The following is a 54086-nucleotide window of genomic DNA, read 5'->3' as shown; positions in this document are numbered from 1 at the left end:
GCGGCCGAGGAGAACCGCGAGCTGTCGATCGCCAAGACGATCCGGGCCGTGCGGACGAATTTCTGACCCGGGAACGGCTGAAGTAATCGATTGTTCACCATGATCGGCTAGTGACATGTCCTGGCTTTCATAAGGATTTGCCATGGTCAGCGCGATCTCGGGTTCTTCCTCGGCAACCCAGTATTCCTCGTCCAGTTCCTCGAGCAATGCAGCCCAGGAGGCAGCGCTCGAAAAGCAGATCCAGGACCTGGAGGATCAGGCCAAGGCGATCACGGATGAAGTCAAGGCCGCCCAGGTGCGGCAGGATATAGCCGTGGCCCAAGCCAAGCTTGACGCGCTCAGGGCCGCCGACGCCGACAAGGCTGCCAAGGCCGCTCAGAGCCAGTCAACGCCCTCCGCCGCCGCCTTGCGCCAAGCGGAATTCGACGGCGAGAAAACCACGCAATCCAACGAATTCTGGATGTGACGATCTGATCGGCTCGGGATCAATTCCTGAGCGCGATCTCTTGCGGCAAGGGGTAAGCTCCCTTGGTGCCGCGCCAATGCGCGGCGGCAAAGCCCAGCACGATCAGTGCGAAACCCTGATGGGTGAGCGCCATATGCAGCGGCACCTGCATCAGCAGCGTGCCGATGCCGATCGACGCCTGCACCAGCACCAGCACGAACAATAACGTCGCGCGGCGCGCATGGGTTGAGCCCGGCAAGCGGATCCGTGTCGCGATCATGTGCCAGAGCGCGACGGCGAAGACTGTATAGGCGCCGAGCCGATGAACGAACTGCACCGTCTTCGGGCTTTCGAAGAAATTGCGCCATGCCGGCTCGAGGATCAGCAGGTCACCCGGGATGATCTTGCCATCCATCAGCGGCCAGGTGTTGTAGCTCAAACCGGCATTGAGCCCGGCGACAAGGCCGCCGAGATAGATCTGGATCAGCGCCAGAAGCACGATGAAGCCGGCTAGGCGCTGCGTCGAGCGATCGGCGGCGGGCTCGGAGTGCGGCGCCAAGCCACGCGCGACGACCATGGTGGCGGTGAAGATCAGCGCCGCCAGCGTCAAATGCGTCGCCAGCCGGTACTGGCTCACCGAGACCCGGTCGACCAGGCCGGAGGCCACCATCCACCAGCCGATGGCGCCTTGCAGGCCACCGAGAAGCAGGATGCCGACCAGCTTTGGCCCAAGGCCGCGCTCGATGCGGCGCGTTACCCAGAAGACCAGCAGCGGCAAGGCGAAAACCAGGCCGACGCTGCGCGCCAGCAGACGATGCGCCCACTCCCACCAGAAGATCGACTTGAACGCCTCGATGCTCATGCCCTTGTTGAGCTCGGTGTATTGCGGGATCTGCTGGTAACGCTGGAATTCCTCTTGCCACTCGGCGTCGTTGAGCGGCGGGATGACGCCATGGATCGGCTGCCATTCGGTGATCGACAGGCCCAACTCGGTAAGCCGCGTGGCGCCGCCGACCAGCACCAGTGCAAACAGCACCAGAAGCACGACATAAAGCCAGCCCCGAACCAGCGCCCGGTTGTGCAGGTCACGGTCGCGGGCAGCGTATGGCGCAGCGGCGGCTGATATGGCAGCCATGATCTTGTCCCGGCAGGTTGAAGTCGCGGATAGGTGAACCATCGCACCCCTGCTGGCAAGGCCATCCGGCGCGGCACGCCGTCGCGCCGCCCGCAGCGGGTTGCGCGCTTCCTGCGTTCGGCTTAAGCGATAGCGATCAACGAGGCCAAGCCATGCCTATTCGCCTGAAGAAGCTGATCGGAATGTTCCTGCTTGTGGCGCTGGTGATCATCTATGCGCTCGTCGCATCGATCTTCGCGGTCGCCCGTTTGTCGGAATCGGGTGCGTTGGTGCAATTCCTGTTCTTCCTGCTCAGCGGGCTGCTGTGGGTACTGCCGGCGATGGGCATCATCAAGTGGCTGATGCTGGAGCCGCGCTCGAAAGGCTGAAACAGGCCCGCTTCGGTTTACAGGGGTCACGCGTCAAGAACGCGAATGTGATCCATCGCCCCCGAACAAGGGGCTATCCTGACGGTGCCCACCTGGGAGGCCGGCATGCTGAAAGGGATGTTCGCAGGGCTGAGCTTGTTGTTCACCCCGCTGGCCGCGTCGGCCGCGGCGGCCGAAACCATCAACGTCTCGGACAACCATGGCGGCAGCGTCGCCGCCTACAGCCAGCGCTGGAAAGCGTTGGCGGCGCGCGGCGTCAATGTGCGCATTGTCGGCAAATGCCGGTCCGCCTGCACGGTGCTGCTCGGCTATGTCCCCCGCAGCCGCATATGCGTCATGCCGACGGCGAGTTTCGGCTTCCATCTCGCCCACCGCACCGACATGACCGGCGTGTTGTGGAAGGCTTATGCCTCCGACATCCGCGGCTGGATCAACGCGCATGGCGGATTGACGGCCGACTTCAAATGGATGAGCGCGCCGGACACCTACCGCTATTTCCACAAATGCTGACACGTCGCGGATGTTCGCCGGCTCGGTCGCCTTGACAAGGCAGCCCGTCAGATGGTGACGACCATCTTGCCGGCATTGGCGAGCGGCGTGGTCACGCCCGACAGCATGGTGCGGATGTGGGCGAGGCTCTGGTAGCGGCCATTGATTGAAATCCGCGGCAAGGCATGCAGGAAGCCGGCATGTTCGGCGCGCAGCACGCCATGGCGGGTCGTCACGGCGGAGACATAGCCGGCGTCACGGGCAAAGCCCACCTCGCGGCAGCCGACGGCGCTCGCATAGCCATAGGGATAGGCGAAATGGCGGGGCTCCCTGCCGAGCTCGGCGCGCAACTTCTCCTTTACAGCGCCGATCTCATACCGCGCATCGGTCTCGGACAACCGCTTCAGATTGCTGTGGTTGATCGTATGGGCGCCAATCGTCACCAATGAATGTGCCGCGACAGTGCGAATCTCATCCCAGTTCATCAGTGTCCGCAGGCGCGGGGCGTCCGCGTCGACCCCGTTTGAATTGGCCAGATCGCGCAGCACGGTCCGCAAATCCTCCTCGCGAACCTCGGTAGCGAGATAGGCATGCAGCCGGGCTATCGCCTGGGTTTTCCTGGCGGGGGTCTTGCAATCGATCACCGCCGGACCTTTAGGGGTCGCGAGCGTCAGGCGATCGCACACATTGACGATGTCCTCGGCGACGTCCCACCAGAGATCGGCGGTGCCGTCGATCAGGCCGGGCGCGACATAGATGGTGATCGGCGCGCCGTGCTTTTCCAGCACCGGCAGGGCCTCGGTCATGTTGTCGCGATAGGCATCGTCGGCGGTGATGGTGGCGAACCGGCCGCCCCTGCCGCCTGCCTTGATGCGCTCCACGGCTTCGTCCATCGAGACGAAGGCATAGCCGTCCGCCTTCATGTCGCCGATCACCGCGTCGAGGAAGCTGGGCGCGATGTTGAGATGCCGGTTGACGCTGTCGGGTTTTTCCGGTGTCGCCGTCACGCGGTGCAGCATCAGGATGGCGCCGATGCCGCCGACAAATGGCCTGGCCAGCGGTGCAAGGCCGGTATAACGGGCGACGTTGAGCGCCAGTTTCCGGATTGCCTCCCCACCGTCGATCATTCATTCACCTTTTGCGCCTAGGCTGATCCAAGCACGGAATACGCCTGAGCGCCCCCCAAATCGGGATCAGTACGCCTTAAGGATTGAGGTATGGTTGACGCAATGGCGTCATTTGACGGCAATCGGCTCGCGGCGACCGAGGCTTCGCCACGCGCCCGGCCGAAGGATGCCGAGGGGCTGTCGGTTTCCGTCGTGGGTGCGGACGGGCTAGCGGCCTATGCGGAGTTCTGCCGGTCGGCGCTTAGCGCGCCGGCACAGGGCGCGACATGGATCCTGAACTGGGCCGCTCAGGTCAAGCCGGATCTGCTCGTGGCAACGCTCACTCTCGAAGGCAAGCCGGTCTTCGCGCTGGCGCTGGAGATTGTCAGCCGCGGCCCGTTCCGAGTCGCCCGTTTCATGGGCGACCGCCACGCCAATGGAAATTTCGCGGCAGCCGACACCCAATGGCTGAACAGGGCGGATCGCGCAAACGTCGGCGCGATGTTCGCAGCCATCGCCAAGGCTCGTCCCGACATCGATCTCATCGCGCTGGAAAGGTTGCTGCCCGATCTCGAGGGCATCGCCAATCCGCTTGCGTCGCTCGACCATTTTGCCAGCCCCAATCTTTCGCTGGCCGTCGATCTTGCCGGTGGCTTCGATGCGCTGCTGCTGCGCGCCAGCGGTAAGCGCAAACGCAAGAAGCATCGTTCGCAGACGCGCAAATTCGAGGCCGTCGGCAGCCACCGGCGCATCGAGGCGCGAACTTCGGACGAAGTGGACAGGCTGCTCGACGCCTTCTTCGAGATGAAGGAACATCGCTTTCGCAAGATGGGCATTGCCAACGTCTTCGGCGACGCTCGGATACGTGCCTTCTTCCGGGAGCTGTTCACACAAGCCCTGGCCGAGGACAAGCCATCTTTCCTGCTGCATGGCCTGGAGGTCGCCGGCAAGCTGCGCGCCGTCACCGGGTCGAGCCGTTCGGGCAAGCGCCTGATCTGCGAGTTCGGCGCGATCGCGGAGGACGATCTCGCGCACAGTAGTCCCGGCGATTTCCTGTTCTTCGACAACATACAGGAAGCCTGCGACACCGGCTTTGCCGTCTATGATTTCTCCGTCGGCGACGAGGCCTACAAACGGCAGTGGTGCGATATCGAAACCCGGCATTTCGAGGTGCTGGTCCCGCTGACACTGAAGGGCCGCGCCCTGGCGCAGTCGCTTCGCCAGGGCGCGCGGCTGAAGGCCTTCGTCAAGAACAGCCCGACGATCTGGAAACTGACCAAGATGCTGCGCCGCAAGGCAGCCGGACAGCCAGCGCCCGCGGCTGTCGAGGACGACAGTTAAGCTCGCTTCGAAATGAGCGCCATGAAGCCGACCATCCGCACGCTATCCCTCCGGGAACTGACTGACCTCATCGACTGGGCAGCCGCCGAGGGCTGGAACCCGGGCCTTGAAGACGCGGCGATGTTCCAAGCCGCGGATCCGGAGGGCTTCATCGGGGCTTTCGTCGGCGACGAGATGGTCGCCGCGATCTCGGCGGTGGCCTATGGGCACGATTTTGGTTTCATCGGCCTCTACATCAGCCGTCCGGACATGCGCGGCAAAGGCTATGGCAAGGCGGTGTGGACCGCTGGCATGGCCAGGTTGGCCGGGCGCGCCATCGGACTGGATGGCGTCGAAGAGCAGCGGGCCAACTACCAGAGAAAAGGGTTCAGGCCGGTCTACGAGACCATCCGCTACAGCGGGCGCCCTGCGGGCTCGCCCGTCGGCGCCGGGCGGCCTCGCATCGTGACAGCGCAACCGGGGCCCGACATCATCGGATATGACGCGCTTTGCTTTCCCGCGCCCCGGCCCTCTTTCCTGCAGCAATGGCTGCAGCCGCCTCACCGTGCCCTGGCCGCGATCCAATCGTGGGGAGCGGCCGGCTATGCGGTAGCCGTTCCTGCCGCAGCGGCTTCAAGGTCGGCCCGCTCTTCGCCGACGACACGCAGACCGCGCTCGAATTGCTCGCGGAGCTGGCAAGTGCGTGCAAAGGCGACGAGCTGAACATCGACGTCCCAGCCACCCAAGTCGATTTCATCGCGGCGCTCGAGGCGGCGGGCTTCTCACCGACCTTCACCACCACCCGCATGTATCAAGGCCCACCCCCGAAGCTTGATGCCAACAGGATATTCGGCGTGACGACGCTGGAACTGGGATAGGTCAGGCGGTCTGCGAACAGCGGCTGTTCAGGCCGCGGAGCGCCGGCCCGGAGTGCCCGGCGGCTCGTGGCCAAGCGGCGTCACCAGCGTCAGGTCGGGGTAACCGCTCTCGATCAGCTTGACCGCGGCTCGCGTCACCTCGTCGTCCGGCTCGAGCATGGACAGGAACACTTCGGTGGCGTCGCCGCCCAGGCGGCTGATGCCTTGCGCGTCGGCCGGCCCGCACTCGACCACCACCAGATCATAGGCCGTGGTCAGCGACTGCATGATGATCGGCAACCTGTCGGCGGCGCGCATGGCGCGGACCGGATCGGCGGTGCCGACCGGAATGACGTGGCAATCGGAATAGAGATCGGCATGGATGACGTCACTGAACTGCGCCTGCGAGGCGAGCAGATCGGTGATGCCCGGGAAAAGTCCGCTGTCCAGCATTGGCCGCGAAGCAGCACCCGAGGCGGTAAGATCGAGCAGCAAGACGCGCAGGCCGGCGTCGGACACCTCGCGCGCCACCAGGATCGCCGATGCGGCTGCCTCGTCGCCTTCGGGCGAAACGAATATCGCGCGTGCGGCCCCGCTGGCGATCAGCTTTTCCGCGGCCTTCTCGATGTCGATCTCACCGAGCACCGAGCGCGGCCGCTGGACCTCCACGACGGATTCCGGCTCGGTAGCTACGGCCTTGGCGACAGGCTCTGGCTGGGCGGCAGGCCCAGGCTCGGTGGCAGGCTCAGGCTCGGTAGCAGGCTCAGGCTCGGCAATGGGCTGGGGTCGCACCGTCATCTCGGAATCCGCGACCGTTTCGGACCATGGCGCCTCAGCACCTGGATTGGCGAACTCGCTGGCGACAGCCGGCTCAAGGCGGCCAGCTGGTTCCAGGGGAGCGGCCGGCTCCTGGCGGGCAGTTGTCGGCATCGCCACTTCGTCGATCGGTGCAAAACGGGCTCCCGTGGCCGGGCGCATGGCACGGCCCGAGAAGAGCTCCCGCAGCAGCGTGAAGACCGCCGCCAGCAGAAGCGAAGCCGCGGCGGCGGCGCCAACGATCGGCCCGACCTTGGGGAAGTATGGCTCGGAGGGCACCGAAGCCGGCGAGGAGACACGAGCGTCGACCGGCGCATAGTTGCGGTCCTGACGCGAGGCTGCCTCGCGGTAGTTGGTGAGATAGAGTTCGAGCTGTTGGCGCTTGGCCGCCGCATCGCGCTGCAGCGCGTCGAGACCGACCTGCTGTTCGCCAGCCTGTGCCGAGGCCGCCTTCAGCGTGTTGACATCGGCGACGAGCTGGTTCTCACGTGCCTTGGCGGCATCGGCCTGCATAACCAGGCCCTTCATGACCTTCTGCGCTTCGCTGCGGATCTGCGCATCGAGATCGGCCAGCTGTGATTTCGCCGCGCGAACGCGCGGATGATTGTCGAGCATCGTCGTCGACAGATCGGCGATGTTGGCGCGCAGCTCGACCTGGCGCTCCCGCAAACGCTGGATCAGGTCGGACGACAGCACTTCCGGCAGCGAATCCAGCGAGCCCCCATTCTGCAGCGCCTTGCGTACGCTGTCGGCGGTACCTTCGGCCGCGGCGCGATTGGCCCGCACCCGCGACAATTCGGTCGACAGCTCGGCCAGTTGCTGTGTGGCCAAGGTGGAATTGTTGCCGCCCATCAGGAGGTCCGACTGGCCGCGATACGCCGCGACCTTGGCCTCGGCATCCCTGACCTGCTTCGACAGGTCGGCGATCTCCGGCGCCAGAAAATCCGCGGCGGCAGTGTTCGATTCGCTCTTGGCCGCGCCCTGCCCGGCAATATAGGCAGCGGCAATGGCGTCTGGGATGGCTGCGGCGAGCTTGGGATCCTCCGAGGAGAACTCGATGGCAATGATGCGAGTTTTTTCAACGCCAAAGACGTTGAGCTTCTCGCGCATCTTCTTCAACACGCGTTCGTCGGCCGGAATATCCATCGGATCGTTCTTCAGCCCAAGCAGGATCAGCACGCGGCTGAGGGACGACATGTTGATCGTTTCGTCGAACTCAGGCAGTCGCGCCAAGCCGAGTTTCTGCGCCACCTGCTTGAGGATTTCGTTGGACGAAATGATCTGGACCTGGGTGGCGACGCCTTGCTCGTCGAGGATCGGCTTGTCGCCGTCATTGTTGCTGCCGGCCGGGCGGGTATAAACGGATTCGCGCGGGGCGATCTCCACCTGCGTCTGCGCCTTGTAGTGTCGTGTCGCGAACGAAGCGAACGCAAACGCCAGGCCTGTCACGACCAGAACAAAGAGCAATATGCGCAGCCAGTTCCTCGCCAGGCTGGCGAAAAGCTGCCTGAGATCGACATCGACATCTGCGGCCGCGGACTGAACGGACATGCATCCCTACTCCGAAACTGGGTCAGGATGCACCGTAAACAACTATGGTAACTCAGCAGTTAAGATCGCGGTAATACTCCATTAGGGATTACTGGCGAGCGGCTAGAAAAAACGACAAAATGGCAAAATCCCTGCCGGCGCGAGCTCTATTGGCCGTAGCCTTTACCGGCCATTAACCCTAACAGGACGATAACGAACCCGATCCCAGATGTTTGCTGCGACGCCGCAGCGGCCAGTCGAAGGTACGTATCCGGTCATGAAAAGCACTGCTTCCCTCGTTCGCGCGCTGCTTGCCGTATCGATGCTCGCCGGCTGCTCCAGCTACCGCCCGCCGCCGGCGGCCTTCCACGAGGTCCTCGACCAGCCTTATCGCCTCGGCGCCGGCGACCGCGTCCGCGTCACCGTGTTCGAACAGGACGGCCTGACCAACACCTACAGTGTCGACCAGTCCGGCTATCTCTCCTTCCCGCTTGTCGGTGCCGTACCCGCGCGTGGTCACACCGCGCAGCAGATGGAAAAGGAGATCGCCGACAAATTGCGACAAGGCTATCTGCGCGACCCGGACGTTTCGGTCGAGATCGACCGCTACCGGCCGATCTTCGTCATGGGCGAAGTGGGCGCTGCCGGCCAGTATTCCTACGTGCCCGGCCTGACCGTGCAGAAGGCCATCGCCATTGCCGGAGGCTTCACACCACGCGCCAACCAGGAAAGCGTCGACATCACCCGCGACATCAACGGCAAGGTGATGACCGGGCGCGTGGTCACCTCCGACCCGCTGCTGCCCGGAGATACCGTCTTCGTCCGCGAACGCCTGTTCTGACAGATACCACGTGGCGGACAAGCTCAGGATCGTCCACTGCTTTCGTTCACCCGTCGGAGGAATTTTCCGGCATGTGCGCGACCTGACGGAAGCTCAGGTCGCGGCCGGCCATGTGGTCGGGATCGTCTGCGATTCGACCACCGGCGGCGAATTCGAGGAGCGCCTGTTCGAGCAGATGAAGGACACGCTGGCGCTCGGTATCCATCGCACGCCAATGCAGCGCCATGTCGGCCCGGGCGATCTCGCCTCGGCCCGGCGCACCTACAGGATCATCAAGGAATTGCAGCCGGACGTCCTGCACGGGCACGGTGCCAAGGGTGGCGCCTATGCCCGTCTGTTCGGCTCATTGTTGCGGGTATCAAGGTCTCGCGTAGCCCGCCTTTATTCGCCGCATGGCGGCTCCCTCCACTATGACGAAACAACAGCCACGGGGAGGCTGTTCTTCGCACTGGAGCGCTCCATGGCGCGCTTCACCGATTGCCTGCTCTTCGTCTCGGATTATGAGCGGCGAACCTATCGCAGGAAGGTGGGCGAGCCGCCGATCCCGAACACGCTGGTCTACAACGGACTGCGCGCCACGGAATTCGAACCGGTGGCGATCGAACCCGATGCGGCGGATCTGCTCTATATCGGCATGATGCGGGACCTGAAGGGCCCCGACATCTTCATCGATGCGCTGGCCGCAGCCGGTCCCCGGCTTGGCCGTACGCTGAGCGCGGTGATGGTCGGCGACGGCGACGACCTACCGCGCTACCACGCGCAGGTGAAGCGTCTTGGGCTTCAGGACCATGTCCGCTTCCTGCCGCCAATGCCGGCCAGGGAGGCCTTCGCGCTGGCAGCGCTCGTCGTCGTTCCCTCGCGCGCCGAAGCCATGCCCTATATCGTGCTGGAAGCGCTTGCCGCGGCAAGACCCATGATCGCAACCGCTGTCGGCGGCATACCGGAGATTTTCGCTTCCGGCTCCCCTGCCCTGATCAGGCCCGATCCCGTCGAACTCACTGAAAAGATGAGTGAGGCGCTGGCCGATCTCGCAGCCTACGGCAAGCTGATGCCCGACGGCGCCGGCCTCAAGGCGCGTTTCGGCGCCGACGTCATGGCCGCCGAAATCGAGAAGGCCTATTTCGCCGCGCTCGGCAGGTGACGCCCCAAGCCTTTCCAAAGCCACGTGTTGTTTCAAGGGTTTCTTAGCTCTCTTTTGCTAATCACCCTGGGAAGCTTGCGGACTGTTCCATGAACGAGATTGACCCCGCGCGCCGCTTTTCAGCAGAAGCTGTGCGTAAATTCAACGGCCCGACCGATGGCGACGCACCCGGGGGCATGAACGATGTTGCCCGACAGGTCGCGTCGCAATACCGGCGCGATACGATGTCGCCGATCATGGTCAGCGGTGTCCTGCGCATGGTCGAGTTCGCGATCCTGTTCCTTTCGGGGCTCTGCGTCTATTTCTACTATGTCGGGTTCTTCAACTATCTCGCCTGGCAATATCCGGTGACGATCGCCGCCGCGTCGTTCCTCGCCGTGGTTCTGCTCGATGTCACCGACTGCTACCAGGTCGTTTCCCTGATGCGGCCGATCGCCAATTTCGGCCGCATCCTGCTGGTCTGGGCCGGCACCTTCGCGCTGATGGCGTTGACGGCTTTCACCATGAAGATGTCGGAAGACTATTCGCGACTGCTGTTCGGCACCTGGTTCGTGGTCGGCTTCGTCCTCCTCTTCGGCCTCAGGCTGGTGATGTCGAAGCTGATCCGGCGCTGGGCCCGCGATGGACGCATGGAGCGGCGCGCCGTCATTGTCGGCGGCGGCAAGGCTGCGGAAGTGCTGATCCGCTCGGTCGAAAAACAGCCTTACAACGACATCCGCATCTGCGGCATATTCGATGACCGCAGCGACAAGCGCTCGCCGCCCATCGTTGCCGGCTATCCCAAGCTCGGCACCATTTCGGAACTGATCGAGTTCGCGCGCATCGCCCGCATCGACATGCTGATCGTGTCGCTGCCGCTGACCGCCGAAACACGTGTGCTGCAGCTGTTGAAGAAACTGTGGGTGCTGCCGGTGGACATTCGGCTTTCGGCGCATTCAAACGCGCTGCAGTTCCGCCCACGCGCCTATTCCTTCATCGGTTCGGTGCCGATGCTCGACATCTTCGACAAGCCGATCAACGACTGGGATTCGGTCGCCAAGCGCGCCTTCGACATCATTTTCTCGCTGATCGGCATCATCGTCTTCTCGCCGGTGATGCTGGCGACCGCGATCGCCATAAAACTCGACAGCAAGGGACCGGTGCTGTTCAAGCAAAAGCGACACGGCTTCAACAATGAGATCATCGAGGTCTACAAGTTCCGCTCGATGTACACCGACCGGTCGGATCCCACCGCCAAGCAGACGGTGACCAAGAACGATCCGCGCGTCACCCGCGTCGGCCGCTTCATCCGCAAGACGTCGATCGACGAACTGCCGCAGTTCGTCAATTCGCTGCTGGGATCGCTGTCGCTGATCGGCCCGCGCCCGCATGCGATCGCGGCGCAGTCGCACAACCTTCTCTACAACGAGGTGGTCGACGGCTATTTCGCCCGCCACAAGGTCAAGCCGGGCGTCACCGGCTGGGCGCAGATCAACGGCTGGCGCGGCGAGATGGACACCAACGAGAAGATCCGCATGCGGACCGAATACGACCTCTACTACATCGAGAACTGGTCGCTGCTGTTCGATCTGCGGATCCTGTTCCTGACACCGATCCGGCTGCTCAACACGGAAAACGCCTATTGAGCGCGATTTCCCATGAGTTGCCGCCGGCCGCGGTCAACGCCAAGCTGATCGCGCTGATTTCTTCCGGTGCGGTGGTGTTCGGCATCCTTCTGTCCGGCTTCGTCATCAGCGAGCCGGCGCCTTACGAAATCTACATGGCCGGGCTGATCGCCATCTGGGCGCTCTTCGGCTTGCGGATCTCGCGCGCGGCCATGCCGCTGCTGGTGCTGCTGGTGACAATGAACATCGGCGGCATGATCTCGATGACGCAGATGGCGGATCTCGCCTTCACGCCCCTCTATCTCTCCGTGTCGCTGTTCCTGGCCTTCAGCGCGGTGTTCTTCGCCTCGGTCACCGCCACGCAACCAGGTCTCTACCGGCTGATCTTCAATGCCTATGTCGTCTCGGCCGTGGCTACGTCGCTGCTCGGCATAGCAGGCTATTTCCATGCCTTTCCCGGCGCCGAGATCTTCACCAAATACGACCGCGCCGCCGGCGCCTTCCAGGATCCGAACGTCTTTGGCCCGTTCCTGGTGCTGCCCGGCATCTACCTGCTCTATCTGATCCTGACCGGTTCGGTGTCGCGCATGCCGCTGCTGGCGGTGCCGCTGCTGATCATCACATTGGGCATTTTCTTCTCCTTCTCGCGCGGCGCCTGGGGCATGTTCGCCGTTTCTGCCGTGCTGCTCACCGGCTGCCTGTTCCTGCAGAGCAACAGCGGCAAGTTCCGGCTGCGCGTGGTGATAATGACCATCGCCGCGCTGTCGCTGCTGACGATCGCCATCATCGTCATCCTGCAATTGCCTGGCGTGTCGGAGATGTTCTCCAACCGCGCGCATCTCGAACAGAGCTACGACACCGCGCGCCTCGGGCGCTTCGCCCGCTACGGAATCGGCTTCCAGATGGCGATGGAGCGGCCGTTCGGCATCGGGCCGCTGGTCTTCGGCAAGATGTTCGGCGAGGACACGCACGACATCTGGCTGAAGATGCTGATGGATTATGGCTGGCTCGGCTTTGTCTCGTTCCTGACGCTGGTCGTCTGGACCATGACCGCCGGATTCCGCATCCTGCTGCGCGACCGGCCGTGGCAGCCTTACCTCTTGTGCGCCTATGTCGCCTTCATCGGCAATATCGGGCTCGGCACCTTCATCGATATCGATCACTGGCGCCACGTCTACCTGCTGCTCGGCCTGATCTGGGGCGCCATCGCCTTGGAATACCGCCATCAGCGGCTGTTGCGGCCGGCTCTGGCTCAAGCAGGAAGCTGAAGGCACGATCTGCCCAGGGTTCAGCCAAGACGAACCCGGGAGAACTCCCATTTCGAAATGGCCAGGCTCAAACCGTTCGGGCCATTGATGGCGACTAGCTGTTAGCTTTCGGGAGGTTGTCCGTTCGGACCGGACCGAGGAGACTGGAGTTACCAGGCTTCAGCATCCACCGGAGGGTCCGAATGAACATCCACAAGAATGCCCGTCTAACGCCGCTGCGTCGAGAGGAGATGGCGCTGTCGGTGATAGGGCGCTCTTTCCCAAGCGTGACTGACCCCCGCAGTCGGGGCGATGGGCAACAAAAAAGCGGGCTATTGCCCGCTTCCCTTCGTTGCCAAGACTCATGCTCGATGCCGGTACATTCATGGCCGTCGAGCTGTCGATCAGCTCAAATGCACAGTCTGCCTGGTAAACCTCACCGACTATCTGAAGGGACGTTCGCGCGAATGCGTGACTGCTTGATCAAGTATATGGCAGCCAAACGTGTTGCAAACAAGGCGCACTGCTAAAGCTCGGCTTCGGCGGCTTTTCGTTCTGGCTACAATGTGGCTAAAAACTCTATAGCCACCTCTGGGGAAACGGCTAACTCTTTGTTTTGTTTGGTCGGAGTGGCCGGATTCGAACCGACGACCCCTTGACCCCCAGTCAAGTGCGCTACCGGGCTGCGCTACACTCCGGACCGAGGAATGCCATATATATTCAAGGGTTGGCGCGCAAGCGCTAAAACGGCGCAGGAGAACAGAAGCCGATCATTCCTGTTCAATACCGGCACTGCCAGACAAAAAGTCCCACGGAAAGTCCCACGGATGTTCGCGAGGTGTTCCGCCGTCCCGGATCTTTGTTCTACGCGTCGGGGTGGACGGGCACCTACTTCGGATAGTCGGCCTTGACCACGATGCGCGTATAAGCGCGCTCGACCGCAAAGACAGCCTCGTCCTTGGTCTGGACCGATCCTCTCGATGATCCCTGATACCAGTTCCAGGTTCCTTGGGACGGCGGGTGAAGCTCCATCATGATCCGGCCCACATACTTGCTCTGGAATTCGGCCGAGAAATCGTATTGCACCGGTTTTCCGACGATAACCGTCCTGCCCCACTGGAGATGAACGCGGGCGCCGCGGTCGACCAGATATTGGAAAGCACCCTCCTTGGTTTCGAACGTCTCCAGGATTGCACTGCCGTCCACGACTTGCCAGCCGCGTTGGTAGGCGAACCGGACGGTAAGGCGATCGCTAGCCACGGAATCGTTCCGTGTACCAGGTAATCTTGCCGTCGACCTTCATCGGCTTGTGGATCATCAGGCGCTTGGGAAGGTGCTCGGGATGAACCTCGAGGAGCGTGATCTTGATCTCCGGCTTGCATCGGCTGCAGTCGAATTTCAGCTTCAGTGGATCGACGCCGCCGCCATAGACCATCATCAGGTCCGCAGAACGGCAATAGCGGACGTTACCGCAGCTGCATTCAGCCTTGACGAGCATATTGTGCCGGGTCGCCTTGCCCAGCGTGTCGATCGGATCGTGCGCCATGAGAACAGAAAAGGAACATTTTCCTTGAACGTCAAGACGGCTTGTGGAATCTATGCCGCATGAGCGATGAACCAGCCAAGCTTGCCGACGGCATGACGCCGGCGCCGCGAGAACGCGCGAAAGCGCTGGGACACATGTGCGAACATGCCGGTTGCACGAAGCATGCTGGCTTTGGCTTTTCCCGACCCCGCCAGGCCACGCATTGGTTCTGTTTCGACCACCGGGGCGACGGCGAGCGGTACCTGTGAGGTCCATGATGGCAAAGCGACCGAAAGACCAGATGTTGCCGCCCGTTCGTGGTTGCACGATCGATATGGATGGTGACGAGCCGCGGCCGACCAGGTGCATTGTCGGACTGTTGACGGAAGACGGCGTCACGAAGTTCGCACTTAGCAAGCAAGGCGCCAGGACCATGGTGCTGGCTCTTCAGACCTTTCTCGACAGGGTCGATGCTCCGAAGCGTGATGCCGCAATCAAACGTCAAACAGATCCGACGGCCCCAAGCCGATCTCGTCAATGATGTCGGGCGTGTTGTTCCGCGACGATCCGACCTTGCTATGGATCGGCCACATCTTCATCAAGTCGGACGGGAATGGCTTCATCAGGTCGCGAGGATCCGGCTCCGGCCCGAGCCAGCGCATATAATCTTCGGGCGCCAGAATGACAGGCATCCGGTCATGGATGGTCGCCATCAGCGAGTTCGGCTCGCAGGTTGCAATCGCAAACGTCCGGACCAGTTCGCCCGTCGCCTTGTCGGCATACTCTTCCCAGATGCCGGCCATCGCAAACGGCTCGTCATCCTTCATCGCAATCGCATAGGGTTGCTTTTTCTTGCCCGAGGCGTCGAGCTTCTGCCACTCGAAATAGCCGTCCACCGGCACCAGGCAGCGGCGTGAGGCATAGGCTTTGCGGAACATGCCATTGGTCGCAATGGTCTCGCAGCGCGCATTGACGGGCGGGGGGCGGCCGCCGCCATCGCGAGCCCAGCCGGGCACCAGACCCCACCGCGCCGACACGAAGCCGGCCATGCTCGTCGACAACTCCTCACGGATGATGATCGGATACGTCAGGCTGGGCGCGCCGTTCCAAAGGGGAAAGCTGTTGCCCAACCGTTCAATCTCGCCGGCATTGGCGAATTCAAACCGACGAACCATGTCGGGGATTGTCGTCTTTACGAAAACGCGTCCGCACATATTAGGTCACGCTCAATCCTTGTCGTCAGGGAAGACCAAAATGGGAACGCAATGGGAACGAGTCAAGGCGAAGATTGCCTTCGCCGCCAATCCCCGGACCGCTCGTTGTTGAAAGCGATCGCTTCCTCGAGTGACGGAAACGGCCGAGCCGCTATCGAACCGTCCGGCTTCATCTCGACCGCCAAGAAAGGCAGGCCCTTGATGGGCGGCGGGTAAATAATGAAGGCTGGCGCAATCTGTTTCAATCAGGGAGACCCGGGTCGAAATGCACGATCGCGTCGAGGATGGTGCGGTAGAGACTGTCGACCTCTTCGTCGATCTCGGCCCGCTTGATCCCGAGCGCCTTGGCGTCGGCGATTAGCTTGTGCGTGAGTTCGTCCACGGAAATGACATCCGCCTTCGCGGTCTCGGGGACGTTGTTCGCGATCCACTGGTCCAAGAAGTTGATGCCGCGCGTGCTCATTCGGCGATAAGTTCAAAGTGGCTCTTAGGTTCCTTCTGGCCCCTCATCGGCCTCCGCCTCCATCGTGGCGGCAACTGGCTTGATCTCGCCGCCAATCGGCACGCCGTCGAAGCCATGCAGCCATGCGTCGGCGTGCTCCTGCCAGAACTCAGGCACGGCGCGCTCCTTGCCGTCCTTGCGCGCCTGGGCGCCGTACATCCACGCGTAGTTGGCGCGCTCCTGGTCCTTCTTCGCGGCTGCCATGATTGTCTTTCCGTGCTAGCGCCCGAGCGGCAATTTCGACAGCGAGATGAGTTCAGCTTCGTCCGTGACGCCGGCCATGTAGTTCGCGATAATCCGCGATGCGACCGTTTCGTGCGCTACCGGCGACATGTTCTCCAGCTTCAGCTTGTCGAAAACCCTGCCGAGCAGCGCCAGTTCCGCCGCGTCGAAAATGCCAGCCTCAGTCGCCTTTCGTCGAATTGGCATGGTCTTCCTCCCGAAAGTCTTGGAGAGAAGCATGCCGCAGATCCTCCTCGCCGCGCAAGTGCTTCACGCGGCCGATGATGCCCGGCTTGACCCATTGTGTCGCCGGCCGCTTCATGCCCTTCGGCGCCGGGCCAGCATGCTCCTGCACGCGCTTCCATAGGCGCTCGCGGATGGCACGGCTCGAATTGATGAAGGCCGATCCGACATATTTCCCGGTCTTCCGGTCGGCCATCAGCGCGAAGGCCGGCTTGCCCATCTCGCGCTCGACGCCGAGCAGATCGTATTCCTCGACCGCATAGCTTTTGATCTTCAGCCAGTTGGTCGACCGGCCGCTGCGATACTTGCTGTCGCGCCGCTTCGACACCATGCCCTCGATGCCGGCTTCGTCGATCAAATGGAAGATGGCGTTTGCGTCGCCAAGCATCGCCTGGCTGAACTGGATATGATCGTCCGGCTCTATGATGCCTTCCAGGATCTCGCGGCGGTCCTCCAGCGCCATGTCGCGGAGATCATGGCCGTTGAGGTGCAACAGATCGAAGGCGACGAAATAGAGGTCCTGCTCCCTCCGCGTGATAGCCTTGCGCAACGCGGCATAGTCCGACAGGCCGGCTTCATTGAGCACGACAATCTCGCCGTCGATGATGGCGCTCTCGACGCCCAGCCTTTTCGCCGCCCCGACCAGGTTGGGATACTTCGCCGTCCAGTTGTGGCCGTTGCGGGTAAAGACGCGCACGTCATGGTCGATGATGATCTGCGAGCGGTAGCCGTCGAACTTGATTTCGTGAATCCAGTCGTCGCCTTCGGGAGGCTTGTCGACAAGGGTCGGCAGCAGAGGCTCGACAAATTTCAGACGCATGAACTCACTCGCAGGACCTCGATTCAATAAGCCTGCGCTAAAATGGTTCCGGAACTTTTACCGCGGCGCCGTGTTCGGTCGATCATGAAGAACGATCCCGAGGGACGCGCAGCGCTGCGCCTGATCAGAGACACCGTGGAAGAGCATTGCCCACCAGGCGTGCTGCCCAGCGAGGAAGCCGTCAACGGCATCCATGGCCCTAGCCTGATGGACGAGGCGGAGGCCATCGCCGCCGCGATCATCGCCACGGTCGAGCGGTTGCAGTTGCAGACAGCCGTGAAGCCGCCGGCACCGAGCATCAGGCATAGCTGAAACGCAAAAGCCCGCCGGCGGAGCCAGCGGGCTTTGCGTGATCACCTCTGCGCTTTGGTCACGACGGTGGTTGCACCTGCTTCCGTCGTAGTTCGTCAATCTCCCGCTTCATATCCTGAATGACATCGCGTGTGCCGTACACAGCGCCGAAGTCCTGCCGCAATTCATCCAGACGGCGCGTGAATTCTGTCGCTTGCTGGTCGTACGCCCGGTTGCGTTCGCTCCATTCGTTCCGCGTGACAGTTGACTGACGAAGGTCGGCTACGGCGGCGTCGGTCCGATTGCGATCCTCCGCACCGCGCTGGGCTCGCCAGTCCATTTCCTGCCTTGAGACAGTGCTGGCGGCAAGGCTCTGGATGGCCTTGCTGGTCTCGCTGGTTAGGCTCTGGATGAGCCGGCTGGTCTCGATATCCTGCGCCTTCAGGTCGTTGGTCGATTCCCGGATGGGCCAGTAGACCAACCCCCCGAGAACAACGACCACGGACACCATGACGCCGAGGGCCTGCCACTGCGGCCGGCTGCGCTCCGAAATAGCGGTGCCAAGAGCGGAGATCGCGTTGCGTGTCTCGTTGGTGAATGAGGTGAACGACTGTTCAATCTGCCGGAAGCCAGACCGCATTTCAGCCTCGAGGTCGGTCTGCCGGCGCCCCAGATTCGTGACGCGCTCGCCGAGCTGTGCCTGCACCGGGTCTTGATATACTCGCTGTTCCTCAGCCATGTCGGTATCCGCCATCTGTCCCAGTCGCTTGTTCAGGATTTTAGTTCGGCCCGGCGCGCGGCGCTGGCCTTGGTATGCAGGTCGCATTCAACCCTGGTGTAGAGCTTCAGCGCGCAGCCAGGCGCCACGGTGCGGTCGATCCTGTTTTGATCGGCCACAGTCTTCCCTTGTGCGCCGGGAAGGCTGTTACCGAGGGCCGAGCGTAGCGGCGCCACACCGCTGACGTCCGAAGTCGTACACCCCGCCAGCGTCAATGCACTCGTCAAGAGACATGCGAGCGTCGATACCCTTGCGTATCGCATCCTGATTTCCCTTCTCGATCTTGGCGCGGACCTCGTCAGCGCCCTTATGCTTGATGAGTTCGTAGCCGCCGAACACCGCGCCCGATACGGCCATCGCGATTGCGATCCAGGCGACGACGGCAGCGATAGGTCGCGGAACGCCGACGAAGCCGGCGACAATGGTGATGAGAGCCGACATCAGCACGACACCCATACGCCGTCAGTCAGAAAACCATGCCAGTGCCCGACATAGTGCACTGATGGTGTGAGTGTCGGCGCGTCGGTCGATCCATTCCACAGCCACGATGGCCTTTTCGTTGGCTTCCTCTCGGTGCCAACAAGCAACGCGCCGGCGTCACCGCAACCGCACGGACAGGCATAGTACCAGCGCTCGCCCTCCTCCGGCTTTTCCTGCGGCTCGACAAGGGAAGCCCGGTATATCGAGCCGGCTGTCAGTGCTTCGTAATCCGGGCTCCAGAACTCTCCCTTGGTGAGGAAAGACGCCTTGACCGGCTCGGTCTTGACCTCGCTCATGCCGGCACCCCTCCGAGCGCAGCCGCCAGGCGCTTGGCCTTGCGATTGGCGTAGTAGCGATAGCCGGCACCGCCGAGCAGCAGCACGGCACTGGCGACAGCCAGGACCATGACCACCTTCATGATGAGCTCACTGCCGTAGGACATCGGCGAAAGCTGGTTCTGAAGATCCTTTAGCGTGCCGGCAATGCCGCCGCTGCCGATGCCGGCGCCGATCGCCGCGTCGGCCGGCGCTGTCGACGGCGCCGGGGTCACGTCCTCGACCAACGCCTTTGCCTGGCCGCCATCAACGAAGTTGGCGGCCCGAGGTGCCGCGCCGCTCGCCCAAGCCTTGCCGATCCTGCGGACTTCGTCAACGCGTGCAGACCAGCCCTTGCCGAAGGTCGGGAAGGTCTTCAGCGCGCGCAGGAACTTCATCCGGATAGCGCAGATACGCTCGATGAGCTCGCCCAGGCTGTTGACACCATCGAGCGCAGCCAGCGTACCGACGCCGATGACACCATCGATCGGGCCCTTGTACAGCGGGACGAGCGCCTGCTGAAGCCACATGATCGAGCGACCGGGGCCAGAGTTCACCGCGCCATCGAACACGACGTAGTCGACGCCGGCGGGCAGCAGATCGCCCTTCACGGCATCCCAATACTGCCTGTCATAGATTTCATACAGCTCGGCATCGGTGATCTCCTTGACCGACCGCACGGCGAGGCCCCTGCCCTTGCGATAGCCGTCATAGACGCGCTGGGTGACGCCCTTCATGGTGGCGCCGCCAGGATCCTTGGGATGGTTGCTGTAGCCGCCCTCATGCGCAAGCACGCGGGCAAGCGATTCCTTTTCACGGGACGCTGCCATGATGTTTCCTTTCCAGTGATGATTTGGCTATGGTCGGCGCCGGAGGCGCGAGCCGATGAAACGAGACTGGGTAAAGCTGCCGAAGCCGTGGGGTGAACTGCGCCCCGGTCTACGCGACGAGGTCGCGGCCAAGGCAGGTCACATCCACACCTATGATGGCGGGCACGTCAGGCTGGTCGATGGCCTGTGGGAGGTCGTGTTCAGCGGCGACGCGAACGATGCCGATATGGTGCTGAATGCGCTGCGCAAGCCAAATTAGGAAGAAATTCTGGGTCTTGTCCAAATCTGGGCCTGTTCTGGCCTAATTGTGATAATCCTGATGTCGTGATCTAAGCATCGGATGGGAACATACCGCTTATTCTTGGCATTTTGCGTGCTTTACAGTCACACTTTCGGCCCCGTTCTCGGCAAGAACATTGGGGTTACTGCCGTGATTTCATTCTTCATTATGAGCGGCTACGTGATGGCGTTGCTCATTCGAAAACACTATCCGCTTAAAGAGCAAATCCCTGCATTTTACGCCGATAGAGCATTTCGGATTTTCCCGCACTATCTATTTTATGTGTTTGCCGTGATGATCTTTGCGACGCAGTTCGACGTAGTGGGGCTGAGCGAAGTCACTACGTGGCAGATGGTGGCCAATTTAGTGATTATTCCCACCAATCTTTGGAGGCTGTTTCCGGGCGCGCTCTATGATCCACCGGCTTGGAGCCTCGGTCTCGAATTGACCTTCTATCTGGCCTTCCCATTCATCTGGCAGGCTCGGCGCCTATTGCAAGATGCGATCTTCGCCGCATCCGCGATGGTTGCAACCATCGCCTTCCTCGGTCTGATCAACACAGACTATGGCGGCTATCGCCTTCTGCCAGGCACGCTGATTTTCTTCCTGGCCGGCGCCGCCATGGCCACGCCGGAAAAGATCAATGGGCGCTATGTTCAGATCGTATTTGCACTGGCCATGGTTGCGTTTGCGACCACTCTTCTCTCCGACCGGCTCTATCGCTTGCCCTACGACTTCGAGGTTTCGCTTGGTGCAATGATCGGGATCGGTGCTGTGACGCTGCTTCGCCGCTTCCCCACTACGAGGCTCGATAGGCTCGCTGGCGATCTGAGTTATGGGCTATTTCTCAGCCACTTCCCCATGATCTTTGTTGCCGATACTTTTGGAATCGACCGCTGGCCGTTCGTTCCTGTCGCAGCGACATTGGCCGCGCTTGCCAGTTACCTTTTGATAGAACGACCAGCGCTTGCGTTCCGTCATAGACTGCGAAGCACTACTAGGTCCGCTCCCATGGTAGTTTCAGGGGGCCAAGATCACGTCAGGATCGCCGTGGATAAGTGACAACATGGCCAAGGCTGTCGGGTCGTTTGCGAAGATCTCCGTTCGCGTGTTCCACCGTTCCTGAGTGTAGAGATCAGCCGCGTCGATTGCCGCTTTTGCGGCCCCAAGCAAGCCGGCAGCCTGCAGTCGGTCAACGATCAGACGCTTCGCAATCAGTCGCGGAGGCTTCCTGTCCTCTGGTAAGGCGTCGGGGCAGCGCTCTCGCAGGATATTCCAAAGGTCTTCCTCGTCGAACGCTGGGCCAACACCCGCGTTCTCGGGCAGATCGGCGGCATCGACGTAGGTCGCCAACCGGCTAGAATAGTACCGCGACTTGTCGCCACCAACGAACCAGTACCAGTCGGTGGGGAAATTCAGAGAATTGTCGATCATGAGTATTGTGCCCCCGTTACGGTCGCGCCGGCTGTGCTTCCTGGAAAATAGTACGGGCTCCCGCTGCCGGTGTAGAGAACGCCATTTAGACCGGCGTTATACCGTGAGCCTTTGCCAATCCCCGCAAAGGTATTGCCATTCGCCAAGATGGTGCCCACTCGACCAACGATAGCGAACGTCGATGAGGGCGCATCGAGTAGCGTTATAGTACGACCCTGCACTCGTATCTGCCCACCGTCATAAGAGGCCATGTGCGCTGAGACAGAGCCGCCTGAAACCATGTAGTTTTCGGTTGCCTGTATGAAGCCCCCGACGCCTGTGTTGATTAAGACCGAGCCTCCGCTCTTGAAATTGATATTGCCGAAATACACCGTCCCGTTGTTCGCATATATGCCACTACCCGAACCACTCGGCCGCATCGTCAAATATTCGCACTTATAGCTGCCCTGGAATCCGTCGTATCCATTAAAGCAGCCGTCGACGACTTGGCCGCCTGTAGTCATATTGATAATAGTCGAGAATAGATCGAGCATCTTGCCGCGAATATAAACTGTTCCGGTACCCACGGTATTTCTTGCGAATGCGCCAGCATAGACACCCTGGTCAACCGAGATGATACAGTTCCAGATACCAAGATCGATAGAGGCAGCTTTATTAACCGCGGCCTGCAGCGTCAGTAGCGAACCAGCTGCGGAGTAGGTGAGCCCATCATTGCTGTCCGATCCTGTTCTGATGAGGATTTTGCCCGAAGTGGATCCAGACGTATTAATCGCGGCTCCGCCAAGCGTCGTCGAAAACTGGAAGGCGTTTGCAGTCAAGCCGCTGGCGATAACATAGTATTCCACGCCTTCTGTAATCCCAGTCGGCAAAGCGCCGGCTTCCGAAAGGTAGTGCGTCCCAAACTGCACGACAGTGTTCGTACCTGAGCCTGCCGAAGTCGTGTTGATTGCGGCGTCTTCTGGCCTTGCTGCCACCGTGTATGAATTCGCATCGAGCACTGTCTTGACGAAATAGTTCGTGCCGGTCGCCAAGCCGGTCGGCAAGGCTCCAGTGGTTGCAAACTGTATGACGTCGCCGACTGCCCTGCCATGGCCGGCCTCAGCGATGACGCCAGGCGATGCATTGGAGATGGTTACCACAGGATTGCTGGTATTGATCGCCGCGCCGCCCACCGTTGAAGCGAACTGAAAGCTTGCGCCTGACAGGCCGGTCGGCAAAACGTAATAGGTCGTCCCTGCCGTCACACCCTTTGGCAATCGACCAGTCGACGCAAACACAATGGGCTGGCCGGATACAAAGGTATTTGCCATCGTGACAACTGCCGGCGATGCGACAGATATGGTCGCCGTCTTTGTGTTTGGCTGGATGGAGAATGAAACCCGGCTTCCAGCAATAAGGCCGTGGCCGTTCTTCGTCACCACACCAGGTGACGCTATCGTCACCGTCGCAATACCAAGGCTGAAACCCACATAATAGGTCCTGTCAGCCGTAAGAACCTCCCGGACGTTCGCCCACTGGACATCGCCGTCCGTAAGGCTGGCCTTCTTCGGAATCTGCCCAATTGCGCCACCAGTGGGAAGGCCGAAGCCACCGATGCCCAGACCAGGCACGCCCTGCGGCCCAGTAGCATTAAATGGACCTTCCCAGGCAGTTCCCGTCCACCGGTAGAAGGCAAAGGCGACGCCAAGCTCGGCGCGCAGGAACAGATAATTGTCGTCATCGGCCGTCAGCGTCAGCGCATCACGCTTTGCCAACGAGCCCGAATTATTCGGATGAATGCCGGCCAGCGACAGCGTGATGAGAACGCGCGTCAGCTTGTCATAGAGGTCGACGACATTGGCGGCGTCGGAATCCTCGCGGACGATCGCGTAGGAGTACGTCCCGCTCGCCCCGGTCCATTTCACCGCCCCGGTCAGGTGCGTGTCGTCGGTCACCGCTGCGATCGGCATGGGATTGCCAGGCGCCTCGATGTTGAGCGTGCCGCCCGTGACCAGGGAGACAGCCCACCCTGTGCCGGTGCCGACAACCGCGGCACTGCCGTTCGTCACCGTGACGGTGCCGGTGTTGTATATCGATGTCATGATTGATCCCTAGAGGCTCTGGGGGATGCCGAAGATGTAGTAGCGAAGGCCAAGCGCCGTGCTGTCGCTCGTGCTCGGCCATTCTTTCATGTAGTAGACGCCGCTACCGTCGATGAAGCGTGGGTTGGCGCCGGACATATAAAAGTCCACGGCGCTTTCGTCGGCGCGGATGTTTGCCCAAGAGCTATCCTGACTAGCCCTGCCCGTCCAAGTGCCGCCACTGTTTGTGAAGACGCGATGGTACCCGTTGCTGGTCGTCTTCGGATAGCAATTGCTCTTGAAGACAACGATATTTTTGACGAACAGTTTTAGCGCTGGCGACGAATTGTTGGCGCTCACCGTCGCCATCCGCTCACCCCTGAAGCGGTCGCTTCCCGAAATGACCGTAGGGAAATCGGAGGTCCAGGACAGAAACCCCTGCGCGAGGATTGGCAGATAAGCCAATCGCGTGTCGACCATGATATCGTTCAGATTGGGGCTGAGGTCCGATGATCCAGGACGCTTGATCTGGATATAGTCGCGCGTTCCGTCATTGCCTTTGAGGAAGACCTTCTTGCCTCCACTGGTCGGCGCCTCCTCGCTGTTTGCGAAGATGATGTAGCGTAAGGTGACTGCAGTTGCCTTGAGGTTGGTAATAACGACCCTGTCGCTCTTCACCTCATAGGTAAATGCAAGCGATTTGTCCGAGGCGATGCTGTCAAAATAAGGCGGTGACCAGAATTCAGTGTCGGCCTGCCGCCTTATCATGAAATCCATGTACGTCCGCGACGTCAGCGGCAGCGGGCACATGATCGTTGCAGTCCCGCTGGCCGACACGTTGATGTCGCCAGCCGCCATGATCTTGGCGGGGATTTTCCCCTCGTGGAAAACGTAGTTATTCGGGTTCACATCCGTTACGGTGCGTCCCGGCAACGCCAAACGTGCCACGGTCGGGTCGAGCCGGAGAACCTGTTGTCCACTGACCGGAGTGGTCGAATAATCCGGCATGGCGTCGTCGCGCGCCGGAAGCTGAAAGACCGATACAAGCCAGTTCCAGTTCTTCGCGCTTGGGATGCTCGTTCGCAGATTGATCTGGTACGCTTCCCGAGACCCACTGTAGAGGTTCGAGTTGATCAGTGTTGTGCCGTTGCCGCCATATCCGGCATAGCTTTCGACAAAGCCATTTCCGACATTGAACTGCGCATAATTGACAGTTGCACCGTTATAGGTGTTCGCCGCCAGGGTTGGATCGATTTCACGCCACTCCAGGACAGGCAGATAGCCCCAACTCCACCAATTGGAGAAGAGATACACCTCCTGCGAACCGCTTCCGCTGTTGTGCCAATACACGATAGCACCGCAGGAAGTGGACAATCCGTTGTTGGTGGATGGCGTGTTCAGGTCGTGATTGTTGAAATACCAGAAGGCCCCCAGATAACCACCAGTCGTGTAGCGGCTGTCATAGGTCTGCGTGTAGATCTCATAGACATAGCTAAGCTTTGTGCCATTCAGGCTATCAAACTGAAATTTGCCAACGCTGGACGCCGGCTCATTGACCAGATCCGTCGCGTTGTCGAAGGCGATGCGCATGCCAGGTGTTGTGCCGCCGATCAGTCCGAAGCCGAGCCTTGGCATCAGGGCACCGCGATCGAGTGGAACTTGTTGTTGTAATCCGAGATCATCGCATTGTCAGGGCTATGGATATAAGCGGCCGTGACGTCGCCCAGATTGGCAATCTGCGCCTTGAGCGTGCCGGCCTCGAACGTCAGCGGATAACCGCTGCTCGTGCCGTCGGTGACAACAAACTTCTGGGCATAGATGAAGAAGTTCGAGAAGGGGGATGCCGGGTTGCCGCCGGTGAAGCCGGCCTCCATGTAGAAGCCCGACGAAACCCAGGTGGCACCGATCGTTGCGCGAACCTCGGCGACCAGGCGCGACACCACATCGCCTGCGCCGGCTTCGGCACGGATCCTGAAAAGGCCACCGGCCGTGGCGTCGCCGACAGCCGTCTGCACACCAAGAAGCGCTTCGGCCTGGGCCGACAATTCGCCGTTGATATTGTCGATGTTGGCGCTCAGCTCGAGGAAGGCCGCGGCGCTTGCATCGCGGAAACGCCTCGCGACCGCATTGTCCTGCACCTGCCGGCCGGCAGCCTCGACGGACGCGGCAGCGAGTTGAGCGATCTTGTCGTTAAACTCCTGCCGCATGCCTGACAGGCTGGCCATGAAGCTGATCACGTCCTGCTGCAACTGCGCCAGCCCGACCGAAACGTCGATCACCTCGCCCGGCGTGGACACCTGACCCCACGCCGTGAAAAACGTCGTGCGCGGCGGATCGGTGATGATGCGATGCCGATACTCGTAGGTCTTGTTCGGCAGCACGCCTTCCGAGACGGTGAGCACCTGCACCGGCATTTCCGCGCGCTTGACGATGCTGGAAACATAGCCGCTATGGATGCCGGATTGCGCGCCCGTGGTGACGATCGCCGCGCCGCCCGGCGCCAGCGAGGCCGTGAACGTCCCTGGCGTCAGCACCGTCTTGACGTAGAGCGGGCTGTCGGGCGTCAACCCCGTTGGAAGGAAACCCGTCGTTGCGAGGTAGAAAAGGTCGTTGGCCGACAGATTGTGGTTCGGCCATGTGACGACAGCGGGATTGGCGATCGTGACCGTGACGCCGACCGCTTCCGGCCGGTATTCGACGTCGATGGCCGACACGGTGTTGTCGTCGAAGGCATCCCACCGAAAGCCGATACCGGTCTTGCGCTCATCCGAGCCTTGCACCTGTATCTGGATGCCGTTGGCGACGAAGTTGCTCGCCTGTGTGGCGTAATCAGGATCGCCGGGCGCCACCGGGATAACGGGCACGGTGACATAGGCGGTCGGGTCGAAGATGCTGTCGTCGACCTGCTGAAGTGTCAGATAGATGTTCCGCGCCGCCTTGTCGCCGAGCGGCCCCAGCCTCTTCTCCAGGATCTGGAACTTGAACGTGCCGTATTCGGCGGAAGTCCACTGCACCCAGCGCCCGACCTTGGCATCGGCGAGGAATTTCGGATGAATGCAGATTTCGGCATTGCCCTGAAAGCGGCTGGCCTTGAAGGCGATGTCGGCGAGCCTGTCGGCCACATCTGAACGATTGACGGCGCCATAGGGCACCGACACCGCCAGGCGCTCACCATCCTCGGCCAGCGCGGAGGCATCGATGCGCACCGCGAAAGGCGTCTGCTCAAAGAAATTGTCTGGCTCCATATAGGTGCCGGCCAGCGTGTTGATCAGTTCCGACTTGGTGCGCTTGGTCGAGAACCGGAAGGTTTCGTCGACCATGATGTCGTCGTCGGTGAATGTCATCACGATCGACTGCGCGGCGCCGGCGATCGGATACTCGCCCGATGCGTCCTCAACCCAGGTAGAAGCGGACGCCTCGAGCAGGGGCTGCAGGTTCTGATCGTGCGTGACGCCGGAGCCGGCGGCCGCGATAAGACCGGCCGTGTATCGCTTGCCCGCGCCGACCGTCTCGTCGCTGACGTTCGCGGCCAAGGTCCACATGTCGAGCGGCAGGCGTGACGCCGGGACGCCCTTGCCGACCATCATTTCCGTGCCGTTGAAGATGCCGCGCTCCAGCGCGTAAGCCATCAGGATCGGGTTTTCCGTGAATTCCCATGTCGTCTGGTCATTCCACCGGTGCGATCCGGAGCCGCCGACAGAGCTATCCTTGCGCCAGTCGTAGAGCGGCGCGCCCTGGACCTCGAAGAACGCATCCCATGGCTGCTGCAGGTGCTCGCGATCGAGGATGCTGGTGACAACGGCGTAGGCGATGCCGGCGCCGCGATGGTCCGTCGTCCAGCGGCCGATCGGGTTGGAGCGCGAAATCAGGCCGGCGTCCGCCGTCTGGGTCATCGTCCCCTTGTAGAGCTTGACCCAGACTTCACCGTCGATGCCCTGGACGCGGAAACCCATCGTTGGGTCTTCCGCGCCACCGAGCAGTGCCCACGCGCCCTTGTAGCGAACGCGGGTGATTCCGGTGATCAGGAAGTTGGATAGGATCCGAACATCCTGGACGCGGCGATTTCCCGGACCATAGGCATTGCGGTAGTCCAGTTGCCCAGCGGTGCCATAGCGGCCCATGCCGACAGACCGCGCCAGATCCTCGCCATAGGTCGTATCGAGTTGCGAGGCCTGCGCCTGCGGCTTCTGCCCCCCGCCAAACAGCGAGCCGACCGCATATTTGGCGGCCAGCCCAAGGCCGAAGCGCGCCAGGCCGGCAAGGATGGTCGAGCCGCCCAGCCACGAGGCAACACCGCCAAGGCCCACCGCGCTGAAGACGGTGGTGAAGAGCGGGACAAGAAAGCCCACGGTCTAGCCGACCTTGAACGCGGTCTTGATGGCCGACTGCGGCAGGATGAGCACGCCGGTCTCCGTCCGTGCAATGAAGCCCCGATCGCACATGAAGCCGGCGCAAAGCCTGCCATCCTGGTCGACCACGCCGGCATCGCCGCGCTGCGCCATCAGCCGTCCCACGGGCGCAAACAGGCTGGCAAGCGCCATCTCGACGTCATCGAAGCCACGCTTGCGCAGGATCCTCGCAGCGCCGGCTTCGGTCTTGTACTTTCCCCTGATGTCGGCGGCCGGATCGAAGCCGGTGATCTCGGCTACGACGTCCATCACCGTCAGCAGGCAGTCGGACTGCCCCCACACGCCGGGCGTGGCGGAAATCGAAGTGACCAGGCGCGCAAGGCGGCGGTCCCAGTCGGGCAACCGGGTAAGCTGGAGCATGATGGTGATTGCCTCAGTCGAACTTGATGTCGAAGGTCTCGTGCTTCACTTTCGAGGCGTACTGGAAGAACTGATCGCCGGGTGAAACGAGCTGCTGGTCTTCGTGGCTGGCGGTGCGGTAGCCGTCGCGATGGTTGGCTATGGCGCCGGAGCGGACATTGGCGATCAGCTTTCTTTCGCCATTGTCACGGGAATGGTCGATCGTGTCGATGAAGCCGTAGGCGCCAGCCTCGGCATGCAGGAAGGATCGGTCATCGGGATCGAAATAGAAGTCGAACACCGTGACCGGCGCATCCTTGTAACCCTCGCTTTCGATCAGGGCGAGTTTGTCGGGCGTCAGGCCGGAATCGCGCTTGGCGATCAGTTCCACCGTGAATGTGGAGGCGGCGGTGCCAAGGCCATAGACCGGCTCGGAGACGCTGATCAGCGCGTTCGGCCAGTAGAGCTGCCCGCCGACCGTGATATCGCCCTTGCCATTCCAGAACCCATAGGTGCCCGTGGTGCACACGACCTTGATGCCAGAGCGGATGACCGCCCTGCCCTCTGAAAGAACCGTTTGCAGGCGGGTTGGGAAGGTCACTTTGGCACCTCCTGCAAGGTGAAGGTGGCAACCGGCAGATAATCATCGGTCATCGTGCCGGAGTTGGGCTCCATGCGAACGTTGAGTTCGAGGCTTTTGAACTTCACCACGGCGCCAGCCGTGATGTAGCTCGGGATGTAGGGCTCAACGACGAGCGTGATTGTGTTCGAAGACGCGACCGCGCCCGCCATCACCGTATGCATTGAGCGGTAGCCGTCCTTGACCAGGCTGACGAGATCGCCGCGGCGAATGTCGAGACCGTTGGTGACGGAATTGGCGACGAGCGTCAGGCCACCGGTGCCAGAGACGAGGTTGCCATCATCCGCCAGCGCGGCGTTGCCCGGGTCGGCAAGGTAGGCCTGCGGCACGTCGAGATAGGTCGGGGCAAAGAGGACGGTTTTCAGGCCGCTATTCGCCTCGTCGATAAATGCGCGCATGCCGGGAATGAAACCGCGATCCAGCGGGGCGCTTTCCACCACCACTTGCCAGAATGGATCAACCGTCTCGATCGCAGCCATGAAGCGCTTGCCGGCGCGCGACACCGACGTGGTGCGCACCAGCTTCGGCTGGCCTTTGGCATAAGGGACGTCGGGGAAAGCGACCATTTACGATATCATGCCTCTGGTCTTGGCCTCACGGATGGCCTTTACGGTGCGCGGCAGAAATTCCTGATCGAACATTTTGCGAAGCTGCTTAATGCTGTCTTCGTTCGATCCGCTGTCGCCACCTTGAAAGACCGGGGCGAACATCACGCTGACAGGCGCATGCTGATTGTTATTCGCGGCGCCGCCGGCCATGACTCCGAGATGACCCGAACTGGTACGGCGGAGCGGCAGAATTCCTTCGTCGCCCGCCTCTCCCATCAGTCCAGAGCGACCGCCCGACATCGGGAACATGGTCGGCTGACTGACGACGCCGCCACGAGCGAAAGGAATGACATTGCCCCCGGCGAATGCCGCGCCTTTGGCGTAGAGCCCGCCGAAGCTGTTCAATGAACCGCCGCCTGGGAAAACACTCGAACTTCCGCCCCCGCCTAAGACGCCGGATAGAAGACCTCCGAGGCTGAAATCGCCGCTGCCACCCATACCGATCGACTGAGCCTTCAGAAGCTGCATGATCAGGTCTTCCAGCGCGGGGATCATCGCCTTCAGCGCATCTTTCCACGTGCCCGTGCCGTCGATCAGTTTGCCAAGCGCGTCCTCGGCCGCATCGCCAAAGCCCTTCCATGCGTCCTGCGTGGTGCGGATCTGCTCATTGATGCGGAACATGCCGGCACTGGCCGAATCCAGATCGACGGCCAAGCCAGCCGACCGCTGCATCTCCGCGATCTGCTGATCAATATCGGAGCGGCCTAGCTGGTCGCGATCGAACAAAAGGTCTTGCTGCAGTTTGGCATCCGCCGTCTTCTTGGTGAGTTCCGCCATCTGCTCGGCCCGATCCTTAAGCTCGGCCTTCTGTTTCTCTCCGATCGTTCTTCCGTGATCAGTGGCCTTGGACAGCAAGTCCTGATAGTTGCGCAGAGTGTCGGCAGCGACGCCCACTTGGCCTGTAAGCTGCAATTCGACCTTCATCTGGTCGATGCGATCCTGCGCTGATTTTAGAACGTCGCGGTACGCGTTCGCAGCGCGCTCGGCCGAATGGTCGACCTTGGCCTTTTTGGGCTTGTTCGGATCGACTTTGCTGTCGTTGTCATAGCCAAACCGGCGCCACATCTCCAGCGCGTCATTGAAATTCCCTTGGGCCCGATCCAGCGAGCCTTTCCCTCCTATCGCGTTTCCGGTTGGATCGATGCCTGCTGCGATCTGATCCATGTTGCCGAGCATCGTCTTCAATGAGCCGACCGCGCCTTGCGCCGCCTGCGCCGCCTGCTCGATGCCATTGATCTGGGAAACGATACGAGCGGTATCGATCTGTGATTGTGTGAGCCCGTTCAGGGCCACAGACATATTATCGAGCGCCTCTCTACCGTTCGCTGCATTGTCAACGAGCGCTAGGATTTCATCGGCGAGCGGGCGCAGCCGACCCGGATCCGTCGCTGCAATGCCATCCAGGGCCTGTTGGAAGGCGTCGAAGTCTGGCTTGCCGGCCCTGATCTGGTCACGGAGCGCGTTGATGGGCTCCGCGAACGCCGCAAATCTGGTTTTGACGGCGTTCAAGTCGCCGGTGCCAACCAGCCCGAGCTGTTGAAGTAGCCCAAATCCGCTGAACCCGCCGCTATCCGAAAGCGCGGATTTCGCCTGTTTCTCAGCAGCCGCGACCAATTCCCTCAGTGCCGCCTCTGCCCGCCGCTGCGCCGATTCTATGGCCGCGACGCTCCGGCGGGCATAGTCGTCCGCGCCGTCGCCTGCGATGCCATAAGCTTCGCGAAGGGCCTTGATCGTCTTGGCATGCTCAGTCAGCGCATCGTCGATTGACGCTATCTTTTTACCACCGATCGATTCGTAGACGACGAAGGCCGCGCCAGCAGCGACGATCGCGGCGGTAGCGATCGGAAACTTCGTAATCAGCCCAAGGAGACTTTCGCCTATCGCCTTCAGCGACCCCTTGATGCCGCCAGGCCCCTGCTCGAGCGCATCATAGATCTGGCCTGCCTGAGATGCGAAAATCTGCATCGGTGGCGCGCCCAAGGCAAACATGGTGACAACGTCATTGCCTTGGCGCGAGAGGTTCAGCATCTGGTTGGACGTCAACTTCGCCGCGCCACCGACCTTGTTCATGTTCACGATAGTCGTGGCGAAAGCAGCCTTCTCGCGCACAATTGCTGCCGACATCTCGTCCGCGCTGATTGCACCGACGGCATGGGCGGCCCTGATGTCATTCAGGTTCGCGAGATAGGTCTGCTGCGCCGCGTAGAGCGGGTTGTATTTGGACCGAAGCTGGTCGAGTATCTGGCCTTGCTGCGCAAGCGCGCCGGTCCATTCCTTGGTGCCACGAGATCCTATCCCGACCATCTCGTTGATACGAGCCTGCATGGCAGTCACGGCCGCTACAGATCTCTGAATCGTCACCGTCGTCTCGTTGAAGCCGGACGACAGTTGCGACGTCAACGCGGCGCCAGCCTGCTTCGCCGTCTGTGAGGCGCGCACAAGCGAACTGGCATCGCCAACGATGTTGTATTTCAGGGTCTGATCCAAGGGGAATTCCTAGTTGCCGAACATTGCCCGGAATGCGCCGCTGTTCATCACTGGCAGGGGCGGCGGCGCCACGTCCTCGCCGCCGCCAAAGATGGAACGCAGCATATCGCAACGCCCCTCATAGCCGACGTGGATGGCGTTGACGTCGGACGCCAACGCCTGTTCTTCACTCCAACCCAGCCAGCCGATCGCGATCTTGGCCAGATCGTCGTAATAGGCCTCCGGCGTCAGTCGCCCGTCTTGGTCGGAGGGTTTTCATTTCCCGACCCTCCGGCTTCCGGCGGTCGGCCACCATTGGCCAGGATGCCGATGAACGCGGTGGCGCCTGGGATGAGGCTGATGACGCCTGTTCGCCAGACGGCGTCCTCGACCTCGCCTGCCTTCTTGCCAAGTCCGGCGGCGATGACGCCGGCGACGACGTCGATATCGAGCTCGGAAAGACCCTTCAGCGTCGCGACCAGGCCACCGGCCTGGCGCGAGATCGCCTGCGCAGCGCGCAATGTCGGCCGTAGCGTGACGGTTTCCCCATCAAGCTCGATTTCGACATTGCCGGCGCCCAGAGAAGCCTTCGCCATCATCTTACTCGCCCGACGGCGCGACGGTGACGATGTTCGAGTTGATCTCGATCGTCGAGTTCAACGCGCGCACCGTGTTGGCGTTGCCGCCGGCGTTTTCCGCCGACATGACCAGGCCAATGAAATAGTTCACCGTGCCGGCCGGCTGTGTCGTCACCGTGTGCGTGCCGGACTGCGTGCCAGTCGTGGCTATCGCAGAACCGCCCGGCGTCGCGGCAAGGGTGAAGGTGTCGGCGTCGGGAATAGCCTTCACGTAGTAGGTCGTGCCCGCGGTCAGGCCAGTCGGCAACGAGCCGGTGGTCGACAGCTTCACCGCATCACCGACCGACAAGCCATGCGCGACCTTGGTCAGCACGCCCGGCGTGGCAACCGTTATCGTCGCCGGGAATGCCCTGGCTACCGGCGCATCGTCCCATTCGATCTTGAAGGGATAGTTGTTGGGCTCGTTCGAGGCGGCAATCAGCGCCAACTGCCCATCGTCGCTGGAATTGATGGCGAAGTTGTTCTGCATCTGGCCGGCATTGGCCGTGCCCTTCTGCTTGACGGTGCGGCTGCGATTGATCACGTCGGTGCTGATCAGCGCGCGCGTGTCGCCAAATGATCCGCACTGAATCCAGTCAGCGACTTCCGTCCAGGTGATGGCCGAGAAATCGCCCTCCGTAACGTCGGATTCGGGGCGGGGCATGGCCACGGTGCCTATGAAGAATGAAGCGCCAGCTACGGCAAAGAGATCGGCCATGGTGGCCTCCTATCATTTGGGGAGCCTTGCCCAAGGGCGTGAGGGCGAGATGATCAGGCGACGGCTTGCGGGGTTTCGCGGCGCGTCAGCAGCGTGAGGTCGAAGCTCATGGCCGCGACGCACATGGGCTGGTCGCCATTGCCGGAGAAGACGAACTCGGTCGACCGATACTCATATTGCCGAACCAGGCCACCGAAGCTCGGATCAGCGGCGAATTTGGTCTCGACGAAGACACGAAGGTTATCGAGCTGATCCTGCGCCGCTTCGGAATCACCGCGCACGGCGGCGACAACGCGGATGCGGACCGTGCGCTGCTGCACACCTTTCGTCGTCAGGTCCTGTGATTGCTCGCTGACCACGGACAGATCGAGAGCGCCGGCCGAGCTGTCTGGATAGGGCGTGACGCGGCGGATGGTGACCGGCGTGCCGCCCTGGACGGTCAAGGCGTTTTTCGACCAATGCAAAAGCTGGTTGGTGACATGCGTCATGACTGTCTCAGATGCAGCGTGAAGCGAACCATGCCGCGCCCGTCCGGATAGCGCGCGGTGACCTTGTACAATTCGACAGGCGCGGAGAATCCGTGCTGGACCGAGACGGCGGCGCCTTCGTCGACATCGTCATTGCCGACCTGCGGCAGATGCAGCTCCGGATTGGTGGTGGCGAAATCCATCTCGTCGACGGCGGCGAGCGCACCGGCGCGACGGAAGATCGCATTGCCGGAGACGTCGCGAGCGGTTCCGCCAACGGGCGTGATGGCGATGACGTCGTCTTCGTTGAAGGTACCGGTAAAGATTGCCGGCAGGTCCGAAAACAAGCCCATGACCTGCCGGTCCTTCCTTTTCGCCGGAGCCTAGAAGCTGCCGGGGTTGAGACGCACGTTCACCGTTGCGCTCGGATTGGCCGCGGCGCTCGTTGCGTATCCGATCAGCGAGTTGCCCGACGAGGTCTTGTTGACGACCTTGTTGGTGTCATCCCAATAGACCTTGTCGCCGACGGCGATTGCGAGGGCGCTTGTTTTTGCCAGATCGAATACGCCTTCGACGGCAAGCGGCACGGCGGCACCGATTTTGGCGTCGGTCTGCGCCACGCCGAAGATGGAACCGAGAAGGGCTCCGCCGCCGGAGAGAACGTCATACGGCGCGAGAACGGTAAGGACGCGGCCGTCCTGTACATAGTTTTTCATGGAAGTGCTCCGATTTTCAGGGGTTCAGGGTGAGCTTCCCGACGCCGCGCAGCGCGCGGCGTCGGGCGAATGACTACGCTTACGCGCCGGCGTTCTTTTGCAGGCCAACCCAGTCGTTCGGCGCGACGCCGGCGTCGATGCGAACCTTGAACTCGGTTCCGTCGATCGACCAGCCGTCCTGCTGCTCCAGCGTCGGCGACTGCTGACCATCGAGATAGGCGACCTCGATGGTGGACGCGGATGACGGGCTGGCCGCGAGATACCAAGCCGCGGTGCTGTTGGCGTCGAGGCGCGGTTCGTCGATGACCTTTGCCATGTTCTGAACCGGGTTCGGAACGGCATTGGTCTTGGTCGGGTCGACCTGGCTGGCGATGAGCTGCCGCGCCGTGTCGCCGAGGGCGACCGGGGTCAGGATATAGGCTGGCGTGATGTTCAGCGTGCCCTTGCCGTCCCGGGTCTTCTGCATGCGCATCTTGGCGCGTGCCGCCGACAGGCCTGCGAGCGCCAGCGCCGAGCCAGCGCCGGTGAGCAGGTTGTTGTGGTTGGCATGGAAGAGAGCCGTGCCGTCCGACATATTCGGATTGGCCGTCAGGATCGCGTAGACCAGGTCGCCGATGGTGCGGATAGCGGCGCGACCCATCATCTGCGGAATGCGGGTGAAGGCGTCCATGTCGTCGTTGATGATCGCCTGGCGCGAGATGGCGAACAACTCGCCATAGGTCGCCAGCACGATCGGCTCGGCGAAGTCGCCGACGGTGATGTACTTGTACTCGGCGCCTTCCGGCACCTTGCGCAGCGACGGGAACACGCCCATGCCGACGCGGCTCGCCACCTTGAAATCGGATAGCGTGCCGGCACGGGTCCACTCCTGGAAGGTCTCGGCCGCCTCTTCATAGCCGGCCGTCATCGAACGGTTGGCGATGTTGGCGAGGATGTTGCCGAAGTCGGATGTCGTGTGCATCCCCCCGGCCATCGTCGGCACGAAGGCGGCGCCGACCATGGCAAGCTTGCCAAGGCCACCGCTCTTCAGTCCACGGACGTCGAGCGACATACGGGCCAGTTCGGCGAGCGTCAGGCCAGAATATTCGTTGCGCTCACCGCCCTTGAGACGGGCGCGGTCGACGAGAGCCAGGGTGGCGCCCTGGACGAACTTGTCGCTCGCCTCGGCCGTGACGACCGCCGGACCGGCATTGGTCTGGTTGGCGCCGGCTTCGGTGTTCATCGTCGCGATCTTGTCGACGATCGCCGCCTTGGCTTCCATCAGCGTCTTGCCGCTGTTGATGAGATCATCCAGGAATGCCTGGTCGGTGAGCTTTGCGGCGCGGAAGGTGGCGCTGATCTGCTTGACGCGGTCACGCTCGGCGGCAGTCGCCTGCTGCATGATCGCGGTGTTTTCGGCAGTCATGGTGACGGAGGTGGTCGTGTCCGCCGTATTCGGGTCAGGCTTCATTTCGGTCTCCTTTAGAGCCGTTGGAGGGAGCGGGGCGGACATCACCGCCACCATCGGAAGGCCTGATGCCTTCCGATTCTTGGACAGCGTCATCAGAGACGCCGGAGCTTTGTGATAGGTCGAGAAATCGAAGGTCGGATCGGCCGCCTTCATCACCGGATCCTTGTCGATCTCCGCGGCGTTCTGGCCGGTGCTTGTCGCAAATCCTTTGGCAACCGCCTCCTCGCCGGAAAGCCAGGTTTCGGCCTTCATCATCGCCGCGATTTCGGCTTCCGGCAGACCGGTGCGCTTGACATAGACCTGAGCCCAGATCGTGCCGAGCTGCTCGAGCAAGTCGGCCGTCTCGCGGTGGTCGTCGGCGTTGCCGAAGGTGATGCCGCTCGGGTTGTGGATCATCATTACGGTGCCTTCCGGCATGACGATCTCATCGCCGGCCATGGCGATGACGGAGGCGGCGGAGGCGGCAATTGCGTCGATCACGATCGTGACCTTGCCGTCATGGTTCTTCAGCAGGTGATAGATCGCCACGCCTTCATAGGCGATGCCGCCGGCGGAGTTGATGCGCACGGTGACGTCGCCGCCGAGCTCGGCGAGCGCGCTCATAACCTGAATGGAGGTAAAGCCAGTATCTTCCCAGAAGTCGGAAATGCCGACCGGCCCATAGAGGACCAATTCGCCGTTGACGATGAGATTGGGCATCGGGTCAATCCTGTGTGTTTGCCGGGCCGCTCTGCTGGCTCTGGCCGTTGATGGTTACGCGGCGGGGATCGCTGTCGAAGATGAAGCCGGCGTTGTCGGCCGCTGCATTGTCAGCCGCGATCTCGGCGTCGATCTCTTCCGGGTCGAAGCCCATTTCGCGGATCTTGCGGCGGCGCGAGGTGAAGCCGGCGCGCACTTCCTTGACCATGGCCGGGATTTCCTTGGTCGGATCGACCAGCGGGCGGCGCGGCGGCGTCCAGCCGATCGCGAAAGGCTCGCGCGAGGAGGTCTCCACGAAGGCCGCCTCGGTGAACCACTCGGCGACACGCACGCACAGTTTCGGGATGACGGTCAGCCAGCGCCAGGCATCGACATTGGCATCCATGTCGATCCGCCCCATGCGACCCGAAGTGAAGTTCACGTTGGACAGGTTGCCGGTCAGGCTCTCAAAGGTGATGCCGACGCCAACCGCAATGTCGCGACCCGTGGCATCGTTGTAGGCGGCGAACTCGCCAAGTTCCGGCGGGTCGGAAAAGCTGACCGTCTTGCCGACAGGCAGCGTCTCGATCATGCCGGGGCCGAGTTCGTCGATCTCGCGTTCGGGCTTGCCCTCACCGCCTTGCGGCTGCGGCGTATCGCCTTCGAAATCCGGATCGTGGATAAAGGCGGCAAAGCAGGCGGCGATCTTCTGCCGGACCAATTGCGCGTCTTTGAACTCGGCGAAGTCGTTGAGCGTAACGATCACCGGTGCCAGCCACGGTACCCCGCGCACCTGTCCAGGCCGATCGACGCGGAAAAGGTGAATGATGTCCTTGGCGTCGATGCGCTTGGATATCGGGTTGCGAAGCACCGCCAGACCATTCGGATGCTGGTCGAACATCCAGTAGGCGACGCGACGGCCAATCAGGTCGAACTCGACGCCCTGTATGACGGTGTTGCCGCCCGGCATCGGGCCGGTCTTGGTGTCGTCGAGATATTCCGCCTCGAGGACCTGCAACTGGAACGGCAACGGAAAGCCATCGGCGGCGAAACGGTAGCGACGACGGATGATGCAGTCGCCGCCTTCGAACATGGCGCCTACGGCAAGGGCTTCGAGGCCGTAAAGATTGGTATTGCCATCGGCGTCGATCGCGAGACCGTCGAAATGGTCGATCAGAAGCCGGTCGATCTGGGTCTTGCGCTGCACACGGCCGGCCGTGACACCGGGGATGATGCCGGAGCCGACAATGGCGTTGACGACGACTGATTTGGCGCGGGCCGCGAGCGGATTGTTGCGGACCAGGTCGCGGCTTGCCGCGCGCAGCCGGGCAAGCTGGCCATTGGCGGCGGCATTGGCATCCGTGTTGGTGGCGCGCCAGTTCTTGGTGCGGTAGCTCTTCGCCGCGCCTTCGAAATGCATGACGGCGTTGAGCGCCATGCGAGCGCGGGCGCGCTTCAAGGCGCGCTGCGGTGAAACCACCGCAAGCATACGGTCGATAATGCCGGGCTTCACCATCACAGGCCCTTATCGACGGCGCCGTAGCGGCGGATTGAGGAGGATCCGGTGAGACCGAGGTCGCGTTTCATGACACGCTCGGCCTGGCGCATTTCGTCGAGCGACCGATAGACGACTGTTTCCCCGTTATAAGTCACCGACTTGACGCCGCGCGCCATGGCGCGCTGCAGCTGCTCCAGCTCGGCAAGCGTGTAAGCCATCAAAACCACCTCTTTCTCTTGCCGATCCATGAGCCTTCGCGGCGCTTCGCGCGCTGCGGCGTCGCCGGCGGCTCATCAGGCTGTACTTCGGGCGGCAACTCGCTGGCCGGGACAGGATCCGGTTCGGTTTCGGCGCCGGCGATGACGGTGAAGCTGTTTTCCGGCACCGACCGCGCCCAGTCGGGTGCCGCCCGCCAGTCGATCTTCTCGGCGCGCAGGACGATCGCCAGAGCGCGGCCATAGACGGCGAGGTCGAGCGCTTCGTTGCGAACCTGACCTTCCTTCTTGCGATAGCCTTTGTCGGTGCGGCGCTCGGCGGTGAATTCCTTGAGGATCGCCTCATCGATCCAGTCGGGGATATGGTACGTGATCTGGCCGCTCTCGTTGCGGGCCAACGCTGCCATCACCTCATCCTTGAGCACGTCGGTGCCGACGTTGACGATCAGGAGATCGGTCGGCGCCTGCCCCTTGCGGCGACGCTGACCGCCAACTTTCTCCGGCGCGCGCTCCAATGCCCGAGGGCGATCAAACCCAGGTTGCCCCTTGGCGATGAAGACACGGCGACGGAAACCGTCCTTGCGCGCCTTGCGATAGAAGGCATAGGCGTTCGACGTGACGCCGGCGGCGCCGCCTGAATCGGCGATGAGAGCGACCGGCTGCAGGGCATATTCCGTTCCTGCAACCGGATAGGCCTGCTCGAGCAGAGGAAACAGCGCATCCCAGTCTTCCGGAAAGCGCGCCGGATCGATTGCACGATCGCTGGCATTCGGCGCACCGTCGGGCGGCGTGTGGATATCGAAACGGTCGATCAGCCAGCGCTCAAGTCCTTCACCCCATGCCTCGACCTGCACGACAAAGCGGTTGGACTGGACGTCAACCGAGACGGTGATGAACCGCGTTTCGGCCGGCGCGATCTTCTGCACCGCTTCGGTGGCCTTGCCCCTGAGGAAGTCGAGCGTGACGTCCGAACCGGAGAGGTTGCGCGGCAGGTACGGCAAGCCCTGGTCGACATTGATGGTGGTCTTGAGGTTCTGCTCGTCACCGGTCAGGCGATAGTGCTCGACGGCGTTCAGGTAGGTTAGCGTTAGTTGCCGCCAGTCCTGAAAGGCGGCAGCGGTGCCCTTCAACCAGTAGCTGACCGTGTCGACATCGCGATCCATGTCGGCGATCGGCATCAACTGGCCGTTCTTGCCTTCATGCAGCCAGCGGCCGGCCTGGTTCAGTTCCGTCTTGTGGCGATGCTCGTAAACCGCACCGCAATGCGGACAGGCACCGTGCACTGAGGAGGCGCGCTCCGCCGGTGATCCTGCCTGCGCAAAATGCAGGATAGCGAAATCCGGCTCGAACTCCTTGCCGCAATCCTTGCACGGCCAATACCAGCGCCCACGGGTGCCCTCGTTGTAGATCGCGAGGATGCCGGTGCAGGGCGGCGCACGATGCGGCTCACTTCGGCTGGGCTTCCAGTCTTCGTCGAGGATGGGGCGACCTGGTGAGGACTCGGCAATCACTTTGCCCAACGACCCGAAGGTCTGCGTGCGCTTGCGCCCGAGGGAGAACGGACTGCCTTCGCCGTCGACATTCTCCGTCATGCGATCATAATCGGTGAACAACACATCCGGCAGGTCGCGCGCCGACAGTTGCCCGATTACCGGATACCCGACCGAGAGGCGCATGCCTCCTTGGAACCGCTTGTCGAAGATGTTGTCGTTCGCCCGCCCGGGCAGTTGCCGGCGCGCCACCTCTGCCGTGGCGCGGATCATCGGCCCGAGCTTTTCCAGGCTGAAGTCGCGGGCCTCATTGCGACCGATGTGAACAACCAGCATCTTGCGCGGCTGGCATATGACGCGATGCACGATCACGTTGAGCACAAGCGCGTCGGTCTTGGCGGTACGCGCAGGTCCGGCGAAGCCGATGCAGCGAAACCGCCTGGACGTGCTCATGTCCATTGGCTCGACCATGTATGGCGCGACGTCGTTTCGCCACGGCCCGTTATAGGCCTCGTTGCTGATGCGCCGGTACTTCGCCGCCGCTTCCGACACGACGATACGGTCGGGCGGTTGCAGCGCTGGCCGCGCCTGCCGAAGCACCGTGGCCAGGCTGGCAAAGTGGAGCGACCCACCGTCGCGACCGAAGTCCTTGCGGTGATGCAGGTTCACGTCAGCGCCAGCTCCGGCACCGGCTTCTCGCTCTTGGCGAGTTCGTCGGCGAACTTGTCGACCGCTCGCGCGATCTCTTGCAGGATGTCGTCGCCGGCACGCACCGCGCGCTCGGTCTGGGCGCCGTCAAGGCCGCATTCCCGCGCCAGCGTGTCAGGCAAGGTCTCGATGCCTTGGCGCATCAAGCCGAAGATGGTTTCGACCAGGTCGAGCACGGTGGAGGCTTCGACCAACTCGCCGCGGCGCAGCGCAAGCTCCTGCCACTGCGATTCCGCCGCGTAGACCTTCATGCGCTCCGAAGGCGGCAGGCTGCGCTCGGTATCGCCTTCCTTGCCGCCGATCAGCGCAAGCTGCATCTGGCGCACGATGCGCTCCTGAGCCTCCTCCTGATGACGGGAAGCCTCGTCGCGCTCCTGCATCCAGGCGAAGCAATGCGATAGCTGGAAGGCATAGGCCTTGCCATTCGATCCCTCGTCGAGGATCGGCATGCCTTCCTGCATCCACCTGTCGATGGTCGGCTCTGTCTTGCCGAGGGCGCGCGCCAACTGGCCCTTGTTCAGAACCCCGTCGGCAACGCCCTGCGGCAAAGGAAAGCGCGTGCTGTCGCTCATCGCTCCAACAACATCAACAACAACATAATCCGAACGGGTTTGGCCGCCCCAAATTCGCAAAAGTCCCGGGGTCCGAATTACCCGTGGGCGGTCGACCCCATGGGAGGACCCAACCGGGGCGGGCCCATCGGGCAGGCCTATCTGGCCGTGCCTATCGCCTGCGCGAGGGCGACCTGAAACTGGCGAGGAAACGACCTCTCTGCGATACGTGCAGAGATGTCGAAGAAGGAATAGCGGGCCTTGTAGTCCAATGACGTGACGAACACGAAAACCGGTTCGATCTTGCCCTTGCCTGTCCGACGCCAGATGCCGCGCTTGAGCTTGCTGCCAGCCTTTGGGATGAAGTAGCGCGAACGGTTGGCGCCAGCGCGCTTGCGTGACTTGGCTGTCTCCCACTGCATCGCGTCGGGCGATGCGGCAAGCTGAGAGAGGATCTGTGTGACAACGCCCGGCGAGACGTTGCCGTAGGCGTTCATCCTCAACCCCGCAGCCGGCACCGCATACTCACTGCTCGACATCGCGCCTTTGCCGATGAGCCACTTCTCGAAGCCCTTGTGCGGTCGGCTACCACCTTCGACCTGTGGCATGAGGTAGTGCTTGCGACTGCGAGGGCTTTCGCGAAACCCTACGACTGCGTTGAGATGCTGCTTGGTCGCAGGCGTTACCTGCAGACTGTTTAGCGTGAAGGGCGTTGGCCTATCGAATACCAGCGGAAGCAAGTCGCGCTGATCCGCCCTCACCTCATTGGCCGTCGCCGTCAGAGCTTTCGCCGTGGCGAATGGCACCTGCCCGGCGAAGCGTTCAAGCCCGTTCGTCCACGCAGCAATGTTGCTCTCAAGAGAGATGAACGACATCGCAGCTGTCCTGGAATCTTAGCCATCGCGGGGAAGCTGGTTGCTTCCCCTGGGGCTGATGGCGCGGTCCACCTGTTCGGCGTGCGACTCTTTCAGCTCGTCCTGGGTGGGATTCGCTAATCCAGTTTCGTGACTTCCGCAAGAGCGAAGCCGATCGGCGTCTTGCGACCGAATATGTCGACCTCGACCTGGACCTTGTGCTTGTCGCCGAGCATCAGCACCACGGCCTCGAAGCCGGCGAACGGGCCACTGTCGATCGACACCTTGTCGCCAGCCTTCAGCGCATTGGTCAGCACGGCGATCGCGTCAGGATCGTTTTCGATACGTGCTTGGAATTTAAGGATTTCCTGTTCGCTTACGGGGCTTGGACTATCGCATCCACCGATCGGACTGAGCACGCCAGAGACCGTCCGCAAGCCTGCCCATGTCGCCGCGCATGACACCACCTTGACGAAGATGTAGCCTGGGAAAGATGGCATCCGAACAGGTTCCAGGGACTGATGCTTGCGCCGTCCGCGCCGCTTCGGCTCGCTCTCCGTGTGCAACATGACACGCTCGACATTGGCCTCTTCAAGCAACTTATCCACAGCAATGTCGGCGCGATCCTCGACCCGAAGCACGTACCAGCGAGCCTCCGGACCGTCCTGACCAGCCGCGGCGAGCATCGCCTGCTCGCGGCGCGTCAGTGCGATTCGCCTGTCGCTCTTCTGCCAGGCGCGGTCGACATTGATCACCTCGCCCGTCGAGCGATCCACCCAGACGTGCTCTCGATCATTCAGCCGCTTCACGTCCGCCCGCATCATGTTGTCCTCGCACCGCCTGTTCGAAAGCTTCCAATCCACCCGGTCCGCCAACCGGGAAGTAGACGCCGCGCATCGTTCCGGGGTCTGGCAGCCATGGCCAGCCGCGCAGTTCGTGCTCGACCTTCCAGGCCTCCCAGCATTCGGTGCCGACCGGCACGAACTCGCAGAGCTTGCCGAGCCGTTCCTCTTCCGGGCCGAAGCTGTGGATGCCGAGGCCGCGTGTCTCGGCGGCATGGTGCAGCCCGTTGACCATCGGCCAGCCGGTCCGCATCCGGTTGCCCTTCTCCAGCGTGTCGCGGTTCAGCGTCCCCTCGGCGATTGCCCGCTCTTCCCAGCCCTTCAGCGGCGAGGCTTGAGCCTTCGGCCCGGTGATCAGGTCGCGCATGCGGATCGCCGCCCAGACCGGTCCGAAGGCCGGTGCATAGGCTGGCCGCGCGGATGCTTCCGGCTTCGGCGCGAGCCGTTCCCAGCGCTTTTCCGATAGGTACACGCCGAACGCACAGCGGCCCTTGGTGAGCTTCTCGGCGGCGAGGTAATCGGCCATGCGGTCGGCCGCCATCTCGCGTTCCGCCGGCGTCAGCGCCATCGCAGCGGCCAGCGCCGTCTTGCCGCTGTCGGCCACGAATGACGGCCAGTTCGGATGAACCCGCTTCAGCCACCGCTCGACGGTTTTCTGATCCTCCCGGTCGCGCTCGCGGTCTCTCTCAACGGAGGGATCAAGGGAGGGGTCTGGAGGGGTTGGGTGACTCAGCTTGTCACCCTTATCCGTCTCTGGTGTCACCCTTGGCGCGTCTCCGGCGTCACCCTTCTCGGCGTCTTCGAAGGGTGACACCGTGTCACCCTTATTGTCAGGGCGATTGCGGGCCACCAGCGACCAGCCGCCCTTGCCGAGCAACTGCAGCACGTCGAGGTCCAGCGCGTATTCGTTGGTGCTGCGCGGCCCCTTGCCGCCCTCGCGCACCAGCCTGATCAGCCCGATGTCAAGGAACGCCTTGAGCTCGCGCTGCACTTGGCGCGTCGAGCATTGTGTCGCGCGCGCGATGGTCGAGATCGCCGGGAAGATACGGCTGCCGTCATCCTCGCAGGCGTCGATCAGTTTCAGCAGCACCAGCTTGCGTGCGCAGGTGCCCATGTCGGCGCGGAAGCCTATGCCAAGCAGAAAAGCACTCACTCTGCCGCCTCCGCGAAGGCGTGCCGCACGTTGCATTCGGCCAGCAGCTTGATCATGTGCGGCGGCACGCTGTTGCCGACCAGGTGATATTTCTCGGTCTTGGTAAGCCGACGCGTCTTGCCGTCGATCGTGATTTCCGCCGGCAACGCGCCCGGCTTGAAACCATGCGCGGCGGCGCCCTCCTCCGGCTCCAGCATGCGAATGCCGATGTCGTCGATGTAGTGCGCAACGCCCTTCACCATGACCTCGACAAGGCCATAGCGTGCCTTGCCGGTCAGCGCGCCGAGCGGCTGGCGCACGTCGTCATCCTGCTTGCCCGAGCCGAAATAGTGCTGGAGGAAGCCGAGGATCAGATGGGCATGACCGCCGCCCTTGCCGCCGCCGGTCGACAGCGTCGCCAACGGCTCTTCGATCGACCGGCCAGCGGCGCTGGTGCCATAGAGGCTTCCCAGCGTTGCGGCAATCACGCCCTGTTGCGATCCCGAGGCGGTGACCGTCGACAACGGCTCGTCGGCACGGCGGCCAGGATTGACGCCACCGATGCGCCGATCGTCGTTATTGTGCTGGGCAAGGAAAGCCGCAACAAGCGCTGCCTTGCTACCGCCGACCTGCGTGCCAGCCGGTTCTTCCAAGTCGAGCACGCGCGGTGCCTGCCCTTCGCGCTCGCCATATCCGCTCTGGATAAGACTGGCCGCCACGACCGCATGCCGAGGCGCCCCGGCCATCACGGTATCCAGCGGCTCGGTCGGCATATAGCCATCGCCGTTCTGGGCGAACTTGGCCATATGCGCCGCCACCAGCACACGGTCTTCCTTGCCCGTCGTGGTGCCTAGCGGCTCCGCCATGTCGCGCGGTGCCGATTGCGCCGCCCGCCCGCCGGCGCCCACGATGGTTGCACCCATCACCGCCATCCCCGACGAGGTGTGTAACGTGTTGATCGGCTCCTCGACCGAATGGACGCCGTTGCGGGTCGCCGCGCTCTGTTGATCGGTGCGGATCAGCGTCGGCGCCACCACCGACATCTCGCCGCGATGAGCTGTGGTCAGCGTGCGCAGCGGTTCGGCGGCATCATGCACGCGGTCATCGCCGGCATGCGTGATCGGCACGATGAACGGCTTCGCCGCGTCGACGACATAGCGCATCACCCCGCGCGCCGTCCTCCGCAGCGTCGCCTCGGCCAGCGGCTTCTTGCGCCCGAAGATCGATTTCACCGGCAGCGACCAGTCGATGATCGTATGCGCGCCGACCCAGGGTTTCAGGCCGAGCCGCTTGGCATCCTTGCGCGGCGCATGCGTGCGCTCCGGCCAGACGATCGGGCGGCCGTCAGCCTGCGCGACACCGAAGAACCGCTTGCGGATGGTCGGCACGCCATAATCGGCGCAGACCAGAACGCGGTGTTCGAAGCTGTAGCCGAGGCCGCGCAGATGCTTCAGCCAGGCGCGCCAGATCCGGCCCTTGTGGGCGGGATCCGGGATCAGCCACTGTTCCTGCACCGGAACGCGTTCGCCCTTGGCCGCGACCGAACCGTCGAGCCGAAGAACGCGCCCTGTCGCCGGGTCGCGCTTGGCGATCAGCGGTCCCCATGTCGTGATCTCCTGCACGTTCTCCATGGTGATCGTCTCGGGCCGCACGGTACCCGCCCAGCGACAGATCACCCACGCCAACGACCGGCGGCGCTTGCTGACCGGCTTCGACCCCTTGGCAACGGAGAAGTGCGTGCAGTCGGGCGAAGCGTGCAGCGCGCGAACGCCGCGCCCATTGGTCACTTTGCGAGGGTCCGCCTCGAACACGTCGCAGCGCAGGTGCCTGGTGTGCCGGTGTCGCCTCTCATGCACCGCGACGGCCACCGGATCATGGTTGATCGCGACATGGACGTGGAAGCCGGCATCTTCCAGCCCGTCGCAGCCTCCGCCCATGCCGGCGAACAGCACGATCGTCATTCGGTTGTCGAGAGAAAATGGTGCGTTCATCGCTGCGCCTTCTTCCAGTCGGCAAAGGCGGCGCGCAGTGATTTCCACGCCTCGATCGCCCGGCCGTTTTCGTTGAGTTCTTTTCGGGAGGTGACGCCGAGCAGGGAGCGCACCTTTTGCGCCACGCGCTCGTCGGTCAGCGGGCTTTCCAGCCCGTGTCTTTCGCGCAGGAACACCTTGAACGCCGGATCCTGGCAGCGCATGCCGCATTCGGCGGCGAAGTTCTTCGGGTCGCTGGCGGCCGGCTCACCCTTGGCGGGATTGCGCCTGGGCGGCTCGCCTTTCAGCGCGCGGATGGTGCTGAAGGCTTCGTCGAGCAGCCGCAACAGGAAGCGCACCGTATCGGGCGCGTTGGAGACGAAGGCGATCTCGTCGGGCGTCGCCGTGTCGAAGCGCAACAGCACGAACAACTCACCCATCTCGCCGCGCGCCTCGATGAAGGCACCGGCCTCATCGTGCACGCGCGTCCAGTCCGCCGGCGCGATGTCGGCCATGGCCGTGCGGATGGCGCGAAGCTTGGTGGCATCGGCAAGTCGCCGGTCGGAGATCGCGGCCGGTGCATTCATGGCATACGCCCGTGCCGTTCCATCGCGCGGCGCAGCTTGTTCGCCGCATTCTCCAGCGATCGACGCGCGGCGATCTCGCCGGGGCCGTACTTCGCCTGCGCCAGCTTGTCGGCAGCGGTGGCAACCGTGCGACAGGCCTGCATGATATCGGTGTCGGCTTCGCTGGCCTTGGCCTTGCGCGCCGGCAACGAAGCCGCGATACGCTCGACCTCGGCCAGCAGCATTTCGCGCACGACAGGCGCCAGCTTGCGCGCCAGCGGGTCGATCTTGGAATCGAGCGCGCTCATGATGCGCCTGCCGCGAATTCGGCAAGAGCCAAGCGGAACCGATCGACAACGTCGGCGAGATCTGCACGTGGCAGGCCATTGCCGTCACGGACCGCCAGCAGCAACGCCACGCGCACGGCCATGAACTTCACGCCCGTCTCGAAATTTCCTCGGTGGCAGGCTGCTACGATGACTTCGTTATACTTCAGCGCGACGGAATCCGGCATGCGCAGAAGCGCATCCGCCCGAATGCGGTCGTCATCACCGGCATCGTGCAACTGGCGCAGGATCGGCAGCATGGAATCGGTCATGCGCGTGGCTTCCTGATCTGTCGCGATTTGCTGTTGATGAGCAGTGGAAGGCGCTTAGTCGGAGGACGACGCGATGCGGCGGGCGCTTGCCTCTCTTCTTGCAGCCGGTCGAGCCTATCGATTTCGGCAATGATCAGGGCACCGGCTCGCACCAAGTTGCGGCGCACATCCCTAGGCTTCCACCATTCAGCCGCCCAAGGCCAAAAGGTCTTGATCGCAGCATCTTTCGCCCAGTGCACGACGGCGGTCATGGCGTAGCAAGCCGCCGCACCTGCCAGTTGGCCCTTCGTCGCCATGTCATCGTGCGACGCGTCAAAGTCCTCGACACTCGTCTGTCGCTGTCGTTCGGCGATGACATCAAGGATCGACTTCGAAAGATCGCTCATGGCGTGCTCTCCGTTTCACGTGTGGCGGCTGGTGTAACCAATTGGTCTGCAATGCTTTTCAGCGTCACGCGGCGGTGCGGCGGACGCTCCAGATAGGCATAAGGATCAAGCCCGGCCATCTCGCAAAGCAGCAGATAATTCCCGGCGGAAAGCGTCTTGCCGTTGATGGCGCGCGACAGCATCGCGCGGTCAGTGTCGGGCCACTGATCTTCGGCCCGGCGCAGCGAATAGCCGAGATCGTTCAGCCGGTCCTGAAAGGCATTGGCGAAGCGCAGGAAGGCGATGTCAGCCATGGCCAGCCTCCCGCAACTTGCGGTCGAGCGCGCGCTTCAGCCGCTTCATCTCACGTTCGGTTTCAGGATCCGGAGCGCGCTCTTTCACCTCGGGGTAGTGCTTGTCGCCGCGCAGCCGCTTGGCTTCGATCGCGGCGGCATAGCAGCCGGCCGAATTCTTGTCGGGATCGTATTTCGCGCGCCTGGTCACTCCGCCGCCTCCACCGCATCTGTGTCGGCAATGCCCAGCATGTCGAACATAGTCGGGATGGCGCGCTTCGCTTCCGCCTCCTGGCAGTAGCGCAGCCCGTCGCGGAAATAGGTGGCCGACAGTTCGGAGGCCTGCCCCTTGCGGCCTTTCAGGATGGCGCGATAGGGCACGGTCATCAGCCCGCCGAACGGGTCATAGATGATGTCGCCCGGGTCGGAGTAGCGGTCGATCAGCCGGTCGACGATGTCGAACTGCAGCGGGCAGACATGCTTTTCCAGGTTGCGGAACGCCTGCTGCCCGTTCAGCGTCAGCATGCGGACCACGTCGGTCCAAATCGCCGGATGCTTCGACGGCGGGTCAAGCGTCATGTAGGTCTTGGAGAGGGAATCCCGCGCCGCCAGTTCCTCGCCCAGCCGCACATGCTGCTCGAAATCGTAGATCGCTTCTTCCGAGACCTTCTGGAACAGCGCGCGCAGCGGCTTCGGCCCGAGCCGCACCAGCTCATCCGTGGTCAACAGCCGCTCGCCCGAGGACGGCCAGAAGGCGTGCGCGTCGAGCTGCCAGCGCGCCAGCGTGTAGCCGCTGTCGGGCACCTGCGGCCGGCGGTCGCCGTCGCTCCAGCGCTCATGGACGCCGTCGCCGGCAATCACCAGCGGCTTGTCGTGCACGACCGGCCTGTCGGCATAGCCGCGCGAAAGGTCGCTCTGCGGCCGGCGGAAGAGCAGGACATATTCCGGACAGCCGACGCCCATCTTGGTGGCGTCCTTCATCATCTCGGAATAGGTCAGGCGGTAGGTCTGGTTGTTCTCCTTCACCACGTCGGTGGCGATGGTGATCATGCCCATGTACTGAAAACCGTGCTTCAGATAGTGGAAGATCGCCTCTGCGTGGAACGGCGACACGGTCGGCACACCCTCCCCGGTCACCGAGCCGAACAGCACCCGATCCTTGACATGGATACAGGCCAGCCGGCCGGGCTGCAGGATGCGCAGCAGCTCCGGCGTCAAAAAGTCCATCTGCGCCCAGAAATGGGCGTTGTCGTCGGTATGGCCGAAATCGTTGTAGCTCGCCGTGTACTCGTAATGGTTGGCGAACGGGATCGAGGTGACGATCTGGCCCACGCTGGCGCTGGCCGTCTGGCGTGCTTCCAGCACCGCGTCATTGTGGGCGATCACGAAGGACGTGCCGCGCTCTTCCTGCCGGCGCACGCCGATCGAGCGTGACAGCACGTCGTCGAGCGGCAGGCCGTCGAGGCCATAGCGGCGGATGATCTCCGCCATGCGCGCCATCAGCCGCTCATGCTCGGCCCATTTGCCTTCCAGGTTGCGGCGCACCTCGCGCTCGGCCTCGGAGAAGATGATGTCGATGCGGCATTCCCGCGCCTGGCCAAAGCGCACGATGCGGTGCACAGCCTGGATGAAGTCGTGGAACTTGAAGCCGACGCCGACGAAGATCGCCCAGTGGCAATGCTTTTGGAAATTGTTGCCGGCGCCAGACATTTCCGGCTTGGTGGCGAGGTATTTGAACTGGCCGTCCTTGAAGCCGATGGCGTTCCTTTCGTTCGCCTCCAGCCCCTGCGTGCCATAGATCGACCGCACGCCCGGCACCACCGCCTCGATCGCGCGCCGCTCGTCCTCGAGGTCGTGCCACAGCAAAGCGTGCGAGGCAGGATCCTCGGCGAGCAGCGCGCTCATCCGCTCGATCCGCGCGGCCAGGCTGTCGCGCTTGGCGGCACTCGCCTGCGTCACGCCAAGCGCCGTGTTGCGGATCAGCAGGCCCTGCCCGTCGCGGTCGTAGCCGGCCGTCGAATGGTCGATCGGCACCTCGTGCCAGTTGACCGTGATGGCGGGCAGCACATAGCCGTCGTCGGGAAAACCGAGATCGGCGGGCGATTGCAGGAAGACGGCCCAGCTATGCACCCACAGCCAGAACTCGTCTTCCTTGTGCGGGAACAGCGTCAGGTCGCCGGCCGATTCCGAATTGCGCTGGAAGAACCTGGTCAACGCCTGGCCGGTATCCATGATGCCGAGGAAGCCGGCATAGTGGATCAGTTCCTTGGTGCGGTTCGGCGATGGCGTCGCGGTCGCGACGAACTTGAAGCGCACCGCGGCAAACAGTGGCAGGAACGTCTGGAAGGTTTTCGTGCCATAGCCGCGCAGCACCGCCGCCTCGTCCAGGCTGGCGGCAACGAAGCGCGCCACGTCGATCTTGCCGGCAAGCACGCTCTCGTAATTGGTCAGGTAGATCGTGTCGTCGCCATCAATTTCGGCATCGCTGCGGATGAACTTCAGCTTCACGGCGCAATCGCCGGCAAAGCGCTCATCCGCCTCGGCGAAGAATTCGTGCCGCACGCCGAGCGGAATGACGATCAGACGAAGACATGGCGGACATCCAACCTCCCCGCCCCTGCGCTTTTCTTGAAGCTTCTCCCCTACCAAGCGCATCAGCTCGATCTGCATGAAGGTTTTGTGCAGGCCGAACGATGCGAAGATGGCGCGGCTGCCGCCCTTCAGCGCCCAGCGCACGATCGCCCGGCAATGCGGCGCCCCGGCCGGATTGATATCCTCGGGCTTCACGTCGAAACCGTCGGCTTTCGCCAACTGCATCTTGCCGCGCAGGAAGGTCAGGTAGGGATCGTCGGGAATGTTGACGGGCACGTTCATAGCGGCACCGCCTCGCTGGGCAGCGGCGGCAACACTTTACCGGTCGCCATATCGATCCGAAGCAAATGAAGCGGGCAGGTAATGGCACCGCTTTCGTCGGCCGCCTGGTCGGCAAGCGGCACATTGCAATGGGGGCAAATCCAGCCGCGATCATCACGGCGCGCCTGCTTGCCCTCCCAATGCTTGAAATGACAGCCCCAGGTCACGCCGCTCCGAGCGGCCAAATCATGCATCCGGGGCAGGAAAGGATTTGCCAGGCGCCTGCAGCGCCGCCGCTTCCACACTAGCGCGGGCAAGCCCTCATTCTTGTTGCCGGCTTCATTGAGCATCAGTGGCGCGGCAAAGGCCAGGCGCCAGAACCACTCATCATTTTCCGGCCCCGGCATGAAGCGGGCGTCGAAGTGGTAATGAACGTCGTGGACGTTGAGGCAATGCGCGTCATTGTGCTTGGGCCCGATCACAGGCCAGTCACGGACGCGATCCTTCCATTCGCCGCGAACAGTCGGCACCAGATAGTAGGTTCCGACCTGAACCGGCGTGGTCAATTCGTCGAGACGTTTGATCATGACGCCACCGCCTTCTTGGCGCGCGGCTTCTTTGCCGGGGGCCCCGATTGCTCCGCAATCTCCCCGGCCTTCTCGGCGGGCGGAAGGTCCACTGGACCTTCCGATGGACCCGCCTCAAAGCCCCACGCATCCCAGCCCGGCCGGGGCGAGCGGCAGAACATCTCGAGCTTCGGCACGCCTGGCCAAAGCCGTTCGATCTGCTCGGCATAAAAGTCAGGCTTGGCGCTGTGCCCCATGGCCGGGTGCGCGGTCAGCTTGCGCGGCTGGGTACCCGGCAACGGCGCGGGAAAGTCGCCACGCGTGCCGATCAGCAGCAACTCGCAATTGTCGAAACCCCAATAGCCGGTGCCGAGCTGCTTGCCGGGATAGACCTTCTCCCATGCCCAGAACGACTTGAAGGCGAAGCCCCAGGCCTCCATGCAGGCAAGCCCGTTGGCGAGGTCGGTGACCCATAGGAACAGCGCCGCATCGCGCGCCGCTGGACAGCCGAGCGCCAGGATCTCGGGCAGCGGCATTGTCGGATAGTGGTTTTCCGCGCTCTTCTCGCGCCCCGTCACTTCCGAATGGACAAGGAATTTCCAAGGCGGATCGGCATAGATGATCGGATAGGTCGGCCCTTGCGCGCCATCCTTCCACCATATCGGGGCGGTGGCTTCGCCGCGCTGGGCGATCATCTCCATATGCGCCAGGCGCACCGTGTGGCGCAGCTTCTGTCTCGCAGCACGGATCTCTTTCGCCCGCGCCACGATCTGCTTTTCCTCGCGTGCCAGCACTTCGCGCTGCGCCTCGACCGCCAGGTCCGACAGCGCCTCGCCAGCATGCACGGACACCCGGCCGTCACGGATCGCCTGCACCAGCTCATCGGCGCCATGGTCGCGGATGCGCTTGGCGGCAATGACGGCGCGCTCGGAGATCGACAACCGTTCAGCAGCCCGTCTGGTCGACATGCCGGCCGCAGGGACCGTGTGCCTGTTCATGCCTTGCTCAAGATCGACGATCTGAGCCGCCACCATGGCACGCTGGCTTTCGGTCAGATGACGACGATGAAGATTGTGCGACAGCACGAAGTTCAGCGGATCATCACCGTCATAATCGGTGAAGGCTGGCTCAATTTGCGCAAAGAGGCACGCCGCGTAGCGGTTGCGGCCATCAAGGATCCTGCCCTCTAACAGGACGATCGGCACTCGCTGGCCGAAGGTGCAGATATCATCCGCGAGCAGCGCGACCTCTGCATCCGGCAACATTGGAAAAAGGTCGGCGAGCGGATGCGCGAGCAGCTCAGTCATCGCGGGGCACTCCACCGATGATCGCCGTCAACACCTCAGCCGAAACGATATCTCGGACTGTTGCGCCGCCTTCGGGATTCGCTACGTGGTTGGAAATTGCCGTAAGGATGCGGGCTTCACGGAGGCAACGGCTTGCCAGCTTTTCGAGGTCAGCCCAAAGGATGTCGCCGAGCCGCTCGTTCGATATTGAAACGACAACATCAAAGGGGCCACTTAATGAATCGACCGGGCGCCGGCCGCCGGCATTCATGGCAGAATGCAGTGACATCGCACCGCTGCGCACGGCTGCAATGGTTGCAGGCGATCCACGACCTATCAATCTCAAGGCGTTCGTCACAGAACGTGCTGAAATGTTGAGGAGATGTGCGGCCTTCCAGACCGGCAAATTTGCTGGTCTAGCCGTGGCTTGGTTTAGACCGAGCGGCCAATTGACTAGCGAGGCCGCAATCAGCGCACGTTGGCTTTCCTTTAGATGGCGCCGATGCAGGTTTTGGGAGAGCACGAAGCCGAGAGCGTCGTCACCCTCAAACAATACTGAGCGGACATCTACGCCTGCTTGCCGGCATGCGGCATAGCGATTGCGACCGTCCAGTATCTTCCCATCATGAAGAACGATGGGCGTTTCAAGGCCGCGCTTTCTGATGTCGTCTGCAAGGCGCAGCAATTCCGCGCCATCGAGCATCGGGAACAGTTCGGCGAGCGGGTGCGGAAGGAGGTCGCTCATGCCAGCTCCACCCGCATGACGCGATAGGTGCGGCTTCCACCGCCGCCAGCGCAGCGAGCGATGATTCGGATCAGTTCCGCTTCGATGAGTTCGGCCAGATAATCGCTACCGTGTCCGGCGCTCACCTTCGCCGCGCCGGCGAACTCGCGCACACTGCCCGAGACGATGCCGGAAGCATCGGCGCCCATGCGCATGGTGTTCCATACGCGGGCGGCCTGCGGCGAGATCCGGTGCGCGCGCGCGAACACGTCGGCGCAAAACCCGCTGTCGTCGGCAGGCTCGTCGAGGATGGTTTCGAAATGCCGCTGGACGAACGTGGTGATGCTGACGCCGGCCGCTCGCGCCGCCCTTTCCAGCCGCGCATTCATCACGCGATCGCACTTGACCGAGAACCGATAGAAACTGTCGGCGCGCTCGTCCGGATCGCGCAGGGCAAGGCTCGCCATCACTCGCCTCCCACCACTTTCAGCCCACCGGCGGCCTGGACCCCGGCAAGCGCATCGTCGATCGAGGCGGTGAGGCCGGAGATCTTCGAGCTGATGCCGCGCAGGATG

The 54086-nt window shown here is 62.5% G+C and carries 63 protein-coding genes, 1 tRNA gene and 2 pseudogenes (2 of these 66 cut by a window edge); 15 read left to right on the top strand and 51 right to left on the bottom strand.

Going from position 1 to position 54086, the window contains the following annotated elements; translation table 11 throughout:
* Positions 1 to 66, top strand: partial view of an aminoglycoside phosphotransferase family protein gene (locus AC1VON_RS18740; RefSeq protein WP_483124489.1) — the 3' end only. The gene continues 774 nt to the left of window position 1, outside the view; the window shows 66 of its 840 coding nt (coding positions 775-840); its start codon lies beyond the left edge, outside the window; its stop codon occupies positions 64 to 66.
* 76 nt (positions 67 to 142) lie between these two features.
* Positions 143 to 466 carry a hypothetical protein gene (locus AC1VON_RS18735; RefSeq protein WP_172350873.1) on the top strand — a complete coding sequence of 108 codons (324 nt, stop codon included), beginning with the start codon at positions 143 to 145 and terminating at the stop codon, positions 464 to 466.
* Positions 467 to 485: 19 nt separating this feature from the next.
* Here AC1VON_RS18735 and AC1VON_RS18730 read toward each other — a convergent pair whose 3' ends face one another.
* Positions 486 to 1580 carry a COX15/CtaA family protein gene (locus tag AC1VON_RS18730; RefSeq protein WP_483124488.1) on the bottom strand — a complete coding sequence of 365 codons (1095 nt, stop codon included), beginning with the start codon at positions 1578 to 1580 and terminating at the stop codon, positions 486 to 488.
* Positions 1581 to 1732: 152 nt separating this feature from the next.
* On the opposite strand from AC1VON_RS18730, the gene AC1VON_RS18725 reads away from it, so the two are divergent.
* Positions 1733 to 1948 carry a DUF2842 domain-containing protein gene (locus tag AC1VON_RS18725; protein ID WP_172350875.1) on the top strand — a complete coding sequence of 72 codons (216 nt, stop codon included), beginning with the start codon at positions 1733 to 1735 and terminating at the stop codon, positions 1946 to 1948.
* Positions 1949 to 2053: 105 nt separating this feature from the next.
* The gene (locus AC1VON_RS18720) at positions 2054 to 2458 is read left to right on the top strand and encodes a hypothetical protein (RefSeq protein WP_483124487.1); all 405 of its coding nucleotides are present in this window, start codon (positions 2054 to 2056) and stop codon (positions 2456 to 2458) included.
* Positions 2459 to 2505: 47 nt separating this feature from the next.
* Here AC1VON_RS18720 and AC1VON_RS18715 read toward each other — a convergent pair whose 3' ends face one another.
* Positions 2506 to 3564, bottom strand: coding sequence for a polysaccharide deacetylase family protein (locus tag AC1VON_RS18715; protein WP_483124486.1), 1059 nt, complete (start codon positions 3562 to 3564; stop codon positions 2506 to 2508).
* A 90-nt stretch (positions 3565 to 3654) separates the two neighbouring features.
* Here AC1VON_RS18715 and AC1VON_RS18710 point away from each other — a divergent pair, with 90 nt between their 5' ends.
* Both AC1VON_RS18710 and AC1VON_RS18705 read left to right on the top strand, forming a co-directional pair.
* Positions 3655 to 4884, top strand: coding sequence for a GNAT family N-acetyltransferase (locus AC1VON_RS18710; protein WP_483124485.1), 1230 nt, complete (start codon positions 3655 to 3657; stop codon positions 4882 to 4884).
* Between the two features lie 12 nt (positions 4885 to 4896).
* Positions 4897 to 5741: pseudogene (locus tag AC1VON_RS18705) on the top strand (GNAT family N-acetyltransferase).
* A 27-nt stretch (positions 5742 to 5768) separates the two neighbouring features.
* Here AC1VON_RS18705 and AC1VON_RS18700 read toward each other — a convergent pair.
* Positions 5769 to 8087, bottom strand: coding sequence for a GumC family protein (locus AC1VON_RS18700; RefSeq protein WP_483124484.1), 2319 nt, complete (start codon positions 8085 to 8087; stop codon positions 5769 to 5771).
* A 256-nt stretch (positions 8088 to 8343) separates the two neighbouring features.
* Between AC1VON_RS18700 and AC1VON_RS18695 the strand changes: the two genes are divergently transcribed.
* From AC1VON_RS18695 to AC1VON_RS18675, 5 genes and pseudogenes are all read left to right on the top strand, one after another.
* The gene (locus AC1VON_RS18695) at positions 8344 to 8907 is read left to right on the top strand and encodes a polysaccharide biosynthesis/export family protein (protein ID WP_056565427.1); all 564 of its coding nucleotides are present in this window, start codon (positions 8344 to 8346) and stop codon (positions 8905 to 8907) included.
* Positions 8908 to 8917: 10 nt separating this feature from the next.
* Positions 8918 to 10048, top strand: coding sequence for a glycosyltransferase (locus AC1VON_RS18690; RefSeq protein ID WP_483124483.1), 1131 nt, complete (start codon positions 8918 to 8920; stop codon positions 10046 to 10048).
* A gap of 89 nt (positions 10049 to 10137) precedes the next feature.
* Positions 10138 to 11673, top strand: coding sequence for an undecaprenyl-phosphate glucose phosphotransferase (locus AC1VON_RS18685; RefSeq protein WP_172350882.1), 1536 nt, complete (start codon positions 10138 to 10140; stop codon positions 11671 to 11673).
* The gene (locus AC1VON_RS18680; protein WP_483124482.1) at positions 11670 to 12920 is read left to right on the top strand and encodes an O-antigen ligase family protein; all 1251 of its coding nucleotides are present in this window, start codon (positions 11670 to 11672) and stop codon (positions 12918 to 12920) included. The genes AC1VON_RS18685 and AC1VON_RS18680 overlap by 4 nt, the downstream gene beginning before the upstream one ends.
* Before the next feature lie 182 nt (positions 12921 to 13102).
* Positions 13103 to 13168 (top strand): annotated as a pseudogene (locus tag AC1VON_RS18675) (type II toxin-antitoxin system RelE/ParE family toxin); the annotation flags it as partial.
* A 352-nt stretch (positions 13169 to 13520) separates the two neighbouring features.
* Here AC1VON_RS18675 and AC1VON_RS18670 read toward each other — a convergent pair.
* From AC1VON_RS18670 to AC1VON_RS18660, 3 genes are all read right to left on the bottom strand, one after another.
* Positions 13521 to 13597: transfer RNA gene (locus tag AC1VON_RS18670), tRNA-Pro, on the bottom strand.
* A 190-nt stretch (positions 13598 to 13787) separates the two neighbouring features.
* Positions 13788 to 14159: a hypothetical protein gene (locus tag AC1VON_RS18665; protein ID WP_483124481.1), complete on the bottom strand. Its 372-nt coding sequence runs from the start codon at positions 14157 to 14159 to the stop codon at positions 13788 to 13790.
* Entirely contained in the window at positions 14152 to 14445 is a 294-nt protein-coding gene (locus AC1VON_RS18660; protein ID WP_483124480.1) for a hypothetical protein, read from the bottom strand. Before AC1VON_RS18660 ends, AC1VON_RS18665 begins: the two co-directional genes overlap by 8 nt.
* Before the next feature lie 59 nt (positions 14446 to 14504).
* On the opposite strand from AC1VON_RS18660, the gene AC1VON_RS18655 reads away from it, so the two are divergent.
* A complete protein-coding gene (locus AC1VON_RS18655) occupies positions 14505 to 14693 on the top strand; it encodes a hypothetical protein (protein ID WP_483124479.1) in 189 nt (62 codons plus the stop codon).
* 225 nt (positions 14694 to 14918) lie between these two features.
* Here AC1VON_RS18655 and AC1VON_RS18650 read toward each other — a convergent pair whose 3' ends face one another.
* From AC1VON_RS18650 to AC1VON_RS18630, 5 genes are all read right to left on the bottom strand, one after another.
* Positions 14919 to 15638: an SOS response-associated peptidase gene (locus AC1VON_RS18650; protein WP_483124478.1), complete on the bottom strand. Its 720-nt coding sequence runs from the start codon at positions 15636 to 15638 to the stop codon at positions 14919 to 14921.
* Between the two features lie 241 nt (positions 15639 to 15879).
* Positions 15880 to 16101: a DUF768 domain-containing protein gene (locus AC1VON_RS18645; RefSeq protein WP_483124477.1), complete on the bottom strand. Its 222-nt coding sequence runs from the start codon at positions 16099 to 16101 to the stop codon at positions 15880 to 15882.
* 24 nt (positions 16102 to 16125) lie between these two features.
* Positions 16126 to 16344 carry a hypothetical protein gene (locus AC1VON_RS18640; protein ID WP_483124476.1) on the bottom strand — a complete coding sequence of 73 codons (219 nt, stop codon included), beginning with the start codon at positions 16342 to 16344 and terminating at the stop codon, positions 16126 to 16128.
* Positions 16345 to 16359: 15 nt separating this feature from the next.
* Positions 16360 to 16569: a hypothetical protein gene (locus AC1VON_RS18635; protein WP_483124475.1), complete on the bottom strand. Its 210-nt coding sequence runs from the start codon at positions 16567 to 16569 to the stop codon at positions 16360 to 16362.
* Positions 16544 to 17425 (bottom strand): ATP-dependent DNA ligase, encoded by an 882-nt coding sequence (locus tag AC1VON_RS18630; protein ID WP_483124474.1) that lies wholly within the window; start codon positions 17423 to 17425, stop codon positions 16544 to 16546. Before AC1VON_RS18630 ends, AC1VON_RS18635 begins: the two co-directional genes overlap by 26 nt.
* 84 nt (positions 17426 to 17509) lie before the next feature.
* Between AC1VON_RS18630 and AC1VON_RS18625 the strand changes: the two genes are divergently transcribed.
* Positions 17510 to 17737: a hypothetical protein gene (locus tag AC1VON_RS18625; protein ID WP_483124473.1), complete on the top strand. Its 228-nt coding sequence runs from the start codon at positions 17510 to 17512 to the stop codon at positions 17735 to 17737.
* Positions 17738 to 17795: 58 nt separating this feature from the next.
* Here the strand turns inward: AC1VON_RS18625 and AC1VON_RS18620 are convergent, their stop codons facing one another.
* Genes AC1VON_RS18620 through AC1VON_RS18600 form a run of 5 tightly spaced genes read right to left on the bottom strand, consistent with a single transcriptional unit; the run spans position 17796 to position 20118 of the window.
* A complete protein-coding gene (locus tag AC1VON_RS18620) occupies positions 17796 to 18455 on the bottom strand; it encodes a hypothetical protein (protein ID WP_483124472.1) in 660 nt (219 codons plus the stop codon).
* A gap of 32 nt (positions 18456 to 18487) precedes the next feature.
* Positions 18488 to 18613, bottom strand: coding sequence for a hypothetical protein (locus tag AC1VON_RS18615; RefSeq protein WP_483124471.1), 126 nt, complete (start codon positions 18611 to 18613; stop codon positions 18488 to 18490).
* Positions 18614 to 18641: 28 nt separating this feature from the next.
* Positions 18642 to 18935, bottom strand: a complete 294-nt coding sequence (locus tag AC1VON_RS18610; protein WP_483124470.1) for a hypothetical protein — start codon at positions 18933 to 18935, stop codon at positions 18642 to 18644.
* Positions 18935 to 19270 (bottom strand): ubiquitination-like system serine protease family protein, encoded by a 336-nt coding sequence (locus AC1VON_RS18605; RefSeq protein ID WP_483124469.1) that lies wholly within the window; start codon positions 19268 to 19270, stop codon positions 18935 to 18937. Before AC1VON_RS18605 ends, AC1VON_RS18610 begins: the two co-directional genes overlap by 1 nt.
* Positions 19267 to 20118, bottom strand: coding sequence for a glycoside hydrolase family 108 protein (locus tag AC1VON_RS18600; RefSeq protein WP_483124467.1), 852 nt, complete (start codon positions 20116 to 20118; stop codon positions 19267 to 19269). Before AC1VON_RS18600 ends, AC1VON_RS18605 begins: the two co-directional genes overlap by 4 nt.
* A 55-nt stretch (positions 20119 to 20173) precedes the next feature.
* Here AC1VON_RS18600 and AC1VON_RS18595 point away from each other — a divergent pair, with 55 nt between their 5' ends.
* Together AC1VON_RS18595 and AC1VON_RS18590 are read left to right on the top strand one after the other, a co-directional pair.
* Complete coding sequence (locus AC1VON_RS18595) at positions 20174 to 20377, top strand: hypothetical protein (protein ID WP_483124466.1); 204 nt, start codon at positions 20174 to 20176, stop codon at positions 20375 to 20377.
* Positions 20378 to 20458: 81 nt separating this feature from the next.
* Complete coding sequence (locus tag AC1VON_RS18590; RefSeq protein ID WP_483124465.1) at positions 20459 to 21460, top strand: acyltransferase family protein; 1002 nt, start codon at positions 20459 to 20461, stop codon at positions 21458 to 21460.
* On the opposite strand, the gene AC1VON_RS18585 is transcribed toward AC1VON_RS18590, so the two are convergent.
* The 35 genes from AC1VON_RS18585 to AC1VON_RS18415 form a co-directional block, all read right to left on the bottom strand.
* On the bottom strand, positions 21419 to 21832 hold the full coding sequence (locus AC1VON_RS18585; RefSeq protein ID WP_483124464.1) for a hypothetical protein: 414 nt from the start codon (positions 21830 to 21832) through the stop codon (positions 21419 to 21421). The genes AC1VON_RS18590 and AC1VON_RS18585 overlap by 42 nt on opposite strands.
* Positions 21829 to 23913 (bottom strand): hypothetical protein, encoded by a 2085-nt coding sequence (locus AC1VON_RS18580; RefSeq protein WP_483124463.1) that lies wholly within the window; start codon positions 23911 to 23913, stop codon positions 21829 to 21831. Before AC1VON_RS18580 ends, AC1VON_RS18585 begins: the two co-directional genes overlap by 4 nt.
* Positions 23914 to 23922: 9 nt before the next feature.
* On the bottom strand, positions 23923 to 25527 hold the full coding sequence (locus tag AC1VON_RS18575; protein WP_483124462.1) for a hypothetical protein: 1605 nt from the start codon (positions 25525 to 25527) through the stop codon (positions 23923 to 23925).
* Positions 25527 to 28241 (bottom strand): hypothetical protein, encoded by a 2715-nt coding sequence (locus AC1VON_RS18570; protein WP_483124461.1) that lies wholly within the window; start codon positions 28239 to 28241, stop codon positions 25527 to 25529. The genes AC1VON_RS18575 and AC1VON_RS18570 overlap by 1 nt, the downstream gene beginning before the upstream one ends.
* 3 nt (positions 28242 to 28244) lie before the next feature.
* The gene (locus AC1VON_RS18565; protein WP_483124460.1) at positions 28245 to 28661 is read right to left on the bottom strand and encodes a DUF6950 family protein; all 417 of its coding nucleotides are present in this window, start codon (positions 28659 to 28661) and stop codon (positions 28245 to 28247) included.
* A 13-nt stretch (positions 28662 to 28674) separates the two neighbouring features.
* Entirely contained in the window at positions 28675 to 29241 is a 567-nt protein-coding gene (locus AC1VON_RS18560) for a hypothetical protein (RefSeq protein WP_483124459.1), read from the bottom strand.
* A complete protein-coding gene (locus tag AC1VON_RS18555) occupies positions 29238 to 29846 on the bottom strand; it encodes a hypothetical protein (protein ID WP_483124458.1) in 609 nt (202 codons plus the stop codon). Before AC1VON_RS18555 ends, AC1VON_RS18560 begins: the two co-directional genes overlap by 4 nt.
* Positions 29847 to 32375: a phage tail length tape measure family protein gene (locus AC1VON_RS18550; protein WP_483124457.1), complete on the bottom strand. Its 2529-nt coding sequence runs from the start codon at positions 32373 to 32375 to the stop codon at positions 29847 to 29849.
* 9 nt (positions 32376 to 32384) lie between these two features.
* The gene (locus AC1VON_RS18545; RefSeq protein ID WP_483124456.1) at positions 32385 to 32531 is read right to left on the bottom strand and encodes a hypothetical protein; all 147 of its coding nucleotides are present in this window, start codon (positions 32529 to 32531) and stop codon (positions 32385 to 32387) included.
* 71 nt (positions 32532 to 32602) lie between these two features.
* Positions 32603 to 32950 (bottom strand): hypothetical protein, encoded by a 348-nt coding sequence (locus tag AC1VON_RS18540; protein ID WP_483124455.1) that lies wholly within the window; start codon positions 32948 to 32950, stop codon positions 32603 to 32605.
* A gap of 4 nt (positions 32951 to 32954) precedes the next feature.
* A complete protein-coding gene (locus AC1VON_RS18535; protein ID WP_483124454.1) occupies positions 32955 to 33689 on the bottom strand; it encodes a hypothetical protein in 735 nt (244 codons plus the stop codon).
* 53 nt (positions 33690 to 33742) lie between these two features.
* Positions 33743 to 34177 (bottom strand): hypothetical protein, encoded by a 435-nt coding sequence (locus AC1VON_RS18530; RefSeq protein ID WP_483124453.1) that lies wholly within the window; start codon positions 34175 to 34177, stop codon positions 33743 to 33745.
* Positions 34174 to 34509, bottom strand: coding sequence for a head-tail joining protein (locus AC1VON_RS18525; RefSeq protein WP_483124452.1), 336 nt, complete (start codon positions 34507 to 34509; stop codon positions 34174 to 34176). Before AC1VON_RS18525 ends, AC1VON_RS18530 begins: the two co-directional genes overlap by 4 nt.
* 30 nt (positions 34510 to 34539) lie before the next feature.
* Positions 34540 to 34872: a DUF2190 family protein gene (locus tag AC1VON_RS18520; protein WP_483124451.1), complete on the bottom strand. Its 333-nt coding sequence runs from the start codon at positions 34870 to 34872 to the stop codon at positions 34540 to 34542.
* Between the two features lie 79 nt (positions 34873 to 34951).
* Entirely contained in the window at positions 34952 to 37021 is a 2070-nt protein-coding gene (locus AC1VON_RS18515) for a ClpP-like prohead protease/major capsid protein fusion protein (RefSeq protein ID WP_483124450.1), read from the bottom strand.
* A gap of 4 nt (positions 37022 to 37025) precedes the next feature.
* Complete coding sequence (locus tag AC1VON_RS18510; RefSeq protein WP_483124449.1) at positions 37026 to 38516, bottom strand: phage portal protein; 1491 nt, start codon at positions 38514 to 38516, stop codon at positions 37026 to 37028.
* A complete protein-coding gene (locus AC1VON_RS18505; RefSeq protein WP_483124448.1) occupies positions 38516 to 38716 on the bottom strand; it encodes a phage head-tail joining protein in 201 nt (66 codons plus the stop codon). The genes AC1VON_RS18510 and AC1VON_RS18505 overlap by 1 nt, the downstream gene beginning before the upstream one ends.
* Positions 38716 to 40872, bottom strand: coding sequence for a phage terminase large subunit family protein (locus tag AC1VON_RS18500; protein ID WP_483124447.1), 2157 nt, complete (start codon positions 40870 to 40872; stop codon positions 38716 to 38718). Before AC1VON_RS18500 ends, AC1VON_RS18505 begins: the two co-directional genes overlap by 1 nt.
* Positions 40869 to 41483, bottom strand: coding sequence for a terminase small subunit (locus AC1VON_RS18495; RefSeq protein ID WP_483124446.1), 615 nt, complete (start codon positions 41481 to 41483; stop codon positions 40869 to 40871). Before AC1VON_RS18495 ends, AC1VON_RS18500 begins: the two co-directional genes overlap by 4 nt.
* A 137-nt stretch (positions 41484 to 41620) precedes the next feature.
* Positions 41621 to 42337 carry a hypothetical protein gene (locus tag AC1VON_RS18490; protein ID WP_483124445.1) on the bottom strand — a complete coding sequence of 239 codons (717 nt, stop codon included), beginning with the start codon at positions 42335 to 42337 and terminating at the stop codon, positions 41621 to 41623.
* Positions 42338 to 42453: 116 nt separating this feature from the next.
* Positions 42454 to 43137, bottom strand: a complete 684-nt coding sequence (gene nusG / locus AC1VON_RS18485) for a transcription termination/antitermination protein NusG (protein WP_483124444.1) — start codon at positions 43135 to 43137, stop codon at positions 42454 to 42456.
* The gene (locus tag AC1VON_RS18480; protein WP_483124443.1) at positions 43109 to 44311 is read right to left on the bottom strand and encodes a hypothetical protein; all 1203 of its coding nucleotides are present in this window, start codon (positions 44309 to 44311) and stop codon (positions 43109 to 43111) included. The genes nusG and AC1VON_RS18480 overlap by 29 nt, the downstream gene beginning before the upstream one ends.
* The gene (locus tag AC1VON_RS18475; RefSeq protein ID WP_483124442.1) at positions 44308 to 46281 is read right to left on the bottom strand and encodes a DNA cytosine methyltransferase; all 1974 of its coding nucleotides are present in this window, start codon (positions 46279 to 46281) and stop codon (positions 44308 to 44310) included. Before AC1VON_RS18475 ends, AC1VON_RS18480 begins: the two co-directional genes overlap by 4 nt.
* Positions 46278 to 46847 (bottom strand): hypothetical protein, encoded by a 570-nt coding sequence (locus tag AC1VON_RS18470; RefSeq protein ID WP_483124441.1) that lies wholly within the window; start codon positions 46845 to 46847, stop codon positions 46278 to 46280. Before AC1VON_RS18470 ends, AC1VON_RS18475 begins: the two co-directional genes overlap by 4 nt.
* Positions 46844 to 47134, bottom strand: a complete 291-nt coding sequence (locus AC1VON_RS18465) for a hypothetical protein (RefSeq protein WP_483124440.1) — start codon at positions 47132 to 47134, stop codon at positions 46844 to 46846. Before AC1VON_RS18465 ends, AC1VON_RS18470 begins: the two co-directional genes overlap by 4 nt.
* A complete protein-coding gene (locus AC1VON_RS18460; protein ID WP_483124439.1) occupies positions 47131 to 47424 on the bottom strand; it encodes a hypothetical protein in 294 nt (97 codons plus the stop codon). The genes AC1VON_RS18465 and AC1VON_RS18460 overlap by 4 nt, the downstream gene beginning before the upstream one ends.
* The gene (locus AC1VON_RS18455; RefSeq protein ID WP_483124438.1) at positions 47421 to 47810 is read right to left on the bottom strand and encodes a hypothetical protein; all 390 of its coding nucleotides are present in this window, start codon (positions 47808 to 47810) and stop codon (positions 47421 to 47423) included. Before AC1VON_RS18455 ends, AC1VON_RS18460 begins: the two co-directional genes overlap by 4 nt.
* The gene (locus tag AC1VON_RS18450; protein WP_483124437.1) at positions 47807 to 48103 is read right to left on the bottom strand and encodes a hypothetical protein; all 297 of its coding nucleotides are present in this window, start codon (positions 48101 to 48103) and stop codon (positions 47807 to 47809) included. Before AC1VON_RS18450 ends, AC1VON_RS18455 begins: the two co-directional genes overlap by 4 nt.
* Positions 48096 to 48293 carry a hypothetical protein gene (locus AC1VON_RS18445; protein ID WP_483124436.1) on the bottom strand — a complete coding sequence of 66 codons (198 nt, stop codon included), beginning with the start codon at positions 48291 to 48293 and terminating at the stop codon, positions 48096 to 48098. Before AC1VON_RS18445 ends, AC1VON_RS18450 begins: the two co-directional genes overlap by 8 nt.
* Entirely contained in the window at positions 48290 to 50956 is a 2667-nt protein-coding gene (locus AC1VON_RS18440) for a DNA methyltransferase (protein ID WP_483124435.1), read from the bottom strand. Before AC1VON_RS18440 ends, AC1VON_RS18445 begins: the two co-directional genes overlap by 4 nt.
* Positions 50953 to 51522, bottom strand: coding sequence for a Rieske 2Fe-2S domain-containing protein (locus AC1VON_RS18435; protein WP_483124434.1), 570 nt, complete (start codon positions 51520 to 51522; stop codon positions 50953 to 50955). Before AC1VON_RS18435 ends, AC1VON_RS18440 begins: the two co-directional genes overlap by 4 nt.
* Positions 51519 to 52808 carry an MT-A70 family methyltransferase gene (locus tag AC1VON_RS18430; RefSeq protein WP_483124433.1) on the bottom strand — a complete coding sequence of 430 codons (1290 nt, stop codon included), beginning with the start codon at positions 52806 to 52808 and terminating at the stop codon, positions 51519 to 51521. The genes AC1VON_RS18435 and AC1VON_RS18430 overlap by 4 nt, the downstream gene beginning before the upstream one ends.
* Positions 52801 to 53532 (bottom strand): ParB/RepB/Spo0J family partition protein, encoded by a 732-nt coding sequence (locus AC1VON_RS18425; protein WP_483124432.1) that lies wholly within the window; start codon positions 53530 to 53532, stop codon positions 52801 to 52803. The genes AC1VON_RS18430 and AC1VON_RS18425 overlap by 8 nt, the downstream gene beginning before the upstream one ends.
* Positions 53529 to 53978 carry a hypothetical protein gene (locus AC1VON_RS18420; RefSeq protein WP_483124431.1) on the bottom strand — a complete coding sequence of 150 codons (450 nt, stop codon included), beginning with the start codon at positions 53976 to 53978 and terminating at the stop codon, positions 53529 to 53531. The genes AC1VON_RS18425 and AC1VON_RS18420 overlap by 4 nt, the downstream gene beginning before the upstream one ends.
* On the bottom strand, positions 53978 to 54086 hold the final stretch of the coding sequence (locus AC1VON_RS18415) for a hypothetical protein (protein ID WP_483124430.1). The gene runs 380 nt beyond the window's last position; the window shows 109 of its 489 coding nt (coding positions 381-489); the start codon falls outside the window, past its right edge; its stop codon occupies positions 53978 to 53980. Before AC1VON_RS18415 ends, AC1VON_RS18420 begins: the two co-directional genes overlap by 1 nt.

This window comes from Mesorhizobium sp. HAY1-8B, assembly GCF_056868045.1.
This window is presented reverse-complemented; position numbering and strand designations above follow the sequence as displayed.

Excerpts from the sequence above, each read along its gene's own strand:
- AC1VON_RS18735 (WP_172350873.1), top strand. The coding sequence starts at position 143 with ATGGTCAGCGCGATCTCGGGTTCTTCCTCGGCAACCCAGTATTCCTCG.
- AC1VON_RS18730 (WP_483124488.1), bottom strand. The coding sequence starts at position 1,580 with ATGGCTGCCATATCAGCCGCCGCTGCGCCATACGCTGCCCGCGACCGT.
- AC1VON_RS18725 (WP_172350875.1), top strand. The coding sequence starts at position 1,733 with ATGCCTATTCGCCTGAAGAAGCTGATCGGAATGTTCCTGCTTGTGGCG.
- AC1VON_RS18720 (WP_483124487.1), top strand. The coding sequence starts at position 2,054 with ATGCTGAAAGGGATGTTCGCAGGGCTGAGCTTGTTGTTCACCCCGCTG.
- AC1VON_RS18715 (WP_483124486.1), bottom strand. The coding sequence starts at position 3,564 with ATGATCGACGGTGGGGAGGCAATCCGGAAACTGGCGCTCAACGTCGCC.
- AC1VON_RS18710 (WP_483124485.1), top strand. The coding sequence starts at position 3,655 with ATGGTTGACGCAATGGCGTCATTTGACGGCAATCGGCTCGCGGCGACC.
- AC1VON_RS18700 (WP_483124484.1), bottom strand. The coding sequence starts at position 8,087 with ATGTCCGTTCAGTCCGCGGCCGCAGATGTCGATGTCGATCTCAGGCAG.
- AC1VON_RS18695 (WP_056565427.1), top strand. The coding sequence starts at position 8,344 with ATGAAAAGCACTGCTTCCCTCGTTCGCGCGCTGCTTGCCGTATCGATG.
- AC1VON_RS18685 (WP_172350882.1), top strand. The coding sequence starts at position 10,138 with ATGAACGAGATTGACCCCGCGCGCCGCTTTTCAGCAGAAGCTGTGCGT.
- AC1VON_RS18660 (WP_483124480.1), bottom strand. The coding sequence starts at position 14,445 with ATGGCGCACGATCCGATCGACACGCTGGGCAAGGCGACCCGGCACAAT.
- AC1VON_RS18655 (WP_483124479.1), top strand. The coding sequence starts at position 14,505 with ATGAGCGATGAACCAGCCAAGCTTGCCGACGGCATGACGCCGGCGCCG.
- AC1VON_RS18650 (WP_483124478.1), bottom strand. The coding sequence starts at position 15,638 with ATGTGCGGACGCGTTTTCGTAAAGACGACAATCCCCGACATGGTTCGT.
- AC1VON_RS18645 (WP_483124477.1), bottom strand. The coding sequence starts at position 16,101 with ATGAGCACGCGCGGCATCAACTTCTTGGACCAGTGGATCGCGAACAAC.
- AC1VON_RS18640 (WP_483124476.1), bottom strand. The coding sequence starts at position 16,344 with ATGGCAGCCGCGAAGAAGGACCAGGAGCGCGCCAACTACGCGTGGATG.
- AC1VON_RS18635 (WP_483124475.1), bottom strand. The coding sequence starts at position 16,569 with ATGCCAATTCGACGAAAGGCGACTGAGGCTGGCATTTTCGACGCGGCG.
- AC1VON_RS18630 (WP_483124474.1), bottom strand. The coding sequence starts at position 17,425 with ATGCGTCTGAAATTTGTCGAGCCTCTGCTGCCGACCCTTGTCGACAAG.
- AC1VON_RS18625 (WP_483124473.1), top strand. The coding sequence starts at position 17,510 with ATGAAGAACGATCCCGAGGGACGCGCAGCGCTGCGCCTGATCAGAGAC.
- AC1VON_RS18620 (WP_483124472.1), bottom strand. The coding sequence starts at position 18,455 with ATGGCTGAGGAACAGCGAGTATATCAAGACCCGGTGCAGGCACAGCTC.
- AC1VON_RS18610 (WP_483124470.1), bottom strand. The coding sequence starts at position 18,935 with ATGTCGGCTCTCATCACCATTGTCGCCGGCTTCGTCGGCGTTCCGCGA.
- AC1VON_RS18605 (WP_483124469.1), bottom strand. The coding sequence starts at position 19,270 with ATGAGCGAGGTCAAGACCGAGCCGGTCAAGGCGTCTTTCCTCACCAAG.
- AC1VON_RS18600 (WP_483124467.1), bottom strand. The coding sequence starts at position 20,118 with ATGGCAGCGTCCCGTGAAAAGGAATCGCTTGCCCGCGTGCTTGCGCAT.
- AC1VON_RS18595 (WP_483124466.1), top strand. The coding sequence starts at position 20,174 with ATGAAACGAGACTGGGTAAAGCTGCCGAAGCCGTGGGGTGAACTGCGC.
- AC1VON_RS18590 (WP_483124465.1), top strand. The coding sequence starts at position 20,459 with ATGGGAACATACCGCTTATTCTTGGCATTTTGCGTGCTTTACAGTCAC.
- AC1VON_RS18585 (WP_483124464.1), bottom strand. The coding sequence starts at position 21,832 with ATGATCGACAATTCTCTGAATTTCCCCACCGACTGGTACTGGTTCGTT.
- AC1VON_RS18580 (WP_483124463.1), bottom strand. The coding sequence starts at position 23,913 with ATGACATCGATATACAACACCGGCACCGTCACGGTGACGAACGGCAGT.
- AC1VON_RS18575 (WP_483124462.1), bottom strand. The coding sequence starts at position 25,527 with ATGCCAAGGCTCGGCTTCGGACTGATCGGCGGCACAACACCTGGCATG.
- AC1VON_RS18565 (WP_483124460.1), bottom strand. The coding sequence starts at position 28,661 with ATGCTCCAGCTTACCCGGTTGCCCGACTGGGACCGCCGCCTTGCGCGC.
- AC1VON_RS18555 (WP_483124458.1), bottom strand. The coding sequence starts at position 29,846 with ATGGTCGCTTTCCCCGACGTCCCTTATGCCAAAGGCCAGCCGAAGCTG.
- AC1VON_RS18540 (WP_483124455.1), bottom strand. The coding sequence starts at position 32,950 with ATGGCGAAGGCTTCTCTGGGCGCCGGCAATGTCGAAATCGAGCTTGAT.
- AC1VON_RS18535 (WP_483124454.1), bottom strand. The coding sequence starts at position 33,689 with ATGGCCGATCTCTTTGCCGTAGCTGGCGCTTCATTCTTCATAGGCACC.
- AC1VON_RS18530 (WP_483124453.1), bottom strand. The coding sequence starts at position 34,177 with ATGACGCATGTCACCAACCAGCTTTTGCATTGGTCGAAAAACGCCTTG.
- AC1VON_RS18525 (WP_483124452.1), bottom strand. The coding sequence starts at position 34,509 with ATGGGCTTGTTTTCGGACCTGCCGGCAATCTTTACCGGTACCTTCAAC.
- AC1VON_RS18520 (WP_483124451.1), bottom strand. The coding sequence starts at position 34,872 with ATGAAAAACTATGTACAGGACGGCCGCGTCCTTACCGTTCTCGCGCCG.
- AC1VON_RS18515 (WP_483124450.1), bottom strand. The coding sequence starts at position 37,021 with ATGCCCAATCTCATCGTCAACGGCGAATTGGTCCTCTATGGGCCGGTC.
- AC1VON_RS18510 (WP_483124449.1), bottom strand. The coding sequence starts at position 38,516 with ATGGTGAAGCCCGGCATTATCGACCGTATGCTTGCGGTGGTTTCACCG.
- AC1VON_RS18505 (WP_483124448.1), bottom strand. The coding sequence starts at position 38,716 with ATGGCTTACACGCTTGCCGAGCTGGAGCAGCTGCAGCGCGCCATGGCG.
- AC1VON_RS18495 (WP_483124446.1), bottom strand. The coding sequence starts at position 41,483 with ATGAGCGACAGCACGCGCTTTCCTTTGCCGCAGGGCGTTGCCGACGGG.
- AC1VON_RS18490 (WP_483124445.1), bottom strand. The coding sequence starts at position 42,337 with ATGTCGTTCATCTCTCTTGAGAGCAACATTGCTGCGTGGACGAACGGG.
- nusG (WP_483124444.1), bottom strand. The coding sequence starts at position 43,137 with ATGCGGGCGGACGTGAAGCGGCTGAATGATCGAGAGCACGTCTGGGTG.
- AC1VON_RS18475 (WP_483124442.1), bottom strand. The coding sequence starts at position 46,281 with ATGAACGCACCATTTTCTCTCGACAACCGAATGACGATCGTGCTGTTC.
- AC1VON_RS18470 (WP_483124441.1), bottom strand. The coding sequence starts at position 46,847 with ATGAATGCACCGGCCGCGATCTCCGACCGGCGACTTGCCGATGCCACC.
- AC1VON_RS18465 (WP_483124440.1), bottom strand. The coding sequence starts at position 47,134 with ATGAGCGCGCTCGATTCCAAGATCGACCCGCTGGCGCGCAAGCTGGCG.
- AC1VON_RS18460 (WP_483124439.1), bottom strand. The coding sequence starts at position 47,424 with ATGACCGATTCCATGCTGCCGATCCTGCGCCAGTTGCACGATGCCGGT.
- AC1VON_RS18455 (WP_483124438.1), bottom strand. The coding sequence starts at position 47,810 with ATGAGCGATCTTTCGAAGTCGATCCTTGATGTCATCGCCGAACGACAG.
- AC1VON_RS18450 (WP_483124437.1), bottom strand. The coding sequence starts at position 48,103 with ATGGCTGACATCGCCTTCCTGCGCTTCGCCAATGCCTTTCAGGACCGG.
- AC1VON_RS18440 (WP_483124435.1), bottom strand. The coding sequence starts at position 50,956 with ATGAACGTGCCCGTCAACATTCCCGACGATCCCTACCTGACCTTCCTG.
- AC1VON_RS18435 (WP_483124434.1), bottom strand. The coding sequence starts at position 51,522 with ATGATCAAACGTCTCGACGAATTGACCACGCCGGTTCAGGTCGGAACC.
- AC1VON_RS18430 (WP_483124433.1), bottom strand. The coding sequence starts at position 52,808 with ATGACTGAGCTGCTCGCGCATCCGCTCGCCGACCTTTTTCCAATGTTG.
- AC1VON_RS18425 (WP_483124432.1), bottom strand. The coding sequence starts at position 53,532 with ATGAGCGACCTCCTTCCGCACCCGCTCGCCGAACTGTTCCCGATGCTC.
- AC1VON_RS18420 (WP_483124431.1), bottom strand. The coding sequence starts at position 53,978 with ATGGCGAGCCTTGCCCTGCGCGATCCGGACGAGCGCGCCGACAGTTTC.